A 56,649-nucleotide genomic window follows, 5' to 3' on the forward strand; every position below is an offset into this window, starting at 1 on the left:
CGACGTCATCGACGGCGGACCCTGCCGCAACCCGGTCACCATCCGCTGCGGCGACACCGTCACCCAGATCCGCTGCGGCCGGCACGAACCGACCAAGCGCCAATGTGCTGCCTGCCGGATCGTCGTCATCGAACGCACCATCACCAACCTGCACCCCACTGACGGGGTGGCCGGTTGATGGCCTCGACGCTGGACCTCACCCCCCGCGCCTCCACGGCCCGGGGGGTGGGCTCGAACGCCGACACCATCGTCTACGGCTACACGGCTGCCGGGGCCGCGTTCGAACGCGCCACCCGACCCGACTACTTCGGCTGGCTGGAACACGTCCGCGCCGCCGCCGGCTGCACCCGCCCCATCCGCCTGTCCGGACAGATCCTCACCGTCGACGCCTCGACCGGCCGTGTCCTGGACTCCCGGCACACCGACGCGATGCCCGACGCCGCGATCTACACCGCCTGCGGCAACCGCCGCGCCACGGTCTGCCCCGCCTGCGCCCAGACCTACCAACGCGACGCCTTCCAACTCCTGCGCGCGGGTCTCGTCGGCGGCAAGGGCGTACCGGAATCGGTGGCATCGCATCCGGCGGTGTTCGCCACCTTCACCGCGCCGTCGTTCGGCACCGTCCACGCCCGGATCGTGAAGCGGCACACCTGCCGCAACCGACGCCGCTGCGACTGCCGCGCCGAACCCTGCCACGCCCGCCGCGACACCGGACTCTGTCCCCACGGCCGTCCGGCCGTCTGCTGGGCCCGCCACGAGACCGGCGACTCGGTGCTTGGGCATCCGTTGTGCCTGGACTGCTACGACCACGACCACCAGGTCGTCTGGAACATCTTCTCCGGCGAACTCTGGCACCGCACCAAACAAGCCGCCGAACGCTGGCTCGCGAAACTCGCCCAACGCCGCGGCATCCCCCGCGTCGAGGTGGTCACCGCCTCCGGCAACACGCGGAAAGTCGCCCCGGTGCGGCTGTCGCCCGGGAAGGTCGCCGAACTGCAAGCGCGGGGAGCGGTGCACTTCCATGCCATCGCCCGCCTCGACGGCGTCGACGGCCTGGACCCCGACAAGGTGGTGCCCCCGCCGGCCGGGTTCACCGTCGACGACCTCATCGACGCACTCCGGCACGCCGCCCGGCAGATCGCCTTTCACACCCCGCCCCACCCTGACCGGCCGGAGGGCTGGCCGATCGCCTGGGGCGAGCAGGTCGACTTGGAACCGATCGCCACCGACGGCCTCGGGGAGGTCACCGATGGGATGGTCGCGGGCTACCTTGCCAAGTACGCCACCAAAAGCACCGAGGCCACCGGGCACACCTCCACCCGACTGACCGCCGACACGATCGGGGACTACGCCGACCCCGACGGCGACCACACCGCCCGCCTCATCGACGCCTGCTGGCGCATCGGCCGACCCGTCCACACCCCGGCCCCACTCTCCGACCGGCCCCGGGAACCCCGGCCACGGCCCGGCTTCGTCGCCCGCTGGGAATGCCCCGACTGCGGCACCCACACCCGCTACGCCGCCTGCCCCACCTGCACGGCTGCGCGTCAAGCCGCCCTTGACACCCAACCGACGAAACCCGCGACGACCAACCCTTACGCCCGGCTGCGCCGATGGGCGCACATGCTCGGCTACGGCGGCCACTTCCTCACCAAAGCCCGCCGCTACTCCGTCACCTTCCGGCTCCTGCGCGACACCCGCGTCCAGTTCCGGCGCCACGAGCACCAGGACCACGAACACCCCGCCGCCAGCGGCCCGCCCGCCGAGCAGGTCGACGAGGACACGACGCTCATCGTCGGCACCCTCACCTTCGCCGGAATCGGCTGGCACACCTCAGGTGACGCCCTGCTCGCCAACACCGCCGCCGCTATGGCACGCGAACGACGAACCACCGGCCGCGAAGAACTCGCCCACGAACTCGCCAGTACCCCGGCCGGCATCGCGCCGGTTGCCGCCTGACCACCGCCCGACACACGAGGAAGGCCACCCGTTGGACACCCCGACCCCGATCACTCCTCGCGTGCTGCGCGTCGAGGAAGCCGCCCGAGCACTGGGCATCGGCCGCTCGCTCGTCTACGACCTCATCCGCTCCGGCCGACTGCGCTCCTTCAAGGTCGGCAGCCGCCGCCTCATCCCCGCCACCGCCATCGACGAAGTCATCACCACACTCACCGAGGAAGCCGCCTAATGCCCAGACAACCCACGCCCCGCCAACCCGCACGCCGCAACCCCAACGGCGAAGGCTCCATCTACCAACGCGCCAGCGACGGCCGCTGGGTCGGACAGGCATACGTCCTCACCACCGACGGCACCCGCAAACGCAAGTTCGTCTACGGCGCCACCTGGGAAGAAGCCCACGCCAAACTCGTCGAACTCAAGTCGAAATCGCAGCGCGGCATACCCGTGCCCGACCGGGCCTGGAAACTCGCCGACTACCTGCCCTACTGGCTCGCCGCCTACGTCACCGACCTCAAACCCACCACCGCACGCGGCTACGAAAGCGCCGTCCGACTGCACCTGATCCCGGCACTGGGCACCAAGCGCCTCGACGGCCTCCAGGTCCAGCACGTCAAGGCGTTCATGGACGACTTCCGCCGCAAATGCCTCTGCTGCACAAACGGGCTGGACAAGATCCGCCCGGCTGACCGGCGTTGCTGCTCGATGGGCAACTGCTGCCAGCGCTACCCCAGCGCTCGGCAGATCCAGTTCGTTCACGCCGTGCTGCGCAACGCGCTCCAACACGCCATGCGGGAGGAGCTGGTGTCGCGCAACGTCGCCAAGCTCGTCCGGGTTCCCTCCCCCCGGTACAAGGTGGGTAAGGGCCTGTCGGTCGACCAGGTACGCAAGATCCTTGCCGCCTCGTCGGGCCACCGGCTTCACGCGCTTTACGTCGTGGCGGCCACCATGGGCCTACGACGCGGCGAGCTTGTCGGTTTGCGGTGGTCGGACGTCGATCTAGACCAGGGCACCCTGAGGGTTCAGCAGACCGTCCAGCGAGTCGCCGGGACGCTTCACGTCCTGGACGCCAAGACCGAGGATTCCGAGGCGGTGTTGCCGCTGCCCGAGGTCACCTGGCTGAGGTTGTTGGAGCACCAGGAGCACCAGCAGGCAGAGCGGGCCGGTCTCGCCGAGGTCTGGGAGGATCACGACCTGGTCTTCCCCTCCGAGCGCGGTACTCCGATGGAGCCCACCAACCTCAGCCGATCATTCGCCCGGCTGCGTGAGACCGCCGGCCTGCCCGGTGTCCGGCTGCACGACCTGCGGCACACCGTCGTGTCCTTGCTGATGGAGCTGGGCGTCCCTCCGCACGTCGTGCAGGCCATCGCCCGGCACGCCGATGTGAAGGTCACGCTGAAGGTCTACGCGCACGCCAACCTCGACGCGATGCGTCAGGCGCTCGGCAAGCTCGACGGGCGGCTGTCGTGACCGCCGTTGCTGTCAGCGTTGCTGTCATCCGGCCAGATCGCAGCGGCTGCCGCCGCGAAATGCCTGATGGAATTGGAGCCCCCGGCCGGGATCGAACCGGCGACATCTCGCTTACAAGGCGAGTGCTCTGGCCAGCTGAGCTACAGGGGCGCGTGCGTCGCGCTCAGCATAGCGACTTGCCCCCGGAAATCCCGCCTCGCAGGGCTCCCGAGCACGGAAAACGTCGGTATCCCGACCGGTGCGGCCGATGGATCATCGCTCGGTCGCGCTCCCAGGCGGGAGATTGATGCCTCGCCGTGCCCGACTGACCGTTATGCGTATGCCGTCCATCCCACCCGGAGCGCTACGTCTTGGCACGATCGCGAAAGCCGTTTACGGTGCAGTGACACGGACGACACTCCGGTCGGCCTCGGCTGCCCTGAGCGACGACCCCGTTGGCCGGTGCCTTGGGCGCCGGTCGCTCCTTCACTCGGATCGTCCGGCACGTTCCTGCCGGTGAAAGGAAGCGCTCCATCATGGCTACGGTCACCTACTCGAAGGCGTCCCGGATCTATCCGGGCACCGAGCGCCCCGCCGTCAACCAGCTCGACCTCCAGATCGGTGACGGGGAGTTCCTCGTCCTGGTCGGTCCGTCCGGCTGCGGCAAGTCCACCAGCCTCCGGATGCTCGCCGGCCTGGAGGACGTCGACGACGGCGCGATCTACATCGACGACCGGGACGTCACCCACCTCCCGCCGAAGGCCCGCGACATCGCGATGGTCTTCCAGAACTACGCCCTCTACCCGCACATGACGGTGTACGAGAACATGGCGTTCGCGCTCAAGCTGCGCAAGACCTCGAAGTCGGAGATCGACCGGCGGGTCAAGGAGGCGGCCGGGCTGCTCCAGCTGGAGGAGTTCCTCAGCCGCAAGCCGAAGGCGCTCTCCGGTGGTCAGCGCCAGCGTGTCGCCATGGGCCGCGCGATCGTCCGCGAGCCGCAGGTCTTCCTCATGGACGAGCCGCTGTCGAACCTCGACGCCAAGCTGCGCGTGCAGACCCGTACCCAGATCGCCTCGCTGCAGGCGAAGCTGGGCGTCACCACGGTCTACGTCACCCACGACCAGGTCGAGGCCATGACCATGGGTCACCGGGTGGCGGTCATGCTCGACGGCGTGCTCCAGCAGGTGGACACCCCGCGGGCGCTCTACGACACCCCGGCCAACGTCTTCGTCGCCGGCTTCATGGGCTCCCCCGCCATGAACATCAAGACGGTGAAGCTGACCGAGCAGGGCGGCGCGTTCGCCGAGATGATCGTGCCGCTGACCCGCGAGCAGGTCCAGGCGGCCAGCGCCGAGGGCGGCGACGGCAAGGTCACCGTCGGCTTCCGGCCGGAGGACTGCGACCTGGTCAGCCCGTCCGAGGGCGGCATGCCGGTCGTGGTCGAGCTGGTCGAGGACCTCGGCTCCGACGCCAACGTCTACGGCCACGCCGCGCTGGAGGGCCACAACGAGCGGTTCGTGGTCCGCACCGACCGGCGCAGCATGCCGAACATGGGCGACACCGTGTTCGTCAAGCCGCGTACCGGCCGCAGCCACGTCTTCCACTCCGCCACCGGCGAGCGGATCTGACGTACGCGAGAAAGGGGCGGCCCGCCACGGCGGACCGCCCCTTCTTCGTACTCTCGATCAGACCTCGACGGACCGGCGGCGGGCGACCTCGGCGAGCGTGACCGCGGCGGCGACGCTGGCGTTGAGCGACTCCACGTCGGAGACCATCGGGATGCTGACGGTCAGGTCGCAGGTCTCGCCGACCAGTCGGGACAGCCCGCGCCCCTCCGAGCCGACCACCACGACGAGCGGGCCGACGGCGGCCTCCAGGTCGTACAGGTCGGTCTGTCCGTCGGCGTCCAGGCCGACCACGACGAAGCCGGCCTCCTTGCACGCCTTGAGCGACCGGGTCAGGTTGGTGACCTGGGCGACGGGCACACGCGCGGCCGCGCCGGCGCTGGTCCGCCAGGCGGTCGCGGTGATCCCGGCGGCACGCCTTTCGGGTACGAAGACACCCTGCGCGCCGAACGCGGCAGCCGACCGGATGACCGCGCCGAGATTGCGCGGGTCGGTGACGCCGTCGAGCGCGACGAGCAGCGGGGCGGCCTGTTCCAGCGCGGCGGCGACCAGGTCGTCGAAGGGCTCGTAGGCGAACGGCGGCACCTGGAGGCCGACGCCCTGGTGCAGCACCCCACCGGTCATCCGGTCCAGCTCGGCGCGGCTGACCTCGAGGATCGCGATCCCCCGGTCGGCGGCGGTGCGGACGATCTCCTTGACCCGGTCGTCGATGTCGATGCCATGCGCGGTGTAGAGCGCGGTCGCGGGCACCTGGGTACGCAGCGACTCCAGCACCGGGTTGCGCCCGACCAGCAGCTCCGGGCTGTCCTTCGCCGGGTTGGCCTTGCGGCCCGGCGCGACCCGGGGACCGCCCCGGCCGCCGGCCGGCTTGCCGCCCCGGCCCTTGGTCGTGGGGGTGCCTCGGCCACCGCCCTTGCCCCAGGTGGTGTCCTTGGTGCCGGGCTGACCGATCTTGGGCGCGCGCCCCTCCTCGGCGGCGGCGCGGCGCTCCTTGTCCTGCTTCCAGGCGGTGCGCTGGGGCAGCTTCTCCGTGCCCGAGTACGCCTTGTGCCAGGGCCGCTCGTCGGCGGGCAGCGTGCGGCCCCGCCCGGCGAGCGAGTCCTTGTTCTTGCCACCGGTGCCCTTGGGGGCACCCGCCTTCGGCGTCAGTCGCCGGCCACGGCGCTGCGAGTTGCCGGCCATCAGTCCTGCTCTCCAATAGTCCAACGCGGGCCCTGGGGGGTGTCCTCGACGACCACGCCGGCCTGCTTGAGCTGGTCGCGTACGGCGTCGGCGGCGGCCCAGTCCTTGCGGCCGCGGGCCTGCGCGCGCTGCTCCAGGGCCAGCGCGATCAGGGAGTCCACCACGCCGCGCAGGTCGTCCGTGCGGCCGCCGCCGGTCCAGGCCGGGTCCAGGGGGTCGACGCCGAGGATATCCAGCATCGCCCGGGTGGCGGCGAGCGTCGTGCGGACGGTCACATCGTCCGCGGCGGTGAGCGCGGTGTTGCCGTCGCGGACCACCTCGTGCAGCGCCGCGAGCGCCGCCGAGGTGTTGAGGTCGTCGTCCATCGCGGCCACGAAACCGGCCGGCAGGTCGCCGGGCCGGCCCGGACCGACCCGCTCGGTCGCCCGCTGCACGAAGCCCTCGATCCGCCGGTACGCCACGGCGGCCTCGCGGAGCGCGTCCTCGGAGTAGTCGATGCGGGACCGGTAGTGCGCGGCGACGTAGTAGTAGCGCAGCTCCACCGGGCGCACCCCGAGCGAGGCCACGTAGTCGAGGTCGAGCGTGTTGCCGAGCGACTTGCCCATCTTCGTGCCGCCGATGCCGAGCAGGCCGTGGTGCACCCAGTAGCGGGCGAACGGCAGGTCGGCGGCCTGCGACTGGGCGATCTCGTTCTCGTGGTGCGGGAACGTCAGGTCGAGCCCGCCGCCGTGGATGTCGAACTCGGGGCCCAGGTAGCGCCAGCACATGGCCGAGCACTCGATGTGCCAGCCGGGGCGTCCGCGGCCCCACGGCGACGGCCAGTAGGCGTCGGCCGGTTCGCCCGGCTTGGCGCCCTTCCAGAGCGCGAAGTCACGCGGGTCCCGCTTGCCCCGGTCGGGGGCGTCGCCGGCGGGCTGCATGTCCGCCGGGGACTGGCCGGACAGCGAGCCGTACGCGGGCCAGGAGGCCACGTCGAAGTAGACGTCGCCGGAGCCGTCGGTGGCCGGGTAGGCGTGGCCGGTCTCGATCAGCCGGGCGATCAGCTCGTGCATCTCCGGGATGTGCCCGGTGGCCCGCGGCTCGTACGTCGGCGGGAGCACGTTCAGCGCCCGGTAGGAGGTGGTGAGGATCTGCTCGTTCGCGTACGCGATCGACCAGAACGGCCGATCCTGCCCCATCGCCTTGGCCAGGACCTTGTCGTCGATGTCGGTCAGGTTGCGGATGAACGTGACCTCGAAGCCCTTGCTGAGCAGCCAGCGGCGCAGCACGTCGTAGTTGACGCCGGAGCGAAGGTGACCGATGTGCGGCGGGGCCTGGAGCGTGAGACCACACAGGTAGACCCCCACCTTGCCGGCTTCCCGCGGGACGAAGTCCCGCACCGATCGGGTGGCGGTGTCATACAGGCGTAGCGTCACCTCACAAGGGTAGCCGTCCGCACATTTCCGGGTTGGCCGGAGCCGGGTCGTACGCTGCGTGCTGTGGACACGGCGGCGCGCACGGGAGAGACGGCACAGACCCTGGACCGGGGCCTGCGGCTGCTGCACCTGGTCGCGGACGCGCCGGGCGGGCTCACCGTCACCGAGGCGGCGCACCGGCTGGGCATCGGCCGGGCGGCCGTCTACCGGCTGGTCGGCGCGCTGACCGGCCACGGGATGCTGCGGCGCGACGGCGAGGGCCGCCTGCGCATCGGCGTGGGTGTGCTGCACCTGGCCCGCCGCGCCCAGCCGCTGCTGGCCGAGGGCGCCCTGCCGGCGCTGCGCCGGCTCGCCGAGGGCACCGGGGCGACCGCCCACCTGACCGTGGTCGAGGGCGGCGAGGGGGTGGCGCTCGCGGTGGTCGAGCCGAGCTGGACATCCTTCCACGTGGCGTACCGGACCGGCACCCGGCACCCGCTGGAGCGGGGGGCCGCCGGCCGGGCGGTGCTGGCCGGGCGGGCCGGCGATCCGGGGCCGGTGAGCACCAGCGGCGAGCTCCAGTCGGGCGCGTACGGGGTGGCCGCGCCGGTGCTCGGTGTGCCGGGCCTGGAGGGCAGCGTCGGGGTGGTGTCACTGACTCCGCTCGACGTGGCGGACGTCGGCGCCCAGGTCACCGCCGCCGCCGAGGCGGTGGCCGCCGCGCTCTCCTGACCCGCGTGCCCTCGCCGGTCCTCGCGGGTCCTCACGCCGCGGGTCCTCACGCCGCGGGTCCTCACGCCAGATCGGCGAAGTGGCTGCATCAAACGGCCCGGATACCGCCACCTCCCCGAGATGGAGTGGATCATGCACGGGCCGAAGGGCTATAGCACGCGGACAAGGTGGTGCGGGGGTTGTCCACAGGGCGCGTAGGGCGGCACGGCTGCGGCTGTCCACAGGGGTTCCGATCTCGACCCGTGCGCCGCCACGCTCGTCACATGCCACCTCATCCTCATCGACCACCGGAGTTGGCCTGGCAGGTCTTCCGGGGCTCGGAAGCGATCCGGCGCGGGCTGCTGTCCCGGCATCATCTGCGCGGCGCGTCCTGGATCCGGCTCCGGCAGGACGTCTACGCCGACGCGCGACTCGACCGCGACCACGCGCTGGCCTGCCGCGCGGCGCTGCTGCGCCTGCCACCCGGCGCGGCGATCGCCGGTCCGTCGGCTGCCTACCTGCACGGGGTCGAGCACGCCGCGGGCTTCACCGACGACGTGCACGTCCTGCTGCCGACCACGGTCCGGGCCGACTCCCAGCCGGGTGTCCGGGTGCACCACGCCCCTATGTCGAGCACACGCAGTGGTCTCCTGGTCCCCGTCGGCGCCGCCGCACCCGCCGGCACGAGCCCACCCGCCGGCACGAGGTCACCCGCCGGCACGAGGTCACCCGTCGCGGCACACCTGGCGGCGGACCGCTCGTCTCCCGGCGCGGTGATGATCCTGGCCGGGCCGCCGCCCCGCACCGAGCCGGCCGCCTGCGCTTGGGAGACTGCGGTCTGGGCCGATCCGGTGGAGGCGGTCGGCATCATCGACGGGCTGCTGCGTACCGGTTCGGTGAACCGGTCGGCGCTGGCGAGCGAGGCGGCCCGGAACGCCTGTCGCCCCGGTGGGCGGCGGGCGGTCTGGGTGTTCGGCCTGACCGACGGGCTGGCCCAGTCCCCGCCCGAGTCCCACCTGCGGGTCCGTCTCGTCCTCGCCGGCCTGCCTCGCGCGGTGGCCCAGTATCCGGTGCGGGTGTCGACCGGGCTGATCCTGCACCCCGACCTGGCCTGGCCGGAGTTCCGGGTCGCTGTCGAGTACGACGGTCAGTGGCACTCCGACGCGGACCGGATGCACCTCGACCGGCGGCGGCTCAACCAGCTCGTCGCGGCCGGCTGGCTGGTGCTGCACGTGACCGGCCGCCGTCTGCGCAAGGAGTTCCCCGCACTGGTGCGGGAGATCCGCGCCGCACTGGTGGCCCGGGGGTGGCGGCCGTGACACCCGCCGGAACGCCGAGGTGGCGGCGTCCGGGACCACCGGACACCGCCACCTCGGGGAAACGGTCGTTACGGTCGAACGTTGGGCTTGACCGGGGTCTTCACCGCGGCGTAGGCGTCGACGATGCCGTAGCCGTAGAAGCCGTTGAAGTTCAGCGAGCCCGCGCAGTACGCGTCGAACTCGGCGTCCCGGCCCTCGTTGGTGTAGCTCTGCAGCCGCGGCTCCGGGCAGGCGTGCTCCGCCGCCGTCCGGTAGAGGTGCTGCTCGACCAGGTTCGGCGCCATGCCGTAGCCGTTGCGGCCCTCCTTCTTGCCGTGCTTGCTGACGATCAGCGCCGCCACGCCCGAGACGTGCGGGGACGCCATCGAGGTGCCCTGCAGGTAGGTGTAGTAGCCACACTCACCCTTGGCGGTGCACTGCTTGAACACCGAGTTCTCGAAGCCGGCGACGATGTCGCCGTTCTCGTCGACCGACCCCTCCTCCTGGAGCACCTTCTTCGGGTACGTGGAGAGGATCATGTTGGCGTCGGTGCGGTACGTGTCGGTGCCGAAGCCGTCGCGGAACCAGCCGCCCGGCGCCGCCACCGAGATCTGCTCGGTGCCGTAGTTCGAGTAGTCGGACTTCTTGCCGGACGGGCCGACCGCCGACACGCCGATCACGTGCGGGCCCTCGACCGGCAGGTCCCAGCAGGTCGCGTTGTCGATCGGGCGCGGGTACGGGTCCGCGCCGTAGTCCGGGCTGCTCACGTCGGTGCGCGGCGCGCCCAGGTCCTCGTGGTTGTTGCCGAGCGAGCCGACGAGCGTGACGCCCTTGCGGTGCGCGAAGTTCAGCGCCCGCTTCATGGCCTCGATGACGGTGCGCTGCTCGGCCTGCGCCTCCGGCGAGTCGGCCGGGTTGGCGGTGCAGTTGTAGAGCCACGGGTCGACGTAGAAGGACATGTTCACCACGTCCAGCCCGGACCGGCCCGCGTGCACCAGGGCGTTCACCACCGGGTTGAGGAAGAAGTAGCCGCTGTCCTGGCCACCCTTCAGCTCGACCAGGGAGACGTTCGGGGCCACGCCGGACAGGCCGAAGCCGTTGGCGGCGGCGCCGATGGTGCCTGCGACGTGCGTGCCGTGCCCGCCGTCGTCGGTGCCGACCGGGTCGAGGCAGCTCGCCACCTCGCACGGGCCGTCGACCTCGGGGATGTCCGGGGCGAAGTTGCGCGACAGCGCCCAGTTGAAGTTCGGCGCCAGATCGGGCTGGCTGGCGTCGACGCCGGTGTCCAGGATGCCGACGGTGACGCGGCGGTCGCCCGGCTCGATCTTGCGGGCCTTGTCGGCCCGGATCATGTCCAGACCCCAGAGCTTGTCGTCGAGCGGGTCCATCTTCTTGCCGTTGCCCTTGGCGGCCTTGCCCTTGGTCGCCGCGGCGGCCAGCAGGTGCTCCTGCTCGACCCGGTCCAGCTTCGGCTTGCGGCCGATCGCCTTCTCCTCGGCCGCGCCGACCAGCGCGCCGGCCGCGGTGGCCCGGCTGGCGAAGTCCGCCCGGTCGCTTCTGACCTGGAACAGGCCGACGTCGTCGGTGCGGGCGACGACCTTGCCACCGGCGGCGGTGATCGCGGCGACCGCGGCGTCGCTGGAGACGCCGCTCTCGGTCAGCACGGTGAAGGTCCGGAACTCCGACGGCGCGGCGTTCGCCGGGATGCTCAGGCCGGTCACCGTGAGTGCCAGCGAGGCCGCAGCCGCGACCGCGCCGACGGTGAAGCGCTTGCTCACCACATCAGATCCTCTCGTTGAGGGACGTGGTGTCATCCCACATCACGGGAGCGGGTTCCGCCAGATCGACGTCCGTTATCGGCGGCAACTAGGCATTCGCGCTCATCAAGGTGGCGAGCACCGTGGACAGTCCGGCGAGCGTGGCCACCTCGGCGTCCGGTTCGAGGCCGCGCGGGCGGGGCAGCCCGGCCCGGTTGAGCCAGACCGCGCGCAGCCCGGCCCGCTGGGCGGCGGCCACGTCGTGCTCCGGCGAGTCGCCCACGTGGACGATGCGCGCGGCGGGCAGCCCGGACGCGGCCACCACCGCCGCGAAGAACTCCGGCGCCGGTTTCTTGGGCAGGCCGCCCTCGTGCGCGTACAGCTCGAAGGCGAACTGCCCGGTGAGGCCGCAGCGTTCGGCGCGGCTGTTGCCGTTCGTGGCGAAGCCCAGCACGTGGTGCGGGCGCAGCGCCGCCAGCGCGGGCAGCACGTCCGGGAAGGGGCGGCTCAGCGCGTACCGGCGGGCGAAGAACAACGCCGCGAACTCGTCCAGGTCCGCCTCCAGCCCCGCTCGGGCCAGCGACCGGGTCAGCGCGGCTCGCCGGATCTCCTGCACCGGGGCGGCGCCGAGCGCGCCGAAGGCCGCACCCCAGTCCCCCTCCAGGTCCGCGAGCACCACACCGGCCGCCGCCGGGGTCCGCCGCCGCATCTCGTCGAGTACGGCGACGAGCGCGCCGGTGACCGCCGGGCGCAGGTCGACGAGTGTCTCGTCGGCGTCGAAGACGACGGCGCCGCGTGGCCCGCTCATCGGTCGCCGGTCAGCACCGGCTCGGCCGGCGCCGTCGCCGGCGCCGATGGTGTGCCGCGCAGTTCGTCGGCCCGGACCAGGGCGACGCCGCCGAGGATGAGCACGCCGCCGGCCAGCTGGATCAGGCTGGGCAGTTCGTCGAGCACCAGCCAGGCGATCAGCACCGCGAACATCACCTCGGTGAGCCCGACGAAGGAGGACAGCCGCGCACCGAGCAGCCGGGTGCCGGCGACCCCGGCGAGGTACGCGACCACCGCGGCGATGAGCGACAGCCCGGCGATCGGCACCAGCCAGCTCACCTGGTGCCCGCCGAAGGTGACGTCGGAGGTGCCGGCCGCGAGCGGCAGCGCTCCGATGCCACCGAGCAGGAGCAGCGCCAGCGCGCCGACGGCCATGCCGCCGCTGGCCATCACGACCGAGGGCAGGCCCGCGTCGATCCGGCCGGCGATGACGAAGTATCCGGCGAGTCCCACGCCCGCGCCGAGGCCCCAGAGCACGCCCACCGGGTCGAGTCGTCCGGCGCCGGTGAGGTCGAGGACGAGCACCAGCCCGCACAGGGCGATGATCGAACCGGCCACAGTGAGCAGCCGGGGGCGCTGCCCGTGGACCAGCCACATCCATCCGACCACGAGCACGATGCCGAGGTATTCCAGCAGCAGCGCCACGCCGACCGGGAGGTAGCGGACCGCGTTGAAGAAGCACGCCTGCGCCGTGGCCACGCCGAGCAGCCCGAACAGCACGACGGTGCCCGCGTTGCGGCGCAGCACCGCCCACCTGCCGCGCAGTGCCAGCACAGCGGGGACGGCGAGCACCAGCGCGGCGATGCCGACCCGGGCGATCACCACGGCGACCGCCGACCACTCACCGGTGATCAGCGGGCGGGCGAAGGTGCCCGAGGTGGCGAACGTGATCGCGGACAGCAGTGCCAGGCCGAGCCCGACGCTTGACCGTTCCCGCATCGGCATCTCCCGGTCATGAGTGAAGGAAGGTTATGCTGATGACGCTAGGCGTAGCCTCCGACAGGAGTCAAGTTGCTTTTCGCTCATGACACCGAATGCGCGCTGGTCGGCGCCGCCGCGCTGGTGAACACCGTCTGCGAGGGGCGGGAAGGGCTACCCGACGTGACCGCCCTGGACACCTTCTTCACCGCCTACGGGTGGAGCGGCCGGTACGAGCACACCGACGCCGAACTGCGCCAGGTCCGCGCGCTGCGGCCCCGGCTGCGCCGCATCTGGTACGCCGACATCGACGAGGTGGTGGCGATCGTCAACGCGCTGCTGCGCGAGTCGCACGCCCTGCCGCAACTCGTCCGGCACGACGACGAGCCGTACCACGTGCACGCCGTGCCACAGGACGCACCGCTGGCGACCCGGATGGCGGTCGAAGCCGCGATGGCGATGGCCGACCTGGTCCGGATGGGCGAACTGAGCCGGCTGCGGCACTGCGACCACCCCGACTGCGACAACGTGCTGGTCGACCTGTCCCGCAACCGGTCCCGCCGGTTCTGCGACGCCGGTTGCGGCAACCGGGCCGCGGTGAGCGCCTACCGAGCCCGCAGGGCCGCCGCGTCCCACTCCTGACGCGTCCCGGGCCAGGCGTCGCGGCGCAGCTCGTACTCCACCTCGCCGTGCTCCGTACCCGGGATCGGGTCGTCGAAGGCCAGGTGGAACGTGCGGACGTAGCGCAACCCCGCGCGGGCCATGACCGCACGGGAACGGTCGTTCACCGCCATCGTCTGGGCCCACACCCGGCGGACGCCGACCGTGTCGAACGCGTGCCGCACCAGCGCCCGCGCGCCCTCGGTGGCCAGCCCGTGCCCCCACGTCGCGCGGCGCAGCCGGTAGCCCAGCTCCGCCTCGGCGCCGTCGTCGGACGGGTCGAGCGAGTGCCAGCCGAGGAACTCGCCGGTGAACCGGTCGAGCGTCGCCCAGCGGCCGAGCCCGGGATGCCTGTCGTACTGCGCGAGCACGCGGGGCAGCACCTCGTCCCGGAACGTCCCGGCCGGGGTCGGCACGCCGCCCGTCAGGAAACGCATGACCTCCGGGTCGGCGTCCAGCGCCACCAGCCGGTCCACATCGTCCGTCGTGAACCGGCGCAGCGTCAGCCGCGCGGTCTCCAGCAACACGCCACCGTCGTCACGCACCGTCGGATCATGCCGCGCCCCCTGTGACGGGTCGAGGCAATTACCGGCGCCGGCTCAAGGGTGGGTCATCCGGAGCAGGTCCAGCGCCTCGTCCAGCTGGGTCTCGGTGAGCTTGCCCGAGTCGACGTGCCCCCGGGCGATCACCACCTCGCGGATGGACACCTGCTTGGCCAGCGCCTCCTTGGCGATCGAGGCGGCCTCGTCGTACCCGAGGTGGCGGTTGAGCGGGGTGACGATCGACGGCGAGCCCTCCGCGTACGCCAGGCAGACCTCGGCGTCCGCGACCAGGCCGGCCACCAGCCGCTCGGCGAACAGCCGGCTGGACGCGGCGATCAGCTTGATCGACTCCAGCAGGTTGCGGCCCATCACCGGGAGCATCACGTTCAGCTCGAAGTCGCCCTGCGACCCGGCGAAAGCCACCGCCGCGTCGTTGCCGACCACCTGGGCGCAGACCTGCCGCATCGCCTCGGCCACCACCGGGTTCACCTTGCCCGGCATGATCGACGACCCCGGCTGGAGGTCGGGGATGCGCAGCTCACGCAGCCCGGCACGCGGGCCGGAGCCCATCCAGCGCACGTCGTTGGCGATCTTGTAAAGACCGACCGCGATGGTACGGAGCTGGCCGGACGTCTCCACCAGCGCGTCCCGGGCGCCCTGCGCCTCGAAGTGGTTGCGCGCCTCGGTCAGCGGCAGACCGGTCGACTCCCGCAGCTTGCCGATCACCCGGTCCGCGAAGCCCAGCGGCGTGTTGATGCCGGTGCCGACGGCGGTGCCGCCCAGCGGCAGCTCGGCCAGCCGGGGCAGCGCCGACTCCAGCCGCTCGACGCCGTAGCGGACCTGCGCCGCGTACCCGCCGAACTCCTGCCCGAGCGTGACCGGCGTGGCGTCCATCAGGTGGGTACGCCCGGCCTTGACCACCGTCTCGAACTCGGCCGCCTTCTCCTCCAGCGCGCCCGCGAGCTGCTTCAGCGACGGGATCAGATCCTCCACCACGAACTGGGTGGCGGCCAGGTGGATCGAGGTGGGGAAGACGTCGTTGCTGGACTGCGACGCGTTGACGTGGTCGTTCGGGTGCACGTCCCGGCCCAGCTCGCGGCTCGCCAGGGTGGCGATCACCTCGTTGGTGTTCATGTTGGACGAGGTGCCGGAGCCGGTCTGGAACACGTCCACCGGGAACTGGTCGTCGTAGCCGCCCTCTGCGACGTGCGCGGCGGCGGTGGCGATCGCCTGCGCCACGTCCGCGTCGATCACCCCCAGCTCACCGTTGACCAGGGCCGCCGCACCCTTGATCTGCGCCAGGGCCTTGATCTGGGCCGGTTCCAGCCCGCGCCCCGAGATCGGGAAGTTCTGCACCGCGCGCTGGGTCTGCGCCCGCCACAGCGCCTCGGCGGGCACCTCCACCTCGCCCATCGAGTCGCGTTCGATCCGGTAGCCGGTCGCCTCTGGAGTCGTCACGCCTACCATCCTGCCGCGCCTCCCGGCGGTGTGCAGGGAAAGTGGCGCGGCCCTCAGCCCAGCTCGGCCAGCAGCTTCTCCGTGTCCCGCTGGTCCGGCGACTCGACCTGACGGAACAGCGCCAGCGCCCGCGCGGCGTACCGGCGGGCCTGGTCGCCGTCGGTGTGCGGCAGGCAGCGGGCCATGCCGTCGAGCGCACGGGCCTGTTCGTAGCGGGCACCGAGCCGGGTGGCGTCGCCGAGCACCCGGCGGTGCAGGTCCAACGCGCTGGCGACGTCTCCCTGATCCAGGATCGCCCGGGCCAGCATGTTCCGGGACGCGCACTGTCCGACCAGGTCCCCGGCGTCGGTCATGGCCACGAGCGCCTCCCAGTGCAACGCGCCGGCCGCTTCCGGCCGGCCCTCCTCGCGTTCCATCATGCCCAGCTCGTTGAGCAGCTCGCCCTCGCCGTAGCGGTTTCCCACCCGGCGTTTGAGCCCCAGGCCGGCGTGCAGCAGGCGACGCGCGGGCCGGTGCTCCCCACGCCGGTGCCGCACCATCCCGAGATGGCCGATCGCGTTGCCGAGCTGCCGCAGGTCGCCGACCTGCCGGGCCAGGGCCGCCTGGTACCGGCACATCCGCAGGGCCTCGTCGTAACGGCCGCGCGAGATCAGGGCGAACGCCACGTTGTTGAGCGCGTTCGCCAGCGTCAACGGGTCACCGGTCCGGCGGGCGAGGGCCAGGGCCGATTCGAACATCTCGGACGCCTGCCCGGCCCGCCCGTCGAGCGCGTACGCCGTGCCGAGGTTGCCGAGCACCTTCCGCAGCTTGTCCGACCGGCCGAGCCTCCGGTAGAGGCCCGCCACCGCCTCCAGCCGCCCGATCGCCTCGGCGAACCGCGCCCGGCGGTAGTCCGCCGAGGCGAGATAGTTGAGCATCGTCGCCACGGCCTCCTCGTCGCCCAGACGCTCGGCGGCCCGCAGACCGATCTGATGTGTCTCGATCAGGTCGTCGAGGTGACCGCCGTAGAAGTTGCTGACCCAGCCGACCCGGGCCAGCAGCCAGCTCTGCCTGAGGAAACCCTCGTTCTCCGTTAGCCGGACAAGCGCCGTCAGAGTCGAGCGGTTCTCGTCCAGCCACGGCCGGCCGAGAGCCGCCGTGGCCGCCACCAGGTCGGGCAGCACCGGCGCCGGCAGGTCGAACAGGGACTGCTCGGACCCGGTCTCCAGCGACCGGCCGATGGACGCGGTGACCTGAAGGTGGAAGTCGACGAGGCGGCCCAACGCCGCCCGCCGCTCACTGGCGGTCTCGCGTCCCGCGCCGAGGGTGCGCGCGTACTCCCGGATCAGGTCGTGCAGCCGGTAGCGGCCCGGATCCACCTCCTCCACGAGGTGCGCGTCGACCAGCTCGTCGAGCGCGTCCTGGGCCTCCGGCAGCGGCAAATCGGCGAGCGCGGCCGGCACCCGGTTGTCGATGCGGTGGCCCGGGTGCAGCCCGAGCAGCCGGAAGACCCGCTGCGCGCCCGGCGACACCTGCTCGTACGACAGCGCGAAGGCGCGGGCCACCGAGCGCTCCCCGGCCACCAGCTCGGCCAGCGGGTCGGACGCGCCGGCCAGCCGCTGCGCCAGGTCGGCCACCCGCCAACGCGGCCGGTGCGCCAGCCGGGCCCCGGCCAGCCGCAGGGCCAGCGGAAGGTGCCCGCAGCGGCGGGCCACCTCCGCCGCCGCCTCGGGCTCGGCGGCCACCCGCTCCGCGCCGGCCACCCGGGCCAGCAGCTCGACCGCCTCGTCGGCGTCGAGCACCGGAAGAGAGGACGGGCGGCCCGAGTCCAGGCCGACCAGACGACGTCTGCTGGTGATCAGCACCAGGCAGTCCGGGCCGTTCGGCAGCAACGGCGCCACCTGGCCGGCCTCGGCGGCGTTGTCGAGCACCACCACGGCCCGCCGGCCGGCCAGCTCGGACCGCCACATCGCCAGCCGGTCCGCCAAATCGGCCGGCACCCGCTCGGCCGGCACGCCGAGCTGCCGGAGCAGGGTGGCCGCCGCCGAGGCGGTGCTCAGCGGGCTGCGTTCGCTGTGCCCGTACAGGTCGACGAAGAGCTGCGCGTCTGGGAACCGGCCGGCGACAGCGGTCGCCACCTGAACGGCGAGCGCGCTCTTGCCGCTGCCCGCCATGCCGTCGATGAGCTGGACCCGGCTGCCCTCCTCGATCTCCCGCACCAGCCGGGCCACCGTCTGCTGCCGCCCGGTGAAGTCGCTGATCGTACGCGGCAGCGCGCGTACCGGTGTGGTCGCGCGGCTCTCCGGCCCACTCAGCGCCAGGTCGCCGGCGAGGATCCGCTGGTGCAGCGCCTGCAACGCCGCGCCGGGCTCGATGCCCAGCTCCTCGGCGTACATCTGCCGTCCCTCCCGGTAGACGGCGAGGGCGTCGGCGTGGCGGCCGACCGCCGCGAGGGCCAGCATCGACTGCCCGCGCAGTCGTTCCCGCAGCGGGTTGCGCTCGACCGCCTCGGTCAGCTCGTCGATCAGGTCAGCCGCCATGCGCAGCCGCAGCTCGATGTCGACGCAGTCCTCCAGCACGGCCAGTCGCTGCTCGTCCAGCGCCCGGGCCCGTTGCCGCACACTGCGGGCGGGAATGCCGGCCAGCGCCGGACCACGCCACAGCGCCAGAGCAGCCCGGTAGTGCTGACGGGCCTCGGTCAGCCGGCCGGCGGCGGCGTTCCGGCGGGCCGTCTCCACGGTGCTCGCGAACACCTCGGCGTCGAGGTCACCCGCCTCGACCCGGATGGTGTAGCCGGCCGGGTCGGTGACGATGGTCCCGGCCGGCAGCCCGAGCCGCACGAACCGCTGCCGCAGGCGCGACACACAGCTCTGGAGCTGGGTACGCGCGGTGGCCGGTGGGCGCTCCCCCCAGACGGCGTCGACCAGATCGTCGACCGGCACCACCCGTCCGGGGCGCAGCAACAACACGGCGAGCACGGTCCGGTCCCGCCCCGCGGTGACTGTGGCTTCACCGCCACCGACCCGCAGGGGCCCCAGGATCCCGAACCGCATCCGCGCTCCCGCCTGTCATGAGCAACATTCAGCAGAGTAGCCCCATGATCACCGGGCGCTGCGCGGAGGCGATAGCGATTCGATAGCGGATCGGCAGCGATCTCACCCAGACTTGCGCCCGGGCCGCCGGTGACGACAGGAAAAGGGGGACGGTGCGCCCGTCGGGGTCACGCTGACGGACGCACCGTTGTCGGAAGCCGGCGCACACGCCGAGGGGCGCTCGGGATCTCTCCCGGGCGCCCCTGGTGTACGTCTGACGTCAGCGCCGGCCGACGGTGAGGACCGGCTTGGTGACCTCGGCGAAGAAGTCGTTGCCCTTGTCGTCGACGACGATGAAGGCGGGGAAGTCCTCCACCTCGATCTTCCAGACCGCCTCCATGCCCAGCTCGGCGTATTCGAGCACCTCGACGTGCTTGATGCAGTCCTGCGCGAGGCGGGCCGCCGGGCCGCCGATCGAGCCGAGGTAGAACCCGCCGTGGGCCTGGCAGGAGCGGGTGACCTGGGCGGACCGGTTGCCCTTCGCCAGCATCACCATCGAGCCGCCGGCCGCCTGGAACTTCTCCACGTACGCGTCCATCCGGCCCGCCGTGGTGGGGCCGAACGAGCCGGAGGCGTAGCCCTCGGGGGTCTTGGCCGGCCCGGCGTAGTAGACCGCGTGGTCGCGCAGATATTGCGGCATCGGCTCGCCCGCGTCCAGCCGCTCGGCGATCTTCGCGTGTGCGATGTCCCGGGCCACGACCAGCGGGCCGGTCAGCGACAGCCGGGTCTTCACCGGGTACTTCGACAGCTCCGCGCGGATCTCGTCCATCGGCCGGTTCAGGTCGACGCGGACGACCTCCTCGGTCTCCAGCGTCTCGTCGGTCACGTCGGGCAGGTAACGCGCCGGGTCGGTCTCGAGTCGTTCCAGCCAGACGCCCGACGGGGTGATCTTCGCCACCGCCTGCCGGTCGGCCGAGCAGGAGACCGCGATCGCCACCGGGCAGGAGGCGCCGTGCCGGGGCAGCCGGACCACCCGTACGTCGTGGCAGAAGTAGCGCCCGCCGAACTGCGCGCCGATGCCGAAGTTGCGGGTCAGCTCCAGCACCTCGGCCTCCAGCTCGAGGTCACGGAAGCCGTGCGCGCTCATCGAGCCCTCGGTGGGCAGCGCGTCGAGGTACTTCGCGGAGGCGTACTTCGCGGTCTTCAGCGCGTACTCCGCGGAGGTGCCGCCGATGACGATCGCCAGGTGGTAGGGCGGGCAGGCCGCGGTGCCGATGAGCCGCAGCTTCTCCTCCAGGAACTGCATCATCCGCGTGGGGTTCAGCAGCGCCTTGGTCTCCTGGTAGAGGTAGGACTTGTTGGCCGAGCCGCCCCCCTTGGCCATGAACAGGAACTTGTACGCGTCGGCGTGGCCGTCCGGGTCTTCGGCGTACAGCTCCACCTGGGCGGGCAGGTTGCTGCCGGTGTTCCGCTCGTCCCACATGGTCAGCGGGGCGAGCTGCGAGTAGCGCAGGTTGAGCCGGGTGTACGCCTGGTAGACGCCGCGCGAGATCGCCTCCGCGTCGGTGCCGTCGGTGAGCACGTGCCGGCCGCGCTTGCCCATCACGATCGCGGTGCCGGTGTCCTGGCACATCGGCAGCACACCGCCGGCCGCGATGTTGGCGTTGCGCAGCAGGTCGAGCGCGACGAAGCGGTCGTTCGGCGAGGCCGCCGGGTCGTCGATGATCGCGCGGAGCTGAGCCAGGTGGGCCGGGCGCAGGAAGTGGGCGATGTCGTGCATCGCCTCGGCCGTCAGCGCGGTCAGCGCGCCCGGATCCACGGTGAGGAACCGGCGGCCTCCGGGGCCGTTGACGACGTCCACGCCCTCGTCGGTGACCAGGCGGTATTCGGTCTGGTCGGGACCGGTCGGCAGCAGGGGTGCGTACGAGAAGGCGGCGGCACTGCTCATGACCGAAAAGCCTAGGGCAGAGCCGTCGATCGGTGGCACCCGCAGGTCGGTCCTGGGACGACCCTCTCACCCGCTGTCACTTGCCGTCGGCGCAGAGTTCCCGTTTCGGTCCGCAACTTCCCTGGTCGCTCGGCGGGCGCCAGCTGCCTCCCGGGTCGGGCGCCACCGGCGCGCCGTCCTGGTCCGGCCCCGGCGCCTCGGACGTGCCGGCGCCCCAGCGGACGTACCCGATCTCCCGCCCCTCGCCGATGATCATGCCGTTCGGGCCGACCGCCAGCGCGTTCGCGGAGGTGCGCAGCTCGACCAGCACCCGGCCGTCCCGGGGCCCGACCGCGATCAGCCGGGACGGCTTCTCCTCGCTGATCACCGCCGCGTACGGGGTGAGCGCCGCGCCGCTCTTGCCGCCCGCCGGGCGGGTCCAGCGGGTCCGGTCGGCCGACAGCTCCCGGCCCAGCAGCGAACCCTTGTCGGCGCTGCGCACCACGGCGTAGCGGTCGTCCACGGCGAGCAGCTTCTCGCCGTCCGCGCCGACCTGGAGCAGCCGGCCGTCGTACCCGTCGAGCACCGCCTCACGGCCGTCCGGGGCGACCCCGATGAGGACGTTGCGTCCACCCTGCGGGTCCTCCCGCTGCACGCAGCCGGCGTAGTCGGCGGTGCGCAGGTTGATCCCGGTACGCCGCCACACCTGCTGACCGGTGGCCGGGTCCACGGCGGTGACCGCGTAGTAGCAGCTCCCGTCGCGGGAGGTGGCCTCGATCCGCAGCAGCCGGCCGCCGACCACGGCGAGCCGCTCCTCCCGGCCGGGCTGGACGTTCTGGAGCACCCGGCCGGTGGCGGTGTCCACCACGTGCACCCGCCCGTCGACCGGGAAGCCGAGCAGCGGCGGGACGGACTCCGGCCCGGCCACTCCGCCGTCGATCCGGGTGGCGCCGAGCCGCCGGGTGCCGAGGAGTTCCGGGTTGTCGGCGAGCACGCCGCTGTGCACGCCGGGCAGGAACGCGCTCCACAGCGGAGCGGTGCCGCGCGGGTCCCAGGCGCGCAGTGTGCAGTCGGTGGCCTGCACGCAGTACGCGTCGAGCAGCAGGTTCCGGTAGGTCCAGACGGCGATCGCGCGATCGTCGCGGCGCCGGGTCACGCCGCTGACCGGGTCGAGCACCTCGTACCCCTTGTCGAGCAGCTTGCCCACGGCGACGACCGACTCCCGGCCGCTGCCCGCGACCGCCGACCAGTCGGCCTTGCGTTCCCACAGCTGGCCGCCGTCGGCGAGGTTGCGCGCCTCGATGCGGGTGCGCTGCTCGACGATCACGGTGTCGCCGGCGATGGTGACGCTGCGCGGCGTGCCGCCGACGCGCTGCTGCCAGACCACGTCGGGCTCGCTGATCGGCTTGCTCCGGTCGACCCAGTCCCACAGCGCCGGGAACGGGTTCCAGACACCTGTCGCGGCGAGTATGACCACGGTGACGAGCCCGAGCAGCAACCAGCCGCGTACCCCTAGGCCCTTCACACCGCACACGGTAGCGACGATCACCGGTCCCCCGGGCCGCGTGCGGTGCGTGTCGCGGCGCTTCTTGAGTGGCCCGGGGTGTTAAGGGCCGCCGCGGGCGGCGGAGCGGACCAGCGGCAGCGTGCGGTACGGGATCTGTTCGGCCAGCGCGATGATGGTGGACGCGCGCCGGATGCCCTCCGAGGCGACGATCTGGTCGATGACCCGCTGGAGGTCGGTGTTCGACCGGGCGACGATGCGGCAGAGCAGGTCGCTGGAGCCGGTGATGGTGTGCGCCTCCAGCACCTCGGGGATCGCGGCCAGGTGCGCGGTGACCTGGTCGTGGCCGTGCCGCTGGCTGATCTCCAGGGTGACGAAGCTGGTCACCCCGAACCCGATCGCGGCGGGGGTGATGTCCGGCCCGAACCCGGTCACCACGCCCCGGTCGACGAGCTTGTCGAGCCGGGCCTGGACCGTGCCGCGGGCGACGCCGAGGCGCCGGGAGCACTCCAGCACGCCGATCCGGGGCTCCTCCGCGAGCAGTTCGATCAAGCGCGCGTCGAGCTCGTCGAGCTGTACATCCTGACCAGTGTTCATGGTGTCCGACGGTACCGAATGCACAACCTGACCAGGAATTACGTCAACTGTTGCCCAACTCACCGCGGTCCGTAGATCCTCGCCGGAAGAGCACATCCACGGCGGCCCCCGAGGCCGGCCGGTACGCGAGGGAGGCCACCATGACCCAGGCGATCGACCGACCCCAGTCGACCGAGGAGGTCGACGTCGACGCTCTCGTCGGCGCAGTCGACCACGACATCACCCGCGACCCGTTCCCGGTCAAGGGCATGGACCACGTCCACTTCCTGGTAGGGAACGCCAAGCAGGCGGCGCACTACTACTCCACCGCGTTCGGCATGACCTGCGTGGCGTACCGGGGGCCGGAGCAGGGCTACCGCGATCACGCGCAGTACGTGCTCACCAGCGGTTCGGCCCGCTTCGTGCTGACCGGCGCGGTCCGCCCGGACGCCGACGGCGCCGAGCACGTGGCGAAGCACAGCGACGGCGTCTCCGACATCGCGCTGGAGGTGCCGGACGTGGACGCCGCGTACGCGCACGCCGTGGCGCAGGGCGCGACCGGCCTGGTCGAGCCGCACGACGTCAGCGACGAGCACGGCACCGTGCGGATGGCGTCCATCGCCGCGTACGGCGACACCCGGCACAGCCTTGTCGACAGGTCCCGCTACACCGGCCCGTTCCTGCCCGGCTTCGTCGCTCGCGGCCCGATCGTGGACCGCCAGCCGATGATCGACGCCGGCCTCCAGCCGAAGCGGTTCTTCCAGGCCGTCGACCACGTGGTCGGCAACGTGGAGCTGGGCCGGATGGACGAGTGGGTCGAGTTCTACAAGCGCGTCATGGGCTTCTCGAACATGGCGGAGTTCATCGGCGACGACATCGCCACCGACTACTCGGCGCTGATGAGCAAGGTCGTCGCCAACGGCACCCGCAAGGTGAAGTTCCCGCTCAACGAGCCGGCCGTGGCCCGCAAGAAGTCGCAGATCGACGAGTACCTGGAGTTCTACCAGGGCCCCGGCGCCCAGCACATCGCCGTCGCCACGAACGACATCCTGGCCAGCGTGGACGCCATGCGCGCGGCGGGCGTCGAGTTCCTGGACACCCCGGACTCGTACTACGAGGACCCGGAGCTGCGCGCCCGCATCGGCAACGTCCGGGTGCCGATCGAGGAGCTTCAGTCCCGCAAGATCCTGGTCGACCGGGACGAGGACGGCTACCTGCTCCAGATCTTCACCAAGCCGGTGCAGGACCGCCCCACCGTCTTCTTCGAGCTGATCGAGCGGCACGGCTCGCTCGGCTTCGGCAAGGGCAACTTCAAGGCCCTGTTCGAGGCGATCGAGCGCGAGCAGGAGAAGCGCGGGAACCTGTAACACTGTCCGCGTGACCCAGCCTCCTCCGAACCCGACGCCGCCGCCCGCCGGTCCTCCACCCGCGGGCGGCGGCTTCGCGCCGCCCGGCGGACCGGCGGTGCCCGCGCAGCACGTTCCCCCGGGGTACGCCGGCCCGCCCGGCTACCCACCGCCCGGGTACCCCCCGCCCGGGTACGCCCCGGCGCCCCTCCCGCCTCCGGTGGCGCCGAACGGGCAGCCGCTGGCGAGCTTCGGTGACCGGCTGCTCGCCTACCTGATCGACACCGCAGTCGCCATGGCGGTGACGATGGCACTGTTCCTGCCGGTCTTCTTCCTCGTCTTCGTCCGGATGATCGACGAGATCGAGCAGGCCGGGCCGAACGGCCCCGACCCGGCCGAGCTCTGGACGGGCGTGCTCCTGCCGTTGTTCGCCGCCGAGCTCGGGGTCCTGCTGCTGATGCTCGCCTTCTACTGGGTCTACCACGTCGAGTACGCCCGCCGGACCGGGCAGACGCTGGGCAAGAAGGTGATGAAGCTGCGGATCGTGCCGCTGCAGCCGGACGCCGCGCTGAGCCGGGGGATGCTCGGCAAGCGCTGGGTCGTCGAGTTCGCCGGCGGGATGTTCGTGCCGTTCCTCAGCTACCTCGACGGTTTCTGGCAACTGTGGGACAAGCCCTGGCAGCAGTGCCTCCACGACAAGTTCGCCGGAACGGTCGTCGTTAAGGTTGGCCCGTGAGTTTGGAACCTGGCTGGTACGTCGACCCCGCCGACACGGAGACCCGCAGGTGGTGGGACGGCGAGGGCTGGATCGGCGCGCCGATCCCGGTCGACGTCACCCCGCCCGACGGCCCGCCGCCCCCCGAACCGGAGCCGGCGCCGGCCGCCGCGACGCCCGCCGCCGGCCAGCAGGCCACCGGCCCCGGCGGCCGCCCCGACGCGACCCCGACGTCCGGCACGCCCGGCGGCCCGGGCGGCCCGGGCGGACCGAGCCCGTGGCCGGGTCAGCCGGGTCAGCCCGGCCAGCCCGGCCAGGGCGGCCCGTGGCCGGGACAGCCGGGTCAGGTGAACCCGTGGCCGGGCCAGCCCGGGCAGCCGGGACAGGCCGGGCCGGGCATGCAGGGACCGCCGCCGGGCTGGCCGTACCCGCACTGGCCTGGCGCACAGCCGATCCCGCGCCCGCACGGGCTGCCGCTCGCGTCGTACGGCGCCCGGCTGGTCGCGCGCCTGATCGACTTCGGCGTGGTGTTCCTGCTCAACGCCGTGGTCAACGGCTGGTTCGTCTGGCGCTACATCGAGGCGGTGTCCCCGTACCTGCGTGAGTCGGTGCGCCGGGCGCTCAACGGTGACACGTCCACCGAGGGACTGCCCCAGATCGACGACCAGGCCGGCGGCCTCCAGATCGCCATCCTGGTGATCGCCACCGCGCTCTGGTACGCGTACGAGGTGCCGTCGATGGCGGCACGCGGCCAGACCTTCGGCAAGCGGCTGATGGGTATCCGCGCGCTGCCTGTCGAGGCGGACCAGCCGCTCGGCTTCGGCCGGGCCACCCGGCGCTGGAGCACGCTCGGCCTGCCGACGCTGCTCTGGTACTGCTGCGGGCTGGGCCTGGTGCTCCAGCTCATCGACGCGGTCTCACCCCTGTTCGACCATCCGCTGCGCCAGGCCCTGCACGACAAGCGGGCGCAGACGGTGGTGGTCCAGCTCCCCCGCAAGCGTGACACCCGTACCACCCCGCCCGAGAGCGCCGACACCCCGGGAGACACCCCATGACCGAGACCGGACGCCAGCAGCCCGCGCTGCGGCTCACCCGCGCCGACCTGGACGCGCTGCCCAACTACGTGCCCGGCCGCAGCCCGGCCGACCTGGCCCGCGAGCTGGGGCTGGCCGAGGCGATCAAGCTGGCCAGCAACGAGGTGCCGTACGGCCCGCTGCCGGGCGTGGTGGAGGCGGTCGCGGAGGCGGTGGCCGGTTCGCACCGCTACCCGGACATGGGCGTGGTGGCGCTGCGTCAGGCGCTCGCCGAGCGGTACGGCGTGGACGCCGACCGGATCGCCACCGGCTGCGGTTCGGTGGCGCTGGCCGAGCACCTGGTGCGTGCCACCTGCCTGCCCGGTGACGAGCTGCTCTACTCGTGGCGCTCCTTCGAGGCGTACCCGATCATCGCGGCGACCAGCGGCGCGACGAGCGTGCGGGTGCCGAACGACGCCGGCCACGGCCACGACCTTTCCGCGATGGCGGCGGCGGTGACCGACCGGACCCGGATGGTCCTGGTCTGCAACCCGAACAACCCCACCGGTACGGCGGTGCGCCGGGCCGAGCTGGACCGCTTCCTCGACGCGATGCCGGACGACGTGCTCGTGGTGATCGACGAGGCGTACCGGGAGTTCGTCACCGACCCCGAGGTGCCGGACGGCCTGACCTACCTGGACCGGCCGAACGTGGCGGTGCTGCGCACGCTGTCCAAGGCGTGGGGCCTGGCCGGTCTGCGGATCGGCTGGCTGGTCGCGGCGCCGGAGGTGGCCGCCGCCGTGCGCAAGGTGGTCACCCCGTTCTCCACCAGCACGGCCGCCCAGGCCGGCGCGGTGGCCGCGCTGGCGCAGGCCGACGAGGTGGAGCGGCGCTGTGCGCTGGTCGTGGCCGAGCGGGACCGGGTCACCGAGGCGCTGCGCAAGTTCGTCCCGGACGTGCCAGAGAGCCAGGCCAACTTCGTCTGGCTGCCGCTGGGCGAGCGGGCGGTGGAGTTCGGCCGGGCGTGCGAGGCGCGTGGCGTGATCGTCCGCCCGTTCCCCGGCGACGGTGTCCGGGTCACCATCGGCACCCCGGCCGAGAACGACGCGTTCCTGGCCGCCGCAGAGGCCGCGCTGGCCTGACCGGGCGCGCCCGGCGTCGGTCCGTCAACCCCCTACGGACCGGCGCCGGGCGTCTTCGTCCGACCGATCAGACAAGAGGACTATAGGTGCTTTTGTTCGATTTGAGGCTTGACCCGCCGAATCAGGTCACTGCCAGCAGCACCGGTTCGGCCATCAGGAAGTAGCCCTGGTCGTCGTCCTCCGGAGCGGCGCTCTCCCGCAGCCGCTCCACCGCGACGTAGCCGTCCACCGCGTACGCCCGGCCCGGCCGCCAACCGATCCCGTCCCGGCCCAGGTCGAGCACGAAACTCGACCGGGTGGTCCCGGTGAGCGGGTCGACAGTCACCAGTTCCCGCCGGTCGGTCAGCAGGTGCACCCGCCCCGGCTCGGTCGCGAGCACCCGGGCCGGATGGATGTCCGCCCGGCGCCACAGCTCCTCGCCGGTCCGCGCCGAGCGCCCGACCACCACCGGGCCGGACGTGTCCACCGCCCGCTCGCCGTCCAGCACCGTGTCCGGGTGGTCCAGGCCCGGCGCGGCGGCCGGCTCACCCGGGTCGGTCACCAGCCAGCCCCGGCTGCCCGCGCCGTCCGGCCCGGCGGTACGCAGCCCTCGGCAACCGGAGTGCCCGTGCGGGCAGCCGACAGGCGTGACGACGAGTTGCTCCGGCGCGTCCGGCGGCCGCCAGCGGGTCCGCACCGTACCGGTCGCCGCGTCCCGCAGCTCGACCGCGGCCGGGCCGTCGCAGCTGTCCACCCCGACCAGCTCACCGCTGGCGGTGGTGCCCACGTCGGACCGGCAACCCCTGCCCACGTCCGCGCGCCAGAGCCGGCGGCCGTCGGCCAGGTCGTAGCCGCCGAGCCCGCCCGGACCGGCCGCGAGCAGCACGGTCCGCCCGGCCGCAGTGCGCGCCACGTGCAGCCCGGCCGGATCCCAGACCGTGGCGGCGAAGGTGCGTCGCGGCTCCGGCACCGACCCCGGATGCGGGCCGTCGGCCTGCCAGGCCACCCGTCCGGTACGCGCATCGAGCGCCACCAGCTTCCCGTCGGACCAGCGGCTGACCACCGTGGTCCCCTCGGTGAGCACGCCGACCAGCGTCGCCGGCCAGCGGCGGAAGGACCAGAACGGGGTGACCCGGTGCCGCCCGGTGACCGGCTGGTCCGCGTACACCTGACGGGCGCCCGCGTAGACGCGGAGGCGGCCGTCCACGACGAGCGGCGCCACGGGCAGCCGCGCGAGCACCCCGGCGATCGGCGCGGGCGCCGCCGGGTACGGCTTCCGGGCCGGGGTGTCGACCTCGGCGGGCGCCAGCACCCGGACGACCACGGCGACCGACGCCGCGACGGCGAGCACCGCCACCAGCGCCACCACGGCCCGCCGCCTCGCGGCCTTCGCCATCCGTCACCTCCGCCCCGGCACCCTACCGGCCGTGTGCGGGCGGGGTGCGGGGAGCGGCCGGGTCGGCTCAGGCGGCCTCGGTGGATCGGTCGGAACCGGCGGCCAGCGCCAGGTCGGCCAGGTCGCGCCGGAGCGCGCCCTCGACCGCGCGGGCGGCCAGGCCACCGAGGATCAGGGCCAGCACCCGCCCGTACGCCCGGGTCGGCACCGCCTCCTGCTCGACGGTGACCTCGGTGCAGCCGCGCCGCCGCCGCTCGACGGTGCGCAGCGTCCAGGTGATCCGGTAGTCGGCGCCGGCGCCGCGCGACCCGAGCACCAGGCGGCCGGGCGCGACCGCCTCGATCACCTCGAACTCCTCCGGCTCGGCGCCGCCGTCCGGCCGGACGCGGGTCTCCCGCCACACGGTGCCCGGTCCGAAGCCGCCGGTGCCGACGACCTCGACCGCGTCCACCGCCGAGAGCCAGTCGGCGCGGGCCGGGAGGTCGGTGAGCAGTCGCCACAGGTCGGCGTCCTGCGCTTCGATGAATGCGGAAACCGTCACCGTCGACATGGCACCTCCCGTGTCGTACACGGTACGGGCCGTGACCGGAAACGGGGAGCCTCCCGGTGACATTTCCACCACCGGTGCCCCGGCCGGGGCACCGGTGTGTGCGCGAGCGGTCAGCCTCCGAACGTGCCGCCCCGCAGCGCGGTGACGAACGCGGCCCAGCCCGGCGGGCTCACCGCGAGCGCCGGACCGTCCGGGTCCTTCGAGTCGCGTACGCCCACCACGCCGTGCGCGGCGACCACGTTCGTCGCCACCTCGACGCAGAGACCCTGATCGTTCGAGCGGCTGCTGGTGCGCCAGACGGCACCGGTCAACTCGGTCATGCTCGATCCTTCCTGTTTCGGCTTCCGCTGGTACGCCCGGCCCGGCACCGCGGGCGGCTCTCGGGAGAAGCCACCGGCCGGGGCGTAGGTGATCCCAGCGATCAACGCCGAAGGAAACGGCCCCGGTCGCACATCGGGTGCGACCGGGGCCGGTTCGGAAGGTCGGATCTCAGCGGGCCGGGAGGATCGTCCCGGTGACCTCGCCCAAAGCGACAGTGGTGCCGTCCGGGCCGGGCGCGGTGGCGGTGATCGTCACCGTGTCGCCGTCCTCCAGGAACGTCCGCTCGCTGCCGTCGGCGAACTTGACCGGCTCGGACCCGCCCCAGGTCAGCTCCAGGAACGACCCGACCTGGCCACGCTCCGGACCGGAGACGGTGCCGGAGGCATAGAGATCGCCGGTACGCAGCGACGCGCCGTTGACGGTGAGGTGCGCGAGCTGCTGCGCCGGGGTCCAGTACATGCCGGCGAACGGCGGCTCGGCGACCCGCTCGCCGTTCCACTCGACCGACAGCGTCAGGTCCAGCCCGAGGTGCGGCGTGTCGCGCAGGTAGTCCTGCACCGGCGGATCCTGGTCGGGCGCGGGTACGAACGCGTCGGCCAGCGCCTCCAGCGGCGTCACCCACGCCGCGACGGAGGTGGCGAACGACTTGCCGAGGAACGGTCCGAGCGGCTGGTACTCCCACGCCTGGATGTCCCGCGCGGACCAGTCGTTGACGAGCACCACGCCGAAGACGTGGTCGGCGAAGTCGGCCACCGGCACCCGCTCGCCGAGCCGGCTCGGCACACCCACCACGAAGCCCACCTCGGCCTCGATGTCCAGCCGGACCGAGGCGCCGGTGGTCGGGCCCTGCGCGCTGGCCCGCTGACCGGTCGGGCGGATCACCGGGGTGCCGGAGACGACCACGGTGCCGGCCCGGCCGTGGTAGCCGATCGGCACGTGCTTCCAGTTCGGCAGCAGCGGCGGCTGCCCGGGCCGGAAGATCTGCCCGACGTTCGAGGCGTGGTGCTCCGAGGAGTAGAAGTCGACGTAGTCGGCCACCTCGAACGGCAGCGCCATCTCGACCTCGCGCAGCGGCACCAGCAGCGGCTCGACCGCCGCCCGGTGCTCCGGCTCGGTGAGCAGCTCGACGACCCGCTGCCGGACCGCCGTCCACTGCGGGCGGCCGAGCGCCATGAAGGCGTTGAGCGCCGGCTCACCCAGCGCACCGCCGGCCAGCACCAGACCGGCGGCCTCCGCGCCGGCCAGGTCCAGCGCGAAGTCACCGATGCGGACGCCGACGCGCGGCTCGCCCTCGCCGTGCCGGAACACGCCGTACGGCAGGTTCGTCACCCCGTACGGCGACCCTGCCACACCCGGAACCCAGGTCATGCCGTGCTTACTGGGCATGCCCTCACGGCCCTCGCTCCGCTCGGTGCGTTCGCTCATGCCTCGTAGCCTCCGTTCACCAGCCCCAGCCGGATCAGATCGGTAAGTGGTTCGGAGATGCTGCACGAGCCGTACCCGACCCAGAGCGGGCGCTCGGCGTCGCGGTGCGCCCGGGCCGGCTCGACCACGCGTACCGGGTCGGTGGCGGCGAGCAGCTCGGCCACGCCGTCCACCTCTGCGCCCCCGACGGCGGCGAGCGTCGCGCCGAGCACGTTAACGAAACCGTGGTGGTTGAAGCCGGTCTCCGGGTCGCGGTGCCGGATCGCGTGGTGCAGCCCGGCGGTGAGCTTGAACGGCAGCTTCCGGTCGCGGCAGGCGCAGATCACCGCGGCCAGCTCGGCCGGGGTGGGGAACAGCTCGGCGGCGAGCCCGCCGGTGCGGAACTTGGCGGCCACCGACAGCCCGGCGGCGCGTGCCTCGGCGAGCGTGTCGAGCGCGCCCATCAGGCCGAAGGTCAGCGGGATCTCGGCGTACACGGCGGTGCCGTCGAGCCGGCCGGCGAGCGTCATCAGCTCGGACAGCCCGGGTTGCGGATCCTCGCCGCGCTTGGCGACCGGCGCCTCGATCTGCCGGGCGGTCACCCCGTCGGGCGCGAGCGCGTCCAGTGCCTGCGGGAGCTGATCCAGGCCGGTGTCGCCGATCAGCCCGATGACCAGGCCCTCGGCCGGGTCCACCAGGCCGCTCAGCGACCCGCGCTGGATCTCCGAGGCGGGCAGCAGCAGCGGGCCGACCATGTCCGCGTACCAGGCGGTGCGGTGGGTGCGGTGCGCGGTCACCGCGTCGGGCAGCGGGGCGTTGCCGGGCGGGAAGACCGCGGCGTCGTCCACCAGGCCGGAGAGGAGGCGGGGCACCTGCGTTGACACGAGACAAGAATGTACGGGACGCTACGAGGAACGGACAACAGCGTCCGATTATCGGACGCCACCGGCCGGAGAACGGGACATATCGGGAGGCGAGATGCCGTACTACCGCAGCGTCGGCGACGTGCCGCGCAAGCGCCACACCCAGTTCCGCCAGCCCGACGGCACGCTCTACGCGGAGGAACTGGTCGGCCAGGAGGGCTTCTCCTCCGACTCGTCGCTGCTCTACCACCGGTACGCGCCGACCGCGATCCTTGCCGCCGAGGAGTACGCCCCGCCCACAGTCACCCGCGTGCCGAACCTGCCGCTCAAGCCGCGCCACCTGCGCACGCACAAGCTCGACGGCACCGGCGCGGACCCGGTGCTCGGCCGGCAGTACCTGCTCGCCAACGACGACGTACGGATCGCGTACGTGCTCGCCGACCGGCCGTCGCCGCTGTTCCGCGACGCCACCGGCGACCACTGCCTCTACCTGGAGGCCGGGTCGATGCGGGTCGAGTCGCCGTTCGGCGTGCTCGACGCGGTCGCCGGCGACTACGTCGTCATCCCCACCTCGACCATCCACCGCCTCGTACCCACCGGCGACGAACCGACCCGGCTGCTCGCCGTCGAGGCGTCCGGCCACATCGGGCCGCCCAAGCGCTACCTCTCCGTACGCGGGCAGTTCCTGGAGCACGCGCCCTACTGCGAGCGCGACGTCCGGGGACCGGACACCCCGCTGCTCGTCGACGGCGAGGAGGTGGAGGTGCTGGTCAGGCACAGGCGTGGGTGGACGAAGTACGTCTACGCCAACCACCCGTTCGACGTGGTCGGCTGGGACGGGCACATGTACCCGTGGGCGTTCTCCATCCACGACTTCGAGCCGATCACCGGGCGGATCCACCAGCCGCCGCCGGTGCACCAGACGTTCCAGGGCCCGAACTTCGTGATCTGCTCGTTCGTGCCGCGCAAGGTGGACTACCACCCGGCCGCCATCCCGGTGCCGTACAACCACCACAACGTCGACTCCGACGAGATGCTGTTCTACACCGGCGGCAACTACGAGGCCCGGCGCGGCTCCGGCATCGAGCAGGGCTCGATCTCGCTGCACCCGTCCGGCTTCACCCACGGCCCGCAGCCGGGCGCGGCCGAGCGGTCGATCGGGGCGGAGTTCTTCGACGAGCTGGCGGTCATGGTGGACACGTTCCGCCCGCTGGACCTCTGCGACGCGGCCGCCGCCTGCGAGGACGACGGCTACGCCTGGACCTGGGCACGCAAGTCCTGATGTACGCGAGAAGGGGCCGCGCCCGGCACGGACGCGGCCCCTTCGCACACGGTCGTCAGAACGTGGACGCGTCGATGACGAAGCGGTAGCGCACGTCGGACGCGAGCACCCGCTCGTACGCATCGTTGATCTTGTCGGCTCCGATCACCTCGATCTCGGCGCCCAGCCCGTGCTCGGCGCAGAAGTCGAGCATCTCCTGGGTCTCGGCGATGCCGCCGATGCTCGACCCGGCGAACGACCGCCGGGCCGGGATCAGCGAGAACGCGTGCACCGACAGCGGCTTCTCCGGCGCGCCCACGTTGACCAGCGTCCCGTCCACCGCGAGCAGCCGCAGGTACGCGTCCATGTCGAGGGTCGCGCTCACCGTGTTGATGATCAGGTCGAACGAGCCGGCCAGTTCGGTGAACGTGTCCTCGTCGGCTGTCGCGTAGTAGTGGTCGGCGCCGAGCCGCAGCCCGTCCTCCCGCTTCTTCAGCGACTGGGACAGCACAGTCACCTCGGCGCCCATCGCGTGGGCCAGCTTCACGGCCATGTGGCCGAGACCGCCCATGCCGATCACCGCCACCCGCCGGCCCGGCCCGGCGTTCCAGTGCCGCAGCGGCGAGTACGTGGTGATGCCGGCGCAGAGCAGCGGCGCTGCGGCGTCCAACTCGAGGCCGTCCGGGATGCGCAGCACGAAGTCCTCGGTGACCACGATGGCCTGCGAGTAGCCGCCCTGGGTCGGCTTGCCGTCCCGGCCCACCCCGCCGTACGTGCCGGTGCTGCCCTTCAGGCAGTACTGCTCCAGCCCCTTACGGCAGTTGTCGCACTCCCGGCAGGAGTCGACCAGGCAGCCGACGCCCACGCGGTCGCCGACGGCGAACTTGGTGACCGCGGACCCGACCTCGCGCACCACGCCCGCGATCTCGTGACCCACCACGATCGGGTAGCGCGTCGGGCCCCACTCGCTGCGCGCGGTGTGGATGTCGGAGTGGCAGATGCCGGAGAACTTGATGTCGATGAGAACGTCGTCCGGTCCGAGATCGCGCCGCTCGACGGTGGTCGGGGCGAGCGGTTCGGTCGCGGACGTCGCCGCGTAGGCGTTGACGGTGAGCACTGGTTCCCGCTTCCTTCAGCCGGTGTTTCCGGTCCTCCTACCCTCTCACCGGCGAGCGAACGCGGTGAATCCGGCCACCACGGACGCGGTGATCGCCCCGACCAGCGGCAACGGGCCGCCGACCAGCGCGTACACGAGCAGCAGCAGCACCGCGGCGGCGGCCGCGTAGACCGGCACGACCAGGCCGCGTGACATCGCTTCCCGCAGGCCGGGCCGCCACGTCGCCGGGCGACGCAGCAGCACCGCCGTCCCGGCCACCGCCAGCACCGCGAACAGCCGGGACGCGCCGGACGAGGCCGGGGCCAGCGCGGCGACCAGCACGCTCGCGAGCAGCGACCAGCCGGCCACCGACAGCAGGAGCCGCCGGATGCCGTCGTCCACGGTCCGCACCGGGTCGGGGCGCGCCACCGGCAGGTCCGCCAGCGCGGTCAGGTGTTCCAGCGTCTCGGCGTACCGGCGGCGTTCCAGCCGGGCCACGCCCACGTCCTGCCCCGCGTCGCCCAGCTCCGGGTCCAGCCGCAGCGCCTCCCGGTAGGCCCGCTCGGCCAGGTCGAACAGCTGCAACCGCACCGCGACGAGGCCGAGCACGAGGTGCGCCTCCGGCTCCTCCGGGGCCAGCTCCACCCCGCGCCACGCCGCGTCCAGCGCCGCCTGCCCGTTGCGCGACGCCGAGAGGATGGCGGCGGCACTGCGCTGCGCGTACGCGTCGCCCGGCGCACGCGCCAGGATCTCGTCGGCGGTGGCCGCGGCGGGCTTCCAGTGTTCGAGGTCGAGGAGGGCGAACCCGCGCGCCACGAGCGCCGGTACCGCCTCGGGACCGGCGGTCGCCTTCTCGACGGCGGCCTCGGTGGCGGCGAGCGCCTCGGCCGGGCGGCCGGCGGCCAGGTGCATCCGGGCCAGCATGGTCAACGCTGGCACGTGCGCCGGCTCGGTCGCGATCAGCGCGGTGAGTTCGCCGATTCCCTCGTCGTAGCGTCCCAGCTCGGCGAGCAGGTGGGCGCGTTGCAGGTAACCGTCGGCGGCGGACTGGTCGGGGGCGGCGTCACTCGGCATCCCGGCGAGCGTATCCGCCCGGCCCCACCGCGCGCCGAGGGTGCCCGGCGTCAGGCACTCCGGCAGGACGCGCCCGCCCGGCCGCCGCACGTCCCCAGGCTGCACCACCGGCGCAGTCCGCTCTCGTCCAGGAACAGCCACCCGCACCGCCGGTCCGGGCAGACCCGCACCGTGAACCGGGCCGGATCGGCGAGCAGCTGCGCGCCGCTGAACGCGGCGGCGTGCACCGGCAGCCGCAGCCCGGCCGCCAGGTCCGGCCACCACCTGCCGCGTCCGTCCGCCTCGCGCCGGAAGACGAGCGTACGAGCGGCGGCCTCGGCGGCCCGCGCGACGGTCTCGAAGGCCGGGCCGTCGTCCGGGTCGACCAGGCCGGCGTAGAGCGCGGCGCGGAGCGTCCGGGCCTCGTCGAGCACCGCCTCCGCCGCTGCCGGGTCACGGCGCGCGAGGTGCAGCAGGCGGTTCGTCGAAACCTCGTCCACCAGCCCGACATGGCCGGCCCAGACGGCGAGGGTGCGGTAGCCGCGCAGCCACTCGGCGCCGGGCAACGGCGGCTCGTGCCCCCACCCGGCGAGCGTGTTGCAGAAGTCCAGGGCCGGGTGGCCGCCCACGCTCCACGGCAGGCTCTCGTCGCCGACCCGGATCTCGTGCATCGGCCGGGCGGCCCGGTCCAGCCGGTCGTCGCCCGCGAGCACCCGGCGCTGCACCTCCCGGAGCCGGGGCCCCGGCTCGACGCCGAAGTCGGCCGCGAGCAGGTCCCGGGTGGCGCGGTAGAGGCGCAGCGCGTCGGCCCGCCGGTCGCCCCGGTACAGGGCGGTCATCAGGACCGCCACGAGGTGTTCCCGCGTCGGGTGCTGGGCGGCCAGCGGCATCAGGTCGGCGATGGCCCCTGTGTGCCGGCCCAGCGCGAGCTGCGCCTCGGCCCGTAGTTCCACGGCGACGAGGCGAAGTTCCTCGACCGTGCCGTGCAGCCGGTCCCGCAGCTCGTCGTCCGCCGCGTCGTCGAGCAACGGCCCGCGCCACAGGGCGAGCGCCCGGTCGAGCGACCGCACCCGCTCGGCGGGATCGGCGGTCCGCCCGGCCGCCCGTACCAGGTCGGCGAACTCGTCGACGTCGACCCGGTGCCCGTCCTCCTCCACCACGTAGCCCTCACCCCGGGTACTGATCCGCACCCCGTACGGGTTGAGCGAGCCCCGCAGCCGCCCGATGTACGTCTGCACCGCGCTGCGGGCCGTGGGCGGCGGCCGGCCGTTCCAGAGCAGGTCGATGAGGCGGTCGGTCGGCACCACCCGGCCCACGTCGAGCAGCAGCACCCCGAGCAGGCAACGCTCCTGGCGCCGGCTGCCGACCTCGACCGGCCGGCCGTCGTGGCGGGCCTCGAACGGCCCGAGCAGGCGGAACTCCATACCGAACAGGACGACCCGGTACCGGCCCGGGGTTGTCGCCCGGCGGTGATCGCATGGTGAGGAACCCGGCCGGCCGGGTCCGCCCGCGCGACGCCCGCCGCTCGACGCGGTGAGCCGGTGGTGAGCGGGCCCGGCGATGCTCGCCGCCCGGACCAGCGAGGGATGGAGTGGAACATGCGGTTCAGGATGAGTATCGCGGTGGCGAGCGTCGTGGTGGCGGTGGTCGCGGCCCTACCGGGGTCGGCGTCCGCCGCGCCGGGGCGGCATCCCGCCCCGGGTGCCTGGGAGCCGGCGCCCCAGGCGCCGTTCGAGATGCCCGCCGGCGCGCGATGCGAGTTCGCGGTACGGGTCGAGCCGATCGTGGACGAGGTGCGGAAGCTGACGATCGAGACATACCCGGACGGCGCGCCGAAGCGGGAGTTGTTCACCGGCGCTCTGATCAACCGGGTGACGAACCTGGAGACCGGCGCCACCTCGACGGCGGACGCGAGCGGCACCGCCCTCGTCGTCTACCGCACCGACGGCTCCATGACCTGGTACGTGACCGGGCCGGTGCTGCTCGGCTTCCGGGAGAACGCCGGCACGCTGCCGAAGGGGCTGTGGATCGTCGACGGCCGGTTCCGGGTGGAGTTCTCCCCCACCTACGACAAGACCATCACGATGCTCCACGGCACCACCCACAACGTCTGCACCGACGTCGACTGATCGGGTGGACGCGGTGACCGGCGTCCCCGGTCACCGCGTCAGCCGGCCGGAGCCTCGTAGACCAGGGCCACCGCGATCCCGGCCAGCCCCTCCCCGCGCCCGGTGAAGCCCAGCCCGTCGGTGGTGGCCGCGGAGACGGTCACCGGCGCGCCCACCGCCTCGGAGAGCACCCGCTGCGCCTCCTCCCGGCGCGGCCCGATCTTGGGACGGTTGCCGACGACCTGCACCGACACGTTGCCGATCTGGAAGCCCGCCGTCCGTACCCGGCGCGCGCTCTCGGTCAGCAGCGCCACCCCGGACGCGCCGGCCCATTCCGGCTGGTCCACGCCGAAGTTCGCGCCCAGGTCACCGAGCCCGGCGGCGGAGAGCAGGGCGTTGCAGGCGGCGTGCGCCGCCACGTCGGCGTCGGAGTGCCCGGCCAGGCCGTCCTGGTCCGGCCAGTGCAGACCCGCGACCCAGCAGGGCCGCCCGGCCGCGAACGCGTGCACGTCGGTGCCGACAGCCACCCGAGGAACGATCATGACCAGAGGGTACGCGTCGCGCCTTGACTGCGGCCCGGGCTGTGGTTGGCTTCGGTTGCCGTACGCCCCGGTGTCGCCTCTGCCTCGTGCAAGCGCCTGGGGCTCCTTCTTACGGTCGGCGCGGCAGAAGATCGCACGTCTCCAGCTGGCTACCGCCGTGGCCATGAAGCAAGCCTGTGGGCTGTACGAGTGGAGCGTCGCTCTGCCCGACGCCGCCCAGCTCTCGAACACGGGCGCGCCCCAGCGCACCGGTCAACCATCGACCGAAAAGTGGGATCCACGTTCCAGACCCCGGGATACGAGTAAATCTTGGTAGGAAACGGCCCCTATGGGGGCCAGTTCGTACCAAGATCTCGAAGCCGCGAACGGGACCGCGGGCGGGCGGCGTCAGGCGCCTGTGGTCAGGAGGTGTTCGGCCAGGGCCATGTCGAACGGGCGGGTGATCTTCAGGGCCAGCTCGGAGCCGGGCACGCAGGTCACCGGGATCCCCTGCTTCTCGACCAGGCCGGCGTCGTCGGTCAGCGCGTCACCCGCCGACCGGTGGGCCGCGGTCAGCACCGACCGGCGGAAGCCCTGCGGCGTCTGCACCGCCCGCAACGCGGACCTGTCGACGGTCCCGAGCACCCGCTCGGTCGCGTCGACCTCCTTGATCGTGTCGACCACCGGCAGTACCGGGATCACCGCGTCGTGCCCGTCGCGGACCGCCGCGGCCACCGACTCGACCAGGTGGGGCGGGGTGAGTGCGCGGGCCGCGTCGTGCACGAGGACGATCTCCGGACCGGCGGGAACCGCGGCGAGGGCCGCCGCCACCGACTCCTGGCGTTCGGCGCCACCGGGCACCACAGTCACCGGGGCCACGGGGGCGAGCATCGCGCGTACCGCCTCGACCTCGGTCGCCGGTGCGGCCACCACGATCGTGTGCACGGAGGGTGCGGCGGCGATCCGGCGGACCGCGTGCACCAGCAGCGGCTCACCGGCGAGCAGCCGGAGTGCCTTCGGGGCGCCGGGTCCGAGGCGTACCCCGGCACCTGCCGCAGGAACGAGGACCGCGACGTCACCGCGCGGATTGAGCTGCGCGGTCACGTCGCGGTCCTCGGATTCGTTCGCTGCGGGGTGGGTAGAGGCAGAGGCGTGGATCAGGCCTCGGTCAGCACCTTGTCGAGCAGCGTCTCGGCCTCGTCCTTGGTGCTCTTCTCCGCCAGCGCGACCTCGCCGACGAGGATGTCACGAGCCTTGGCGAGCATCCGCTTCTCGCCCGCCGACAGGCCCCGCTCCCGCTCCCGGCGCCACAGGTCGCGGACGACCTCGGCCACCTTCAGCGGGTTTCCGGAGGCCAGCTTCTCCAGATTCGCCTTGTAACGCCGCGACCAGTTGGTCGGCTCCTCGGTGTGCGGTGCACGGAGCACGTCGAAGACCTTGCCCAGGCCCTCTTCGCCGACCACCTCGCGCACACCCACGATCTCGGCGTTCTCGGCGGGCACCCGGACCGTCAGGTCACCCTGTGCGACCCTCAGGACGAGGTATTCCCTGGGCTCGCCCTTGATGACCCGAGTCTCGATTGCCTCGATGAGTGCGGCCCCGTGGTGGGGGTAAACAACGGTCTCGCCGACACTGAAAACCATAGGTTCGAAACCCCTTTCGCTGTGTCTAGGGTAACACGCTCAGGCACCGATGTCTCACCGCTGTCCTGATCGTTGGCGCAGCTCAGGGGCCCTGTGAGAGGTATTTCTTCAGCTTGACAGGCGGTCAAACCGATGCTTTCGACACGCTCCGTGAGGAACACGTGACAACCCGGTAAGGGGTGACGGGAGCGTCCAGATCTAGGGCAATGCGCTCCTTCCATGGTAGCTCCGCAACTCCGTCCGCGCCCAGGTGTGGCGTTACGGCGGTCGGTGCGGGACGCTGGTGAGGGACGTGACGTCCGCTCACCGAGACGTTCCTGGGGGTCCGATGGGCGTGCCTGACGCTGACGGCCAGGGGCCGCCGGACGGGCTGCCCGGCCTGCCTCCGGAGTGGGGCCGGGTGGTCGTCCCGGACGACGCCTCGGCGCTCGCCGACGAGGCCCGGCAGGTCCGCCGGGAGTTGCGCCGCGCGCGGCAGGGCTCCGGCCGGCGTACCGTTCCGGCCCGCCTCGGGCTGCCGGTGCTGATCCTGCTCGTGTCGGTGCTCGTCACACTCGCCGGGCTGGCCGCCGTCACCTGGCCGCGTACCACCACGCGGTCCGGCGCGCCGACGGTGCTCCCCCGCTCCACCACCGCGCCGCAACCGGTCGGCCCACTGCCCGCGCTGGACCTGGTCGGCGCCGACGACACACCGGTACCGCTGCGCAGCCTGCTGCCCGCCATGATCATCCTCGTCGACGCCTGCGCCTGCGCCGAGCAGGTCGGCACCGCGGCGCGCGCCGCGCCGCCCGGCGTCACGGTGGTCACCGTGACCGAGGGCCGCAGCGCCGGACCCGCGAGCGTCCCCGGGGTACGCCCGCTCGGCGACCCGGCCGGCGGCCTGCGCTCCTACCTGCACCTGTCCGCCCATCCCGGCACCGCCGCCGCGCTGCTCGTGGACCGGCAGGGCTCGCTGATCCGGGTGGTGCCGGAGCTGGGCCCGCTGTCGGACTACGGCGCCGACCTGGCCCGGCTGGGCAACTGACGGCCGGCGCGACGGCGGTCAGTAGAGCGCTTCGAGCCGGGCGTCCAGCTCGGCCCGGCCGCGTACTCCGGTGAACCGCACCAGCACCGGCGCGCCGGTGCCGCCCAGCAAGGGCAGCTCCAGCCGCCCGCCGCACCGGAGGAACCGACGCGCGTCACCGGACCCGGTACCGGAGAGCTGCACGGCGACCGCCCCGTCCCCGGAGCAGCTCACCGTCAGCCGGTAGTCGTCGCCCCGCGAGGGGTTCACCTGCCGCACGACGGGCGGCCCGTCCGGCGTCAGGTCGGACGTCTCCCGCCACACCACGTGCGACACCTGGAGCACATGCGAGGTGCCGTCCTCCTCGACCCGGAGCACCACCGACCGGTCCGGTGCCGTGGCCGGCCCACGGAGTGCCCTGGGCGTCGGGTCGCGCCCCGGTCGTGCCGGCCAGGCGTCGCCTGTCGACGGGTCGACCCGCCAGGTGCGGGCGGTGGGTTCGGCGCTCGCGGGCGGCGCCGGCACGGCAGTGGCCGCACCCGGCTCCGGTGCCGCCGCCCGCCACCAGGCCGCGCCGGCCACCAGTGCCAGAACGGTCAGGACGGTCAGCGGTACCCGCCCGTCCCGCTCGTCGGAGGCCATGACGGCAGCGTATCCGCGCGGCCCGGGCGGGGCGAGCCGTCAGCCCACCCGTTCCAGCAGCACCGCGTAGAGCGTCAGGCCCGGTCCGAACGCGAGCATCACCACCCAGCGCGGCGGCGACGGCTCCGTACGCCACAGCCGGTCCAGGATCAGCAGCACGGTCGGGGACGAGCAGTTGCCGTGCTCGGCGAGCGTCCCCCGGGACGCGGCGAGGCCATCCGGCGGCAGGGCCAGCTCACGCTCCACCACGTTGAGGATCCGCGGCCCGCCCGGGTGCACCGCCCAGCCGTCCACGTCGGAGCGCTCGCACCCGTGCCGCGCCAGCAGGTCGTCGACCAGTTTTTGCACGTGCCGGGACAGGACCTGCGGCACCTTCGGCGACAGCCCCATCCGGAAACCGGTGTCGGTGACGTCCCAGGTCATGTGGTCCGCGGTGGAGGTGTCGGTGACCGAGGTGACCTCACGCAGCGCGTACCCCCGGCCGCCGGGGACGACCACGGCGGCGACCGCGGCGTCCGAGAACAGCGCGTGGGAGACGATCTGCTGGGTGTCCACCCGGGCACCCGGCGGCTGGATGTGCAGGCTGGTCAGCTCCGCACAGAGCAGCAGCGCGGGCCGCCCGCGGGCGGTGACGAAGTCGCTCGCCGCGCCCAGCCCGGGCAGGGCCGCGTAGCAGCCCATGTGCCCGACGAACATGCGCTGGGTGCTCGGGGACATGCCCAGGTCCCGGGCGAGCAGGATGTCCAGCCCCGGGGTGGCGTACCCGGTGCAGGAGCAGACGATGAACAGCCCGACGTCGGAGGCGTCCAGGCCGGCGGCGGTGAGTGCCCGGCTGACCGCCTCCTTGCCCAGCGGCAGCGCCTCGACCTGGTAGCGGCGCATCCGGCGCTCGGTCGGCCACTCCGAGACGTCCTCCAGCAGCGGGTTGACCGCCGCCTGCCGCCGGGTGACGCCCGAGTTCGCGAAGATCCGCTCGGCCAGCGCCCTGGTGTTCCCCTGGAAGTGCTTCGCGAAGAAGCCCGTCCACAGTTCGTCCTGCATCGCGGCCGGCGGTTGCGCCGTACCCAGACCCGCTATCACCGGCATGCCCACGTCCCCCACCCCTCCCTCATCTCTCGCACCAACCCTGGTCACCAACGAGGGAGCGCGCTGTCCCGGTCCGGGTCGCCGCCCAGCGCGGCGATGCCGAGCCAGTCGGCGCACACGTCGGACGTGGCCGGATGCAGCGAGCCGCAGCGGGCGTCCCGGTAGAGCCGCTCCAGCGGATGCCCGCGCCGGGTCGCCGACGTACCAGCCGCCTCCAGCATGGAGGCCGCGACCTCGGCGGCGGTGGTGCCCGCCAGCAGCTTGGCCCGCCACACCCAGCGGTTCGTCTCGGCGTCGCCGGGCGCCTCGTCGACCCGGCGGGCCGCCTCGGCGACCACCAGTTCGGCGGCGGCGGTGGCCGCGTCGGCCCGGCCCAGGCGGGCCCGCACCGCGGGCAGCCCGGCGAGGTTGCGGGCGTTGAGGTGCTCGGCCGCCGCGTCGACGGCGGCCCGGGCCACGCCGACGTAGACCGCCGCGTAGCTCGCCACCAGCCAGTGCGGCATGAGCTGGGCGACGACCAGGGCCAGCCCTTCGACGCCGCCGAGCAGCCGGTCGGCCGGGACCGTCACGTCCAGGTGCACGTCGTGCGAGGAGGTGGCCCGCATGCCGAGCGAGTCCCAGGTGGGCTCGACGGTGATCCCGTCCCCGGCCGGGATCAGGAACTGCGACACCACGGACTGGTCGGCGGCGCTGCGGGCGGCCACCAGGTAGCCGTCCGGGTGCCCGGCGCCGGAGCAGAACGTCTTGCTGCCCTTGATGTGCCAGCCGCCGCCGACCGGCTCGTAGACGGTGCTGAGCTGCGACAACCGGGCGCCGGCGCCACGTTCGCTCATCGCCACCGCGTACCAGGCGCCGTCCGCAGCCGCGCGCAGCAGCCGGTCCCGCGCCGCCAGGGCCTCGTCCGGTACGCCGAGCGCCTCGGCCAGTTCCTCGGTGACCGCGCCCAGCGCCCCGGTGACCGAGGCGTGCATGTTGAACACCAGCGCTGTGGCGCCGTTGCCCCGGGCCAGTTCGGTGGCGACGGCGGCGTACTCGGCGAAACTCGCGCCCGTACCGCCCAGCTCGGGGGGCACCATCAGGCCGAACAGCCCTGCTTCCCGCAGGTCCGCGAAGTCGTCCACGGGGAACGAGCCGTCGCGGTCGTGCTCGGCCGCGCGGGCGGCCAGTCGCGGCGCCAACCGGCGGGCCGCCTCCAGCGCGTGCACAGTCATGTCGCCCCCTTCTCGGCGTCCTTTACCCCGGGCGGCCCCGGCTACCCGCCCCGGCGCCCCCAGCCCTGGTACAGCACCGCTGTCGACCGGGTCGGCACGATGCGCGGTTCGGTCCTGCCCGGACGGTCGGCGCCGCCGCGCATACGGCGCAGCAGCCAGGCAAGCGTGCCGCCCAACTGCGGGCGGACCCCGCGCACCGTCAGCGACACGCCGTGCCGGGCGCACTCGGCGACCAGTGCGCGGGCGTCGACGAACAACCGCGGATCGTGGATGCCGCGCGGCACCGTGGGCAGCCGTTCGCCCAGTTCCACGGCGACGAGCCGCGCCAGCAACGTGTCGTTGAGCGTGTCCAGCACCAGCAGGCCACCCGGGCGCAGCAGCCGGCACGCCTCGGCTACCGCCCGCCGCCAGTCCGGTACGTGTTCCAGCAGCTCACCGGCGGAGACCACCGCCGCGCAGCCGTCGGCCAGCGGCACCGCCGTGGCGTCGGCCCGGACCACCGTCACGCCGTGCGCGGCGGCCTGGTCGAGCGCGGAGCGGGTCAGGTCCACCCCGACGTGGTGGTAGCCCTTGCCGGCCAGGTGCGGCGCCAGCAGCCCGGCGCCGCAGCCCAGGTCGACGAGCAGATCGTCCGGCGTGGACGCCGCCGGTACCAGCGCCGCCCGGGCCCGGGCCAGCCAGTGCAGCATCGCGAACGCGCCGTCCGGCCGCCACCACTCGCCGGCCAGGTCGTCGTACTGCCGGGGGTCGTTCGGCGGCAGCACCCGGTACGGAGTGGACACCGGCGACGCGTCGGGCATGCGTCGAGCGTGGCACGACTGACCGGTAACGACCAGACTTCTCTTATGTCGACGCGGGTGTTAGGGCTGGTCAGGGCGAGCCATCCGGAGCCCGCGGCGGCGGTCACAGTGGTCGCCGCGCTGCTCGCCGCCGGTGCCGGGCACTCCGCGGCGGGTGTCGCCGCGGTGGCGTTGACGGTGCTGGCCAGCCAGCTCGCCGTCGGGTGGAGCAACGATCTCATCGACGCCGACCGGGACGCCGCGGTGGGGCGTACCGACAAACCGGTGACCACCGGCGAGGTCGCCCGGCCGGCGCTGGCCGCGGCCACCGCGGTGGCCGCCGTCGCCGTGCCGGTGCTCGCGCTGGCCGGCGGCCCGGCCGCGGCGGGCTGCGCCACGCTGGGCCTGGTCTCCGCGCTGCTCTACAACCGGCCGCTGAAGTCGACGCCGGTGTCGGTGCTGCCCTACGCGGTCTCGTTCGGCGCGCTGCCCGCGTTCGTGGTGCTGGCGCTGCCCGGCTCGCCGATGCCCCCGGCGTGGCTGGTGGCCGCCGCCGCGCTGCTCGGCGCCGGCGCGCACTTCGCGAACGTGCTGCCGGACCTGGCCGACGACGCCCGGACCGGGGTGCACGGCCTGCCGCACCGGCTCGGGCCGGTGGGCAGCCGGCTGGCCGCCGCCGGGCTGCTGCTCGCGGCCACCGTCGCGCTGGTCCTCGGCCCGCCCGGGCCGCCGTCGTGGGCCGGCCTGTCGGCGGTCGCCGCCGCCGTGGCCGTGCCGGCGGTCGGCTGGTACGCGGGACGCGCGGCCGCCGGACGCTCGGCGACCGCCTTCCGGGCGGTGCTGGTGGTGGCGCTGATCGATGTGGTGCTGCTGGTGACGAGCGGCCGGGTGGTCTGAGCGGTCCCTCCCGAGGTGGTATTGCCGGGTCCGCGTGCGGGCCTCGATCAGCTCCAACTACCCTGGAGCGCGGTCTGCGCGGGTATGGCCACCCCGTGCCCGGTGGTCGACCGGGCGGGGATCGTGACGAGGAGGACCGACGTGACGCGCTCGATCAGGGGTTCCCGGGGGCCGGCCCTGCTGCTGGCCGGCACGGCGGCGGCGGCGAGCCTGCTGCTGTCCGGGTGCGGCGCCGGGCAGATTTCCGAGACCGCCAACAAGATCCCGTCGGTACAGGGCGTCAACGTCCAGACCTCCGACAACCTCTTCAAGGTGCGCGGGCTCTACGTGCAGTTCCCGGGCCCGAAGGGCTACGAGGCCGGGTCGAACGCGCCGGTCAACGTGGTGATCTACAACGACAGCGAGAAGCCGGTGACCGTGACGGTCACGACCGACAGCGCGCGGGAGATCGTGCTCACCGGTTCCGGCGCGGGCGAGAGCGGCGCGGCCACCCCGACGGGTTCGCCCACCGAGCCGGTCACCACCTCGCCGACCGCGTCCGACCCGAGCGCGTCGCCGAGCCAGTCGCTGGAGGTGACCGGGTCGCCGTCGGCCAGCCCGTCGCCGAGCGAGAGCGAGTCCGCGCCCGCCGGTCAGCCGGCCCGGATCGAGATCCCGGCGCTCAGCTACGCCCAGCTCAACGCCGGCAACCCGCGGTTCCTCCAGCTCGTCGGCCTGAACGAGAAGGTGCTCGTCGGCCAGCAGGTCAACCTGACCTTCGACTTCGGCGACGGCAGGGTCGTCAAGACCCCGGCGCCGATCGGCATCCCGCTGACCGCGGAGGCCACGCCGTCGAAGATCGTGAACCCGCGTGAGCACGCCGGTGAGGACGGCGGCGCCGAGGGCGGCCACTGACCTCTCCCTCCTTCCGTCGGCACCGCCGCCGTGGGCCAGCGCCACGCCGGCGGTGTCGCCGTTTCGGGTGGGCTTTCGTCGTACGGACCGGTTAGCGTCCGGTGGTGACCTCGCCCCGATCGACCCCCTCCCGTGCCGGCGCCGGCCGCGGTCGCGCCGCGACCCGCGAACCCCGACCGGCCTACGAGTGCGACGCCTGCGGCCACCAGCCCCCGAAGTGGGTGGGCCGGTGCCCCGAGTGCGGCGAATGGGGCTCGGTGGTCGAGTGCACCGTCACCGGCCCGATGGTCTCCGGCCGGGTGGTCAGCTCGCGGATGCCGGCCGAGCCGGCCCGGCCGATCGCCACGATCAGCGCCGCGCCCGCCCGTGCGCGTCCCACCGGCGTGAGCGAGCTCGACCGGGTGCTCGGCGGCGGGCTGGTCCCCGGCGCGGTGGTGCTGCTCGCCGGTGAGCCCGGCGTGGGCAAGTCGACGCTGCTGCTCGACGTGGCCCAGCAGTGGGCGGCCGGGGCCGGCAGCCCGTCGCTGGTGGTCAGCGGCGAGGAGTCGGTCAGCCAGGTGCGGCTGCGCGCCGAGCGGATGGGCGCCCTGCACGACCAGCTCTACCTGGCCGCCGAGAGCGACCTGTCGGCGGTGCTCGGCCACCTCGACGCGGTCAAGCCGGGCCTGCTGGTGCTCGACTCGGTGCAGACCATCTCGACCACCGGCACCGAGGGCGTGCCCGGCGGCGTCACCCAGGTCCGCGCGGTCACCGCCGCCCTCGTCGCGGTCGCCAAGGAGCGCGGCATCGCCACCGTGCTGGTCGGGCACGTCACCAAGGACGGCCAGGTGGCCGGCCCCCGGGTGCTGGAGCACCTGGTCGACGTGGTGCTGCACTTCGAGGGCGACAAGCACTCCTCGCTGCGCATGGTGCGCGGCGTGAAGAACCGCTTCGGCGCGGCCGACGAGGTGGGCTGCTTCGAGATGCACGAGGGCGGCATCAGCAGCCTGGCCGACCCGTCCGGCCTGTTCCTGACCCGCTACTCCGAACCGGTGCCGGGCACCTGCGTGACGGTGGCGATGGAGGGGCGCCGGGCGCTGGTGACCGAGGTGCAGGCACTGATCGGCGCCACCGTCGCCGGCTCGCCGCGGCGTACCGTCTCCGGCCTCGACAGCGCCCGGCTCGCGATGGTCCTCGCGGTGCTCCAGCGCCGCACCGATCGGCTCACGCTGCACGACCGGGAGGTCTTCGCCGCCACCGTCGGCGGCATCCGGGTGGTGGAGCCGGCAGCCGACCTGGCGGTGGCGCTCGCTGTCGCCTCCGGCGGGCTCAACCTGGCGCTCAACCCGCACCTGGTGGCGATCGGCGAGGTGGGCCTGACCGGTGAGGTCCGCCGGGTCGGCGCGGTACCCCGCCGGCTGGCCGAGGCCGCCCGGCTCGGCTTCCGGCTGGCCCTCGTACCGCCCGGGTGCGGGCCCGAGAGCAGCGGCGCCGGGCCGGAGAACATGCGGGTGATCGAGGTCACCGACGTGCGGGCCGCCCTCCAGGCGGCCGCACGCGCGTCGGCGGAGTGACACGGTGGGCGTTTCCGGGCAGGCCACGCAGGCCGCACCGACCCGCCCGAGCCGGGCATCGTGACACATCACAGTAACCACGAGAGCACCCACCGCATGGCAGTCCGTAGACTGTGCCCGTGCCGATCGACCGCGATGCCACCAAGCCCGCAACGGCGACGCCGCACGCCCGTACCGGCGCCGTGACCGGCAACCCCGCTCGTGCCATCAGCGTGAGCGTCAACGGAAGCGTCGGCACCGGGGCCGGCGCCGATCCGCTGCGCGCCAACCTCGCCCTGATGGCTCCGGGCACCGCCCTGCGGGACGGCCTGGAACGGATCCTGCGCGGCCGCACCGGCGCGCTGATCGTGCTCGGCTACGACAAGGTGGTCGAGCAGATCTGCACCGGCGGCTTCCCGATGGACGTGGAGTTCTCCGCCACCCGGGTCCGGGAGCTGTGCAAGATGGATGGCGCTGTGGTGCTGTCCAGCGACGGCACCCGGATCGTGCAGGCCGGCGCACACCTGATGCCCGACCCGTCCATCCCCACCGAGGAGTCCGGCACCCGGCACCGCACCGCCGAGCGGGTGGCCCGGCAGACCGGCTATCCGGTCATCTCGGTCAGCCAGTCGATGCGGATCATCAGCCTCTACGTCAACGGCCAGCGGCACGTGCTGGACGACTCGGCGGCCATCCTGTCCCGCGCCAACCAGGCGCTCGCCACGCTGGAGCGCTACAAGCTGCGGCTGGACGAGGTCTCCGGCACGCTCTCCGCGCTTGAGATCGAGGATCTGGTCACCGTCCGCGACGCGGTGGCGGTGGTGCAGCGGCTGGAGATGGTCCGGCGGATCGCCGACGAGATCGCCGGCTACGTGGTGGAGCTGGGCACCGACGGCCGTCTGCTGGCCCTTCAGCTCGACGAGCTGATGGCCGGCGTGGACGCCGACCGCACCCTCGTCATCCGCGACTACCTGCCGACCGGCCGCAAGTCGCGCACGCTCGACGAGGCGCTCGTCGAACTCGACCTGCTCAGCGCCACCGAGCTCATCGACCTCGTGGCGGTGGCGAAGGCGATCGGCTACCCGTCCGCCTCCGACGCGCTCGACGCGGCGGTCAGCCCGCGCGGGTTCCGCCTGCTGGCGAAGGTACCCCGGCTGCCGGTCGCCGTGGTCGACCGGCTGGTGGTGCACTTCGGCAGCCTTCAGCGGCTGCTCGGCGCGACCGTGGAAGACCTCCAGGCGGTCGAGGGCGTGGGCGACGCCCGCGCCCGCGGCGTCCGCGAGGGCCTGTCCCGGCTCGCCGAGGCCAGCATCCTCGAACGGTACGTCTGACCGACCGCTCAGCCGGTGACGGTCAGCTTCACCGGCTCGCTGATCTTGGTGCCGACCCGGGCGAACACCTGGTACGCGCCGATCGCGGCGAACTCACCGCTCGCCAGCCCGTTCGCGCACTTGTTGTCCAGCCGGCCGTTCCAGCCCAGCTCGTAGGAGCGCTCGAAGTTCGGCGTGAACGACTGAACGTCCGAGCCCTTGCCGGTGCCGCAGGTGTCCGACGACCAGATCTTCTCCGCGCCCGACTTGACGTACAGCTCCTGGAGGTCGGCGCCGACGTCCCGGCTGCACGTACGGTTCGACACGTTCTTGACCTTGAGGCGCAGCGTGACCACAGTGCCCCGCTGGGCGGTGGCAGGAACCGCCACCGGGGTCACCAGCAGCTCGGAGTCGGTGCAGGTGCCGTCGTCGGAGACCGGCTGACCGGTCGCGCCGCCGTTGCCGGTCCCGCCCCCGTCGTTCCCACCCCCGCCGGTGTTCCCGCCGCCGTCGCCGGTACCGCCGGGTCCGGTGCCGCCGTTGTTCGCGCCACCGCCACCGGCGTCACCCGCCGTCGGTGACGGACTGCCCGACTGCGGGGTGAGCACCGAGCCGGACGGGTCGGGCTGCGCCCCGGCGGAACCGGTCGGCGACGGGTCGGTGCCCGGCGCGCCGGTGTTGCGGTCCGTACCGGTGCAGGAATACAACAGGACAATCAGGAAGAGCAGCCCCGCTCCGAGCACGACGGCACGACGCCGCCAGTACACGGCAGGGGGCAGGGGGCCGACCGTCAGACGCATGATGCGCCTACCGTAGCCGCGCGGCGCACGGCTCGCCGGTCCGACGCGCCGAGGACCCGCCGCCGTACGGCCACGCTCGTCCACACTGGATTCCGACCGCCACCGTCAGAGGTAGACCTTGCGCTGGTAGATCGCGTGCGCGCCGGCCACCCGGTCGAGGAAGAGCAGCCCGGCGCAGTGGTCGATCTCGTGCTGGAGCGCCCGCGCCTCGAAGCCGTCGGTCACCAGCCGGACCGGCTCGCCGCTGCCGGGAAGAGCGCCCTCGACCACCAGCCGGCTGGCCCGCTTGACGTCGCCGGTCAGGTCCGGCACCGACATGCAGCCCTCCCGGCCGGCCTTCCACCGGGACGCCTCGACCACGCGGGCGTTGCAGAGCACGAACGTGCCGTGCACGGTGACCGCCTTCGGATGCCCCGTCACGTCCACCGCGAACACCTGCGCGCTCACCCCGACCTGCGGCGCCGCCAGTCCCACGCAACCGGGCGAGACGCGCATGGTGGCCACCAGGTCGGCGGCGAGGCGCACCACCTCGGCAGATGTCGGGTCGACCTCCGGGCCGGGCCGGCTCAGCACCGGCTCCGGGGCGGTGACCACCGGCCGTACCGCGCCGGGGACGCCGAGCTTCTCCGGTGTCCAGCCGCCCAGGCCCGCGTACTCCGGCCCGGTCACAGCAGGTCCGTGTCCGCCGGGCGGAGGCTGACCCCCACGCCCAGCTCCGCGGCGACCCGGGTGAGCCGGCCGGCCACCTCGTCCGACACACCCGGCGGCAACTCGACCTCGGCGACCACCACGTACAGCGAACCGGTCAGCCGGGTGCTCAGGTCGGTCACGTTCCCGCCCGCGTCGGTCAGCACCCGGGTCATGGCCGCGACGATGCCCATCCGGTCGGCGCCGTGCACCGCGAGCACGTACGGCTCCCCGGTGGGCTCGCTGCCGCCGTCGGGCGTGACCGCGCGTACGGTCGCCAGCAGGTGCCCGTCGGCGGCGAGCGGGGCCAACTCGGCCTCGACGTCGGCGGCGGCCGGGCCCACGCAGATCAGGGTCATCGCGAAGTGTCCACGCAGCCGGGTCATCGTGGAGTCGGTGAGGTTCGCGCCGAGGCGGGCGAGGACCTCCGCGACGTCGGCCACGATGCCCGGCCGGTCCCGGCCGATGACGGTGATCGCGAGCTCGTTCATTCGGACATTCTGCCCCGTCGTCCATGATCGATCGCGACCGGCCACCCGGCCCGCCCAACCTGCGGGAAAGACAGCCGTGACATGATCGGCGGCGCGATGTCCGATCCCACATTCGCCACCCAGGTCAGCCGGTGGTACGAGCGCAACGCCCGCGACCTGCCCTGGCGCAAGCCCGGCATCGGTGCCTGGGCGATCCTGGTCAGCGAGGTCATGCTCCAGCAGACCCCTGTGGTCCGGGTGGTGCCCGCCTGGGAGGCGTGGCTGGCCCGCTGGCCCGAACCGCGCGCGCTCGCCGAGGACACCCCGGCCGAGGCCATCCGGATGTGGGGACGGCTCGGCTACCCCCGCCGGGCGGTACGCCTGCGCGAGTGCGCGGTGGCGATCGTGGAACGCCACGGTGGCGTGGTGCCCGACCGGCTCGACCAGTTGCTGGCGCTACCCGGCGTCGGCACGTACACGGCCCGCGCGGTCGCCGCGTTCGCGTACGGGCAGCGGCACCCGGTGGTCGACACGAACGTCCGGCGCGTGGTGTGCCGGGCGATCGCCGGTGAACCCGACGCCGGCCCCACCACCCGCCCGGCCGACCTGGTCGCCACCGAGGAACTGCTGCCGGCCGAGCCGGCCGCCGCCGCGCTCGCCAGCGCCGCGTTCATGGAACTCGGCGCCGTCGTCTGCACCGCCCGCGCGCCACGCTGCGCGATCTGCCCGGTCGAGTCGAGCTGCGCCTGGCGGGCCTCCGGGCAGGCCGCGCCTGAGGGACCGACCCGCCGGACGCAGCGCTACGCCGGCACCGACCGGCAGGTACGCGGACTGCTGCTCGCGGTGCTGCGGGAGTCCACCGGCCCGGTGCCGCACCAGCGGCTGGATCAGGTGTGGCACGACGACGTGCAGCGGGCGCGAGCGCTGGCCGGCCTGGTCACCGACGGCCTGGTGGAACCGGTGGGCGAGGCGTTCTTCCGCCTGGCCGGCGACGGCCCCGCCGTCCCCCTCCCCTGACGGCCCCCACCCCACCCACCCCGACCCCGCCTCCGCCTCCGCCCGCCCTCCGCCCGCCCTCGGCTCGCCCCGTTGATCATGAAGTTGGCGGCGACAAATGGGGCGCCAAGTGCGGTCAACCTCATGATCGACCACGGCAAGGGCGGGCGGGGAGGGCGAGGAGGGCGCGTGGGTAAGCGTGGGTGGGCGTGGGTGGGCGTGGGGAAGGCGACGGCCCCGGTGGCTTTCGCCTACCGGGGCCGTCGCCCTCGAACTGTGCGGACTTACGCGGCGTCGTCAGCGCCCGTGGCGGCGGTGCCGCCGAGGTCCGCCGGGACCGCGTCCGGCACGGCGTCCGGCCGGTCCGCGCCCCGGAAGACGAGCTTGGACTTGTCGATGTTCTCCGGGTCGCCCTCGCAGTCCACGACCACGATCTGACCCGGGGTCAGTTCGTTGAACAGGATCCGCTCGGACAGGTTGTCCTCGATGTCGCGCTGGATCGTGCGACGCAGCGGCCGCGCGCCCAGCACCGGGTCGAAGCCCTTCTTCGCGAGGTACTTCTTCGCGTTGTCGGTCAGCTCCAGGCCCATGTCCTTGTTGCGCAGCTGGGTCTCGATACGCTGGATCATGATGTCGACGATCGAGAGGATCTCGGTCTCGCGCAGCTGGTGGAAGACGATGGTGTCGTCGATCCGGTTCAGGAACTCGGGCCGGAAGTGCTGCTTGAGCTCGTCGTTGACCTTCTGCTTCATCCGGTCGTAGTTCGACTCGGAGTCCTCAGAGGCCTGGAAGCCCAGCGACACCGCCTTGGCGACGTCGCGCGTACCGAGGTTGGTGGTCAGGATGATGACCGTGTTCTTGAAGTCCACGATCCGGCCCTGGCCGTCGGTGAGGCGCCCGTCCTCCAGGATCTGGAGGAGCGTGTTGAACACGTCCGGGTGGGCCTTCTCGATCTCGTCGAAGAGGACCACCGAGAACGGCCGGCGACGCACCTTCTCGGTCAGCTGCCCGCCCTCGTCGTAGCCGACGTAGCCGGGAGGGGCACCGACGAGCCGGGACACCGTGTACCGGTCGTGGAACTCCGACATGTCGAGCTGGATGAGGGCGTCCTCGCTGCCGAACAGGAACTCGGCGAGCGCCTTGGACAGCTCGGTCTTACCGACGCCGGACGGGCCGGCGAAGATGAACGAGCCGGACGGGCGCTTCGGGTCCTTCAGGCCGGCCCGGGTACGCCGGATCGCCTTCGAGACCGCCTTGACCGCGTCCTCCTGGCCGATGACGCGCTTGTGCAGCTCGTCCTCCATGCGCAGCAGGCGCGAGGTCTCCTCCTCGGTCAGCTTGTAGACCGGGATGCCGGTCCAGTTGCCGAGCACCTCGGCGATCTGCTCGTCGTCGACCTCGCTGACGACGTCCAGGTCACCGGCCTTCCACTCCTTCTCCCGCTGCGCCTTCTGGCCCAGCAGCTGCTTCTCGGTGTCACGCAGCTGCGCGGCCCGCTCGAAGTCCTGCGCGTCGATCGCGGACTCCTTGTCGCGGCGCACCTGGGCGATGCGCTCGTCGAAGTCGCGCAGGTCCGGCGGCGCGGTCATCCGGCGGATCCGCATCCGGGCGCCCGCCTCGTCGATCAGGTCGATCGCCTTGTCCGGCAGGAACCGGTCGGAGATGTACCGGTCGGCGAGCGTCGCGGCGGCGACCAGGGCGGCGTCGGTGATGGAGACGCGGTGGTGCGCCTCGTAGCGGTCCCGCAGGCCCTTGAGGATCTCGATGGTGTGGGCCAGCGACGGCTCACCCACCTGGATCGGCTGGAAACGACGCTCCAGAGCGGCGTCCTTCTCCAGGTGCTTGCGGTACTCGTCGAGCGTGGTGGCGCCGATGGTCTGCAGCTCACCACGGGCCAGCATCGGCTTGAGGATGCTGGCGGCGTCGATCGCGCCCTCGGCCGCGCCCGCACCGACGAGCGTGTGGATCTCGTCGATGAACAGGATGATGTCGCCGCGGGTGCGGATCTCCTTGAGCACCTTCTTCAGGCGCTCCTCGAAGTCACCGCGGTAGCGAGAACCGGCGACCAGGGCACCGAGGTCGAGCGTGTAGAGCTGCTTGTCCTTCAGCGTCTCGGGCACCTCGCCCTTGATGATCTTCTGGGACAGGCCCTCCACCACGGCGGTCTTGCCGACGCCGGGCTCGCCGATCAGCACCGGGTTGTTCTTGGTGCGGCGGGACAGCACCTGCATGACCCGCTCGATCTCCTTCTCGCGCCCGATGACCGGGTCGAGCTTGCCCTCGCGGGCGGCCTGGGTCAGGTTGCGGCCGAACTGGTCCAGCACGAGGCTGGTCGACGGCGCGGCCTCACCCGGCGCGGCACCGGCGGCGGCCGGCTCCTTGCCCTGGTAGCCGGAGAGCAGCTGGATGACCTGCTGGCGGACCCGGTTCAGGTCGGCGCCCAGCTTCACCAGGACCTGGGCGGCGACGCCCTCGCCCTCGCGGATCAGGCCGAGCAGGATGTGCTCGGTGCCGATGTAGTTGTGGCCGAGCTGCAGCGCCTCGCGCAGCGACAGCTCCAGCACCTTCTTGGCCCGCGGCGTGAACGGGATGTGCCCGCTCGGCGCCTGCTGGCCCTGGCCGATGATCTCCTCGACCTGCTGACGCACGCCCTCCAGGGAGATGCCGAGGCTCTCCAGGGCCTTTGCCGCGACACCCTCACCCTCATGGATCAGGCCCAGCAGGATGTGTTCCGTACCGATGTAGTTGTGGTTGAGCATCCGGGCCTCTTCTTGGGCCAGGACGACAACCCGTCGCGCTCGGTCGGTGAACCGCTCGAACATGCCCTCGTGCTCCTCACGTGCCGTGCGCCTTGATGGTCAGATCTCGGCGGGGCCGGTGCGCGGACGTCCGGGACGGGCGTCCGTGCCTCCTTACTCTATCGCCGCGGACCGTCTCCGCTGAGGTCGTGTGCCCTCGCGAATGACCGTTCCGACGTCGTTTCTGACAACCGTCCACGCTCAGGAGGTGTTCCGGGGCCCCTGCCTGTACGCGCAGAGCGAAATTCGACCGGCACCCGAACGGCCGGTCGAGTGGACCGGAGGCGGCAACCGATGCGTCCGCCGGGTCGTCCACAGCCTGTGGATGAAGTCTCCACCGCCTGTGGACAACCGTCCCCGGCGGGGTTTCTTCCCGGCCGCCGCGACCGAGCCCGGCACGGTGGGCCGGACCGGACATCCGGCACCGGGCGACAGGACCGGGACGCGGTGGCGCAGCCGTGACAGCGGGCCGGAAACGGCGACGCCGGCCCGGAGTCGCACTCCGGTCCGGCGTCGCGTCGCCCGTGACGAGGGTGGGGTCAGTGCCCCGCCTTCGCGTGGTACTCGTCCACGATCTCCTGCGGGATCCGGCCCCGGTCGGAGATGTCCTTGCCGGCCTTCTTGGCCCATTCGCGGATGGCCCGGTTCTGCTCGCGGTCGGCGGTCGCGCCGCCCCGGCCCCGAGCGGCCCGGCCACCCACGACCACACCCCCGCGACCGACCTTCGTTCCGTTCGCGATGTACGGCGCGAATACGTCACGCAATTTACCGGCGTTGGATGCGGAGAGGTCGATCTCGTACTGCACACCGTCGAGCGCGAACTTGACGGTCTCGTCAGCGTCCCCGCCGTCCAGGTCATCGACCAGCTTGTGAATGATCTGCTTGGCCACGTCCCACATTCCTTTCGAGCAGGGTTGTACTCCTGCAATACTCCGAGCACAATAACCCGTCCGGCGCTTGTTCCGTCAATAGGACCGGGTAACGAGCCGGAGAAGGCTTGCGGGGGCGAGCGTCTACTCGGGCCGGACCAACGGGAACAGGATCGTTTCCCGAATTCCGAGCCCGGTCAGTGCCATCAGCAGCCGGTCGATTCCCATTCCCATGCCACCGGACGGTGGCATTCCATACTCCATCGCTCGGAGAAAATCCTCGTCCAGTCGCATCGCCTCGTCGTCCCCGCGCGCCGCGAGCTGCGCCTGGGCCACCAGCCGCTCCCGCTGCACGACCGGGTCGACCAGCTCCGAGTACGCGGTGCCCAGCTCGAATCCGAGCACATAGAGGTCCCACTTCTCGGCCAGGCCCGGCTCGCTGCGGTGGGCCCGGGTCAGCGGGCTGGTCTCCTCCGGGTAGTCCATGACGAACGTCGGCGCCTGAAGCGACGGCACGACCAGTTCCTCGAACAACTCCTCGGCCAGCTTGCCCGGTCCCCACTTCGGGTCGACGGAGAGACCGACCTTGTCCGCGTACTCGACCAGGCGTGCCCTTTCGGTGCGGACGGTGACCTCCTCACCGAGCGCTTCGGAAAGAACACCGAACAGCGACACCGACCGCCACTCGCCGCCCAGATCGAACTCACGGCCGTCGGCGTGCGTCACCACGGTCGAGCCGGCGACCGCCACTGCGGCCTGCTGTACGAGATTTCGGGTCAGCTCCGCCATCGTGTGGTAGTCGCCGTACGCCTGGTACGCCTCCAGCATCGCGAACTCGGGCGAGTGCGAAGAGTCGATGCCCTCATTACGGAAGTTGCGGTTGATCTCGAAGACGCGGTCCACGCCACCGACCACCGCGCGCTTGAGAAACAGTTCCGGCGCGATTCGCAGATACAGATCCGTGTCGAGCGCATTGCTGTGGGTCACGAATGGGCGTGCCGCCGCGCCGCCGTGCAGCAGTTGCAGCATCGGCGTCTCGACCTCGATGAAGTCCAGCCCGTGCAGGGTGTCGCGCAGGCTGCGGACGGCGGTGGCCCGGGTACGGACCATCTGCCGGGCCTGCGGCCGGACCACCAGGTCCACGTAGCGCTGGCGGACCCGGGACTCCTCGCTGAGCGGCTTGTGCGCCACCGGCAGCGGGCGCAGCGCCTTGGCGGTCACCGCCCACTCCTCGGCGAGAACGGACAGCTCGCCGCGCCGACTGGTGATCACCTCGCCGGTCACGCCGACGTGGTCGCCGAGGTCGACCAGGCGCTTCCAGTCCCCCAGCCGCTCCGCGCCGACCCGGTCCAGCGAGAGCATCGCCTGGACCTCGGTGCCGTCACCGTCCCGCAGCGTCGCGAAGCAGAGCTTGCCGGTGTTGCGGATGAAGATCACCCGGCCGGTGACCGAGACCCGGTCGCCGGTG

General features: G+C 72.8%; 52 protein-coding genes and 1 tRNA gene (2 of these 53 cut by a window edge). 20 read left to right on the top strand and 33 right to left on the bottom strand.

The annotated features are described in order from the left end of the window. The 4 genes from OC439_RS11190 to OC439_RS11205 all read left to right on the top strand — a co-directional run. Positions 1-178: the 3' portion of a hypothetical protein gene (locus OC439_RS11190; RefSeq protein WP_262013345.1), read on the top strand. Its footprint begins 92 nt before the window's first position; the window shows 178 of its 270 coding nt (coding positions 93-270); the start codon falls outside the window, past its left edge; the stop codon is at positions 176-178. Further along, on the top strand, positions 178-1,959 hold the full coding sequence (locus OC439_RS11195; protein ID WP_262013346.1) for a replication initiator: 1,782 nt from the start codon (positions 178-180) through the stop codon (positions 1,957-1,959). The genes OC439_RS11190 and OC439_RS11195 overlap by 1 nt, the downstream gene beginning before the upstream one ends. Positions 1,960-2,020: 61 nt before the next feature. Then, the gene (locus OC439_RS11200; protein WP_262013347.1) at positions 2,021-2,188 is read left to right on the top strand and encodes a helix-turn-helix domain-containing protein; all 168 of its coding nucleotides are present in this window, start codon (positions 2,021-2,023) and stop codon (positions 2,186-2,188) included. After that, the gene (locus OC439_RS11205) at positions 2,188-3,426 is read left to right on the top strand and encodes a tyrosine-type recombinase/integrase (protein WP_262013348.1); all 1,239 of its coding nucleotides are present in this window, start codon (positions 2,188-2,190) and stop codon (positions 3,424-3,426) included. The genes OC439_RS11200 and OC439_RS11205 overlap by 1 nt, the downstream gene beginning before the upstream one ends. A 73-nt stretch (positions 3,427-3,499) precedes the next feature. Here the strand turns inward: OC439_RS11205 and OC439_RS11210 are convergent. Further along, a tRNA-Thr gene (locus OC439_RS11210) sits at positions 3,500-3,576 on the bottom strand. 365 nt (positions 3,577-3,941) lie between these two features. Here OC439_RS11210 and OC439_RS11215 point away from each other — a divergent pair. After that, positions 3,942-5,033 carry an ABC transporter ATP-binding protein gene (locus OC439_RS11215; protein WP_262013349.1) on the top strand — a complete coding sequence of 364 codons (1,092 nt, stop codon included), beginning with the start codon at positions 3,942-3,944 and terminating at the stop codon, positions 5,031-5,033. A gap of 57 nt (positions 5,034-5,090) precedes the next feature. Here OC439_RS11215 and rlmB read toward each other — a convergent pair whose 3' ends face one another. Together rlmB and cysS are read right to left on the bottom strand one after the other, a co-directional pair. Then, complete coding sequence (gene rlmB / locus OC439_RS11220; RefSeq protein WP_262013350.1) at positions 5,091-6,212, bottom strand: 23S rRNA (guanosine(2251)-2'-O)-methyltransferase RlmB; 1,122 nt, start codon at positions 6,210-6,212, stop codon at positions 5,091-5,093. Beyond that, the gene (gene cysS, locus OC439_RS11225) at positions 6,212-7,627 is read right to left on the bottom strand and encodes a cysteine--tRNA ligase (RefSeq protein ID WP_262013351.1); all 1,416 of its coding nucleotides are present in this window, start codon (positions 7,625-7,627) and stop codon (positions 6,212-6,214) included. The genes rlmB and cysS overlap by 1 nt, the downstream gene beginning before the upstream one ends. A gap of 63 nt (positions 7,628-7,690) precedes the next feature. Here cysS and OC439_RS11230 point away from each other — a divergent pair, with 63 nt between their 5' ends. Both OC439_RS11230 and OC439_RS11235 read left to right on the top strand, forming a co-directional pair. Further along, positions 7,691-8,338, top strand: a complete 648-nt coding sequence (locus tag OC439_RS11230; RefSeq protein WP_047891141.1) for an IclR family transcriptional regulator — start codon at positions 7,691-7,693, stop codon at positions 8,336-8,338. A 263-nt stretch (positions 8,339-8,601) separates the two neighbouring features. Further along, positions 8,602-9,636 (top strand): endonuclease domain-containing protein, encoded by a 1,035-nt coding sequence (locus tag OC439_RS11235; RefSeq protein ID WP_262013352.1) that lies wholly within the window; start codon positions 8,602-8,604, stop codon positions 9,634-9,636. Positions 9,637-9,704: 68 nt separating this feature from the next. On the opposite strand, the gene OC439_RS11240 is transcribed toward OC439_RS11235, so the two are convergent. The 3 genes from OC439_RS11240 to OC439_RS11250 all read right to left on the bottom strand — a co-directional run bounded on the left by OC439_RS11240 (position 9,705) and on the right by OC439_RS11250 (position 13,139). After that, the gene (locus tag OC439_RS11240) at positions 9,705-11,393 is read right to left on the bottom strand and encodes a S8 family serine peptidase (protein ID WP_262013353.1); all 1,689 of its coding nucleotides are present in this window, start codon (positions 11,391-11,393) and stop codon (positions 9,705-9,707) included. Positions 11,394-11,481: 88 nt separating this feature from the next. Further along, positions 11,482-12,180, bottom strand: a complete 699-nt coding sequence (locus OC439_RS11245; RefSeq protein ID WP_262013354.1) for an HAD family hydrolase — start codon at positions 12,178-12,180, stop codon at positions 11,482-11,484. After that, a complete protein-coding gene (locus tag OC439_RS11250; RefSeq protein WP_262013355.1) occupies positions 12,177-13,139 on the bottom strand; it encodes an EamA family transporter in 963 nt (320 codons plus the stop codon). Before OC439_RS11250 ends, OC439_RS11245 begins: the two co-directional genes overlap by 4 nt. A gap of 72 nt (positions 13,140-13,211) precedes the next feature. Between OC439_RS11250 and OC439_RS11255 the strand changes: the two genes are divergently transcribed. Continuing rightward, positions 13,212-13,760, top strand: coding sequence for a CGNR zinc finger domain-containing protein (locus tag OC439_RS11255; RefSeq protein WP_262013356.1), 549 nt, complete (start codon positions 13,212-13,214; stop codon positions 13,758-13,760). Here the strand turns inward: OC439_RS11255 and OC439_RS11260 are convergent. The 6 genes from OC439_RS11260 to OC439_RS11285 form a co-directional block, all read right to left on the bottom strand. Continuing rightward, positions 13,724-14,323, bottom strand: coding sequence for a GNAT family N-acetyltransferase (locus tag OC439_RS11260; RefSeq protein ID WP_262013357.1), 600 nt, complete (start codon positions 14,321-14,323; stop codon positions 13,724-13,726). The genes OC439_RS11255 and OC439_RS11260 overlap by 37 nt on opposite strands. 54 nt (positions 14,324-14,377) lie before the next feature. After that, entirely contained in the window at positions 14,378-15,787 is a 1,410-nt protein-coding gene (locus OC439_RS11265) for a class II fumarate hydratase (RefSeq protein WP_262013358.1), read from the bottom strand. Positions 15,788-15,831: 44 nt separating this feature from the next. Next, positions 15,832-18,810, bottom strand: a complete 2,979-nt coding sequence (locus OC439_RS11270; protein WP_262013359.1) for an AfsR/SARP family transcriptional regulator — start codon at positions 18,808-18,810, stop codon at positions 15,832-15,834. A 259-nt stretch (positions 18,811-19,069) separates the two neighbouring features. Further along, positions 19,070-20,737: a fumarate hydratase gene (locus tag OC439_RS11275; RefSeq protein WP_013288918.1), complete on the bottom strand. Its 1,668-nt coding sequence runs from the start codon at positions 20,735-20,737 to the stop codon at positions 19,070-19,072. A 76-nt stretch (positions 20,738-20,813) separates the two neighbouring features. Next, on the bottom strand, positions 20,814-22,250 hold the full coding sequence (locus OC439_RS11280; RefSeq protein WP_262013360.1) for a PQQ-binding-like beta-propeller repeat protein: 1,437 nt from the start codon (positions 22,248-22,250) through the stop codon (positions 20,814-20,816). A gap of 72 nt (positions 22,251-22,322) precedes the next feature. Continuing rightward, the gene (locus OC439_RS11285) at positions 22,323-22,817 is read right to left on the bottom strand and encodes an Lrp/AsnC family transcriptional regulator (protein WP_262013361.1); all 495 of its coding nucleotides are present in this window, start codon (positions 22,815-22,817) and stop codon (positions 22,323-22,325) included. A 140-nt stretch (positions 22,818-22,957) separates the two neighbouring features. Between OC439_RS11285 and hppD the strand changes: the two genes are divergently transcribed. From hppD to hisC, 4 genes are read left to right on the top strand one after another with little or no spacing between them, the layout of a single operon-like run. Beyond that, entirely contained in the window at positions 22,958-24,163 is a 1,206-nt protein-coding gene (gene hppD, locus OC439_RS11290; RefSeq protein WP_013288921.1) for a 4-hydroxyphenylpyruvate dioxygenase, read from the top strand. A 10-nt stretch (positions 24,164-24,173) separates the two neighbouring features. Continuing rightward, positions 24,174-24,878: an RDD family protein gene (locus OC439_RS11295; RefSeq protein ID WP_262013362.1), complete on the top strand. Its 705-nt coding sequence runs from the start codon at positions 24,174-24,176 to the stop codon at positions 24,876-24,878. Continuing rightward, on the top strand, positions 24,875-25,912 hold the full coding sequence (locus OC439_RS11300; protein ID WP_262013363.1) for an RDD family protein: 1,038 nt from the start codon (positions 24,875-24,877) through the stop codon (positions 25,910-25,912). The genes OC439_RS11295 and OC439_RS11300 overlap by 4 nt, the downstream gene beginning before the upstream one ends. Then, positions 25,909-27,012: a histidinol-phosphate transaminase gene (gene hisC / locus OC439_RS11305; protein ID WP_262013364.1), complete on the top strand. Its 1,104-nt coding sequence runs from the start codon at positions 25,909-25,911 to the stop codon at positions 27,010-27,012. The genes OC439_RS11300 and hisC overlap by 4 nt, the downstream gene beginning before the upstream one ends. Before the next feature lie 121 nt (positions 27,013-27,133). Here hisC and OC439_RS11310 read toward each other — a convergent pair whose 3' ends face one another. The 5 genes from OC439_RS11310 to OC439_RS11330 form a co-directional block, all read right to left on the bottom strand. After that, positions 27,134-28,387, bottom strand: coding sequence for a PQQ-like beta-propeller repeat protein (locus OC439_RS11310; protein WP_262013365.1), 1,254 nt, complete (start codon positions 28,385-28,387; stop codon positions 27,134-27,136). A gap of 67 nt (positions 28,388-28,454) precedes the next feature. Next, a complete protein-coding gene (locus OC439_RS11315; RefSeq protein WP_262013366.1) occupies positions 28,455-28,937 on the bottom strand; it encodes an SRPBCC family protein in 483 nt (160 codons plus the stop codon). Between the two features lie 110 nt (positions 28,938-29,047). Then, a complete protein-coding gene (locus tag OC439_RS11320) occupies positions 29,048-29,257 on the bottom strand; it encodes a DUF397 domain-containing protein (protein WP_194801919.1) in 210 nt (69 codons plus the stop codon). A 169-nt stretch (positions 29,258-29,426) separates the two neighbouring features. Continuing rightward, positions 29,427-30,626 (bottom strand): fumarylacetoacetase, encoded by a 1,200-nt coding sequence (fahA, locus tag OC439_RS11325; protein WP_262013477.1) that lies wholly within the window; start codon positions 30,624-30,626, stop codon positions 29,427-29,429. Positions 30,627-30,679: 53 nt separating this feature from the next. Next, positions 30,680-31,546, bottom strand: a complete 867-nt coding sequence (locus OC439_RS11330) for a hypothetical protein (RefSeq protein ID WP_262013367.1) — start codon at positions 31,544-31,546, stop codon at positions 30,680-30,682. Positions 31,547-31,640: 94 nt separating this feature from the next. Between OC439_RS11330 and OC439_RS11335 the strand changes: the two genes are divergently transcribed. Beyond that, positions 31,641-32,807, top strand: coding sequence for a homogentisate 1,2-dioxygenase (locus tag OC439_RS11335; RefSeq protein ID WP_262013368.1), 1,167 nt, complete (start codon positions 31,641-31,643; stop codon positions 32,805-32,807). Positions 32,808-32,862: 55 nt separating this feature from the next. On the opposite strand, the gene OC439_RS11340 is transcribed toward OC439_RS11335, so the two are convergent. The 3 genes from OC439_RS11340 to OC439_RS11350 are packed head-to-tail and all read right to left on the bottom strand — an operon-like array spanning position 32,863 to position 36,359. Further along, complete coding sequence (locus OC439_RS11340; protein ID WP_262013369.1) at positions 32,863-33,903, bottom strand: NAD(P)-dependent alcohol dehydrogenase; 1,041 nt, start codon at positions 33,901-33,903, stop codon at positions 32,863-32,865. A gap of 45 nt (positions 33,904-33,948) precedes the next feature. Continuing rightward, entirely contained in the window at positions 33,949-34,956 is a 1,008-nt protein-coding gene (locus tag OC439_RS11345) for a tetratricopeptide repeat protein (RefSeq protein WP_262013370.1), read from the bottom strand. Positions 34,957-35,006: 50 nt separating this feature from the next. Next, positions 35,007-36,359 (bottom strand): BTAD domain-containing putative transcriptional regulator, encoded by a 1,353-nt coding sequence (locus OC439_RS11350; protein ID WP_262013371.1) that lies wholly within the window; start codon positions 36,357-36,359, stop codon positions 35,007-35,009. Positions 36,360-36,533: 174 nt separating this feature from the next. Between OC439_RS11350 and OC439_RS11355 the strand changes: the two genes are divergently transcribed. Next, the gene (locus OC439_RS11355; RefSeq protein WP_262013372.1) at positions 36,534-37,064 is read left to right on the top strand and encodes a hypothetical protein; all 531 of its coding nucleotides are present in this window, start codon (positions 36,534-36,536) and stop codon (positions 37,062-37,064) included. Positions 37,065-37,102: 38 nt separating this feature from the next. On the opposite strand, the gene ispF is transcribed toward OC439_RS11355, so the two are convergent. The 3 genes from ispF to OC439_RS11370 all read right to left on the bottom strand — a co-directional run bounded on the left by ispF (position 37,103) and on the right by OC439_RS11370 (position 39,207). Beyond that, a complete protein-coding gene (gene ispF, locus OC439_RS11360; RefSeq protein WP_262013373.1) occupies positions 37,103-37,585 on the bottom strand; it encodes a 2-C-methyl-D-erythritol 2,4-cyclodiphosphate synthase in 483 nt (160 codons plus the stop codon). A gap of 387 nt (positions 37,586-37,972) precedes the next feature. Further along, positions 37,973-38,668, bottom strand: a complete 696-nt coding sequence (gene ispD, locus OC439_RS11365) for a 2-C-methyl-D-erythritol 4-phosphate cytidylyltransferase (RefSeq protein ID WP_262013374.1) — start codon at positions 38,666-38,668, stop codon at positions 37,973-37,975. Between the two features lie 53 nt (positions 38,669-38,721). Further along, on the bottom strand, positions 38,722-39,207 hold the full coding sequence (locus OC439_RS11370; protein ID WP_013288937.1) for a CarD family transcriptional regulator: 486 nt from the start codon (positions 39,205-39,207) through the stop codon (positions 38,722-38,724). 328 nt (positions 39,208-39,535) lie between these two features. On the opposite strand from OC439_RS11370, the gene OC439_RS11375 reads away from it, so the two are divergent. After that, the gene (locus OC439_RS11375; RefSeq protein ID WP_262013375.1) at positions 39,536-40,231 is read left to right on the top strand and encodes a hypothetical protein; all 696 of its coding nucleotides are present in this window, start codon (positions 39,536-39,538) and stop codon (positions 40,229-40,231) included. An 18-nt stretch (positions 40,232-40,249) separates the two neighbouring features. On the opposite strand, the gene OC439_RS11380 is transcribed toward OC439_RS11375, so the two are convergent. The 4 genes from OC439_RS11380 to OC439_RS11395 are packed head-to-tail and all read right to left on the bottom strand — an operon-like array spanning position 40,250 to position 43,949. After that, positions 40,250-40,852, bottom strand: coding sequence for a hypothetical protein (locus OC439_RS11380; RefSeq protein ID WP_262013376.1), 603 nt, complete (start codon positions 40,850-40,852; stop codon positions 40,250-40,252). 39 nt (positions 40,853-40,891) lie between these two features. Beyond that, complete coding sequence (locus tag OC439_RS11385; protein ID WP_262013377.1) at positions 40,892-41,944, bottom strand: type III polyketide synthase; 1,053 nt, start codon at positions 41,942-41,944, stop codon at positions 40,892-40,894. A 38-nt stretch (positions 41,945-41,982) separates the two neighbouring features. Next, positions 41,983-43,149, bottom strand: a complete 1,167-nt coding sequence (locus OC439_RS11390; protein WP_262013378.1) for an acyl-CoA dehydrogenase family protein — start codon at positions 43,147-43,149, stop codon at positions 41,983-41,985. A 41-nt stretch (positions 43,150-43,190) separates the two neighbouring features. Next, positions 43,191-43,949 carry a methyltransferase domain-containing protein gene (locus OC439_RS11395; RefSeq protein ID WP_262013379.1) on the bottom strand — a complete coding sequence of 253 codons (759 nt, stop codon included), beginning with the start codon at positions 43,947-43,949 and terminating at the stop codon, positions 43,191-43,193. Positions 43,950-43,994: 45 nt separating this feature from the next. Between OC439_RS11395 and OC439_RS11400 the strand changes: the two genes are divergently transcribed. From OC439_RS11400 to disA, 4 genes are all read left to right on the top strand, one after another. After that, complete coding sequence (locus tag OC439_RS11400; protein WP_262013380.1) at positions 43,995-44,825, top strand: UbiA family prenyltransferase; 831 nt, start codon at positions 43,995-43,997, stop codon at positions 44,823-44,825. 141 nt (positions 44,826-44,966) lie between these two features. Beyond that, positions 44,967-45,719: a hypothetical protein gene (locus OC439_RS11405; protein ID WP_262013381.1), complete on the top strand. Its 753-nt coding sequence runs from the start codon at positions 44,967-44,969 to the stop codon at positions 45,717-45,719. 101 nt (positions 45,720-45,820) lie between these two features. Further along, complete coding sequence (gene radA / locus OC439_RS11410; protein ID WP_410054908.1) at positions 45,821-47,272, top strand: DNA repair protein RadA; 1,452 nt, start codon at positions 45,821-45,823, stop codon at positions 47,270-47,272. Positions 47,273-47,391: 119 nt separating this feature from the next. Next, a complete protein-coding gene (gene disA / locus OC439_RS11415; RefSeq protein ID WP_262013383.1) occupies positions 47,392-48,582 on the top strand; it encodes a DNA integrity scanning diadenylate cyclase DisA in 1,191 nt (396 codons plus the stop codon). Positions 48,583-48,590: 8 nt separating this feature from the next. Here disA and OC439_RS11420 read toward each other — a convergent pair whose 3' ends face one another. The 3 genes from OC439_RS11420 to OC439_RS11430 form a co-directional block, all read right to left on the bottom strand. Then, entirely contained in the window at positions 48,591-49,361 is a 771-nt protein-coding gene (locus tag OC439_RS11420; protein ID WP_262013384.1) for a hypothetical protein, read from the bottom strand. A 105-nt stretch (positions 49,362-49,466) separates the two neighbouring features. Beyond that, on the bottom strand, positions 49,467-50,030 hold the full coding sequence (locus OC439_RS11425) for a peptide deformylase (RefSeq protein WP_091047297.1): 564 nt from the start codon (positions 50,028-50,030) through the stop codon (positions 49,467-49,469). Next, positions 50,027-50,539, bottom strand: coding sequence for a glycine cleavage system protein R (locus OC439_RS11430; protein WP_262013385.1), 513 nt, complete (start codon positions 50,537-50,539; stop codon positions 50,027-50,029). Before OC439_RS11430 ends, OC439_RS11425 begins: the two co-directional genes overlap by 4 nt. Before the next feature lie 96 nt (positions 50,540-50,635). Between OC439_RS11430 and OC439_RS11435 the strand changes: the two genes are divergently transcribed. Beyond that, complete coding sequence (locus OC439_RS11435; protein ID WP_262013386.1) at positions 50,636-51,535, top strand: A/G-specific adenine glycosylase; 900 nt, start codon at positions 50,636-50,638, stop codon at positions 51,533-51,535. Between the two features lie 263 nt (positions 51,536-51,798). On the opposite strand, the gene OC439_RS11440 is transcribed toward OC439_RS11435, so the two are convergent. The 3 genes from OC439_RS11440 to lysS form a co-directional block, all read right to left on the bottom strand. After that, complete coding sequence (locus tag OC439_RS11440; RefSeq protein WP_064446770.1) at positions 51,799-54,336, bottom strand: ATP-dependent Clp protease ATP-binding subunit; 2,538 nt, start codon at positions 54,334-54,336, stop codon at positions 51,799-51,801. Positions 54,337-54,851: 515 nt separating this feature from the next. Then, positions 54,852-55,202 (bottom strand): histone-like nucleoid-structuring protein Lsr2, encoded by a 351-nt coding sequence (locus OC439_RS11445; protein WP_013288952.1) that lies wholly within the window; start codon positions 55,200-55,202, stop codon positions 54,852-54,854. A gap of 123 nt (positions 55,203-55,325) precedes the next feature. Further along, positions 55,326-56,649 carry the 3' portion of a lysine--tRNA ligase gene (lysS, locus tag OC439_RS11450; protein ID WP_262013387.1) on the bottom strand. Its footprint extends 185 nt past the window's final position, so the window shows 1,324 of its 1,509 coding nt (coding positions 186-1,509); its start codon lies off the right edge, out of view; it ends in the stop codon at positions 55,326-55,328.

Origin of the sequence: Micromonospora sp. Mcm103 (assembly GCF_024519755.1) — a bacterium.
Classification (GTDB): Bacteria; Actinomycetota; Actinomycetes; order Mycobacteriales; family Micromonosporaceae; genus Micromonospora; species Micromonospora aurantiaca.

Excerpts from the sequence above, each read along its gene's own strand:
- OC439_RS11195 (WP_262013346.1), top strand. The coding sequence starts at position 178 with ATGGCCTCGACGCTGGACCTCACCCCCCGCGCCTCCACGGCCCGGGGG.
- OC439_RS11205 (WP_262013348.1), top strand. The coding sequence starts at position 2,188 with ATGCCCAGACAACCCACGCCCCGCCAACCCGCACGCCGCAACCCCAAC.
- OC439_RS11215 (WP_262013349.1), top strand. The coding sequence starts at position 3,942 with ATGGCTACGGTCACCTACTCGAAGGCGTCCCGGATCTATCCGGGCACC.
- rlmB (WP_262013350.1), bottom strand. The coding sequence starts at position 6,212 with ATGGCCGGCAACTCGCAGCGCCGTGGCCGGCGACTGACGCCGAAGGCG.
- OC439_RS11235 (WP_262013352.1), top strand. The coding sequence starts at position 8,602 with ATGCCACCTCATCCTCATCGACCACCGGAGTTGGCCTGGCAGGTCTTC.
- OC439_RS11245 (WP_262013354.1), bottom strand. The coding sequence starts at position 12,180 with ATGAGCGGGCCACGCGGCGCCGTCGTCTTCGACGCCGACGAGACACTC.
- OC439_RS11250 (WP_262013355.1), bottom strand. The coding sequence starts at position 13,139 with ATGCGGGAACGGTCAAGCGTCGGGCTCGGCCTGGCACTGCTGTCCGCG.
- OC439_RS11265 (WP_262013358.1), bottom strand. The coding sequence starts at position 15,787 with ATGGTAGGCGTGACGACTCCAGAGGCGACCGGCTACCGGATCGAACGC.
- OC439_RS11270 (WP_262013359.1), bottom strand. The coding sequence starts at position 18,810 with ATGCGGTTCGGGATCCTGGGGCCCCTGCGGGTCGGTGGCGGTGAAGCC.
- OC439_RS11275 (WP_013288918.1), bottom strand. The coding sequence starts at position 20,737 with ATGAGCAGTGCCGCCGCCTTCTCGTACGCACCCCTGCTGCCGACCGGT.
- OC439_RS11285 (WP_262013361.1), bottom strand. The coding sequence starts at position 22,817 with ATGAACACTGGTCAGGATGTACAGCTCGACGAGCTCGACGCGCGCTTG.
- hppD (WP_013288921.1), top strand. The coding sequence starts at position 22,958 with ATGACCCAGGCGATCGACCGACCCCAGTCGACCGAGGAGGTCGACGTC.
- hisC (WP_262013364.1), top strand. The coding sequence starts at position 25,909 with ATGACCGAGACCGGACGCCAGCAGCCCGCGCTGCGGCTCACCCGCGCC.
- OC439_RS11310 (WP_262013365.1), bottom strand. The coding sequence starts at position 28,387 with ATGGCGAAGGCCGCGAGGCGGCGGGCCGTGGTGGCGCTGGTGGCGGTG.
- OC439_RS11315 (WP_262013366.1), bottom strand. The coding sequence starts at position 28,937 with ATGTCGACGGTGACGGTTTCCGCATTCATCGAAGCGCAGGACGCCGAC.
- OC439_RS11320 (WP_194801919.1), bottom strand. The coding sequence starts at position 29,257 with ATGACCGAGTTGACCGGTGCCGTCTGGCGCACCAGCAGCCGCTCGAAC.
- fahA (WP_262013477.1), bottom strand. The coding sequence starts at position 30,626 with ATGACCTGGGTTCCGGGTGTGGCAGGGTCGCCGTACGGGGTGACGAAC.
- OC439_RS11335 (WP_262013368.1), top strand. The coding sequence starts at position 31,641 with ATGCCGTACTACCGCAGCGTCGGCGACGTGCCGCGCAAGCGCCACACC.
- OC439_RS11345 (WP_262013370.1), bottom strand. The coding sequence starts at position 34,956 with ATGCCGAGTGACGCCGCCCCCGACCAGTCCGCCGCCGACGGTTACCTG.
- OC439_RS11350 (WP_262013371.1), bottom strand. The coding sequence starts at position 36,359 with ATGGAGTTCCGCCTGCTCGGGCCGTTCGAGGCCCGCCACGACGGCCGG.
- OC439_RS11355 (WP_262013372.1), top strand. The coding sequence starts at position 36,534 with ATGCGGTTCAGGATGAGTATCGCGGTGGCGAGCGTCGTGGTGGCGGTG.
- ispF (WP_262013373.1), bottom strand. The coding sequence starts at position 37,585 with ATGATCGTTCCTCGGGTGGCTGTCGGCACCGACGTGCACGCGTTCGCG.
- OC439_RS11370 (WP_013288937.1), bottom strand. The coding sequence starts at position 39,207 with ATGGTTTTCAGTGTCGGCGAGACCGTTGTTTACCCCCACCACGGGGCC.
- OC439_RS11375 (WP_262013375.1), top strand. The coding sequence starts at position 39,536 with ATGGGCGTGCCTGACGCTGACGGCCAGGGGCCGCCGGACGGGCTGCCC.
- OC439_RS11380 (WP_262013376.1), bottom strand. The coding sequence starts at position 40,852 with ATGGCCTCCGACGAGCGGGACGGGCGGGTACCGCTGACCGTCCTGACC.
- OC439_RS11390 (WP_262013378.1), bottom strand. The coding sequence starts at position 43,149 with ATGACTGTGCACGCGCTGGAGGCGGCCCGCCGGTTGGCGCCGCGACTG.
- OC439_RS11395 (WP_262013379.1), bottom strand. The coding sequence starts at position 43,949 with ATGCCCGACGCGTCGCCGGTGTCCACTCCGTACCGGGTGCTGCCGCCG.
- OC439_RS11400 (WP_262013380.1), top strand. The coding sequence starts at position 43,995 with ATGTCGACGCGGGTGTTAGGGCTGGTCAGGGCGAGCCATCCGGAGCCC.
- OC439_RS11420 (WP_262013384.1), bottom strand. The coding sequence starts at position 49,361 with ATGCGTCTGACGGTCGGCCCCCTGCCCCCTGCCGTGTACTGGCGGCGT.
- OC439_RS11430 (WP_262013385.1), bottom strand. The coding sequence starts at position 50,539 with ATGAACGAGCTCGCGATCACCGTCATCGGCCGGGACCGGCCGGGCATC.
- OC439_RS11435 (WP_262013386.1), top strand. The coding sequence starts at position 50,636 with ATGTCCGATCCCACATTCGCCACCCAGGTCAGCCGGTGGTACGAGCGC.
- OC439_RS11440 (WP_064446770.1), bottom strand. The coding sequence starts at position 54,336 with ATGTTCGAGCGGTTCACCGACCGAGCGCGACGGGTTGTCGTCCTGGCC.